Source organism: Nocardia jinanensis, assembly GCF_014645735.1.
GTDB classification, from domain to species: Bacteria; Actinomycetota; Actinomycetes; order Mycobacteriales; family Mycobacteriaceae; genus Nocardia; species Nocardia jinanensis.
In genome coordinates, this window is the sequence record NZ_BMMH01000004.1 from 395,405 (window position 1) to 452,578 (window position 57,174).

Annotated in this window: 54 protein-coding genes and 4 pseudogenes (1 of these 58 running past the window's edge); 20 read left to right on the top strand and 38 right to left on the bottom strand. The window is 64.7% G+C overall.

Annotation, left to right across the window (positions count from 1 at the left end):
• Positions 1-206: 206 nt before the first annotated feature.
• The 8 genes from IEY68_RS13025 to IEY68_RS13060 form a co-directional block, all read right to left on the bottom strand.
• Positions 207-998: an enoyl-CoA hydratase/isomerase family protein gene (locus tag IEY68_RS13025; RefSeq protein WP_156426080.1), complete on the bottom strand. Its 792-nt coding sequence runs from the start codon at positions 996-998 to the stop codon at positions 207-209.
• A 2-nt stretch (positions 999-1,000) separates the two neighbouring features.
• Positions 1,001-2,179 (bottom strand): LLM class flavin-dependent oxidoreductase, encoded by a 1,179-nt coding sequence (locus tag IEY68_RS13030; protein WP_058853931.1) that lies wholly within the window; start codon positions 2,177-2,179, stop codon positions 1,001-1,003.
• 47 nt (positions 2,180-2,226) lie between these two features.
• On the bottom strand, positions 2,227-3,570 hold the full coding sequence (locus tag IEY68_RS13035; RefSeq protein ID WP_058853930.1) for an MFS transporter: 1,344 nt from the start codon (positions 3,568-3,570) through the stop codon (positions 2,227-2,229).
• Positions 3,567-4,019 (bottom strand): GlcG/HbpS family heme-binding protein, encoded by a 453-nt coding sequence (locus IEY68_RS13040; RefSeq protein ID WP_058853929.1) that lies wholly within the window; start codon positions 4,017-4,019, stop codon positions 3,567-3,569. Before IEY68_RS13040 ends, IEY68_RS13035 begins: the two co-directional genes overlap by 4 nt.
• A complete protein-coding gene (locus tag IEY68_RS13045) occupies positions 4,019-4,936 on the bottom strand; it encodes a dihydrodipicolinate synthase family protein (RefSeq protein WP_058853928.1) in 918 nt (305 codons plus the stop codon). The genes IEY68_RS13040 and IEY68_RS13045 overlap by 1 nt, the downstream gene beginning before the upstream one ends.
• A 46-nt stretch (positions 4,937-4,982) precedes the next feature.
• Positions 4,983-5,723, bottom strand: coding sequence for an IclR family transcriptional regulator (locus IEY68_RS13050; RefSeq protein WP_058853927.1), 741 nt, complete (start codon positions 5,721-5,723; stop codon positions 4,983-4,985).
• Between the two features lie 403 nt (positions 5,724-6,126).
• Positions 6,127-6,495, bottom strand: coding sequence for a VOC family protein (locus IEY68_RS13055; RefSeq protein WP_058853925.1), 369 nt, complete (start codon positions 6,493-6,495; stop codon positions 6,127-6,129).
• Positions 6,496-6,523: 28 nt separating this feature from the next.
• A complete protein-coding gene (locus IEY68_RS13060; protein WP_058853924.1) occupies positions 6,524-7,297 on the bottom strand; it encodes an oxidoreductase in 774 nt (257 codons plus the stop codon).
• Between the two features lie 81 nt (positions 7,298-7,378).
• Between IEY68_RS13060 and IEY68_RS13065 the strand changes: the two genes are divergently transcribed.
• Positions 7,379-7,951, top strand: a complete 573-nt coding sequence (locus IEY68_RS13065; RefSeq protein WP_063001101.1) for a TetR/AcrR family transcriptional regulator — start codon at positions 7,379-7,381, stop codon at positions 7,949-7,951.
• A 110-nt stretch (positions 7,952-8,061) separates the two neighbouring features.
• On the opposite strand, the gene IEY68_RS13070 is transcribed toward IEY68_RS13065, so the two are convergent.
• From IEY68_RS13070 to IEY68_RS13080, 3 genes are read right to left on the bottom strand one after another with little or no spacing between them, the layout of a single operon-like run.
• Entirely contained in the window at positions 8,062-9,594 is a 1,533-nt protein-coding gene (locus IEY68_RS13070) for an aldehyde dehydrogenase (NADP(+)) (RefSeq protein ID WP_058853923.1), read from the bottom strand.
• Positions 9,591-10,106 (bottom strand): nuclear transport factor 2 family protein, encoded by a 516-nt coding sequence (locus IEY68_RS13075; RefSeq protein ID WP_058853922.1) that lies wholly within the window; start codon positions 10,104-10,106, stop codon positions 9,591-9,593. Before IEY68_RS13075 ends, IEY68_RS13070 begins: the two co-directional genes overlap by 4 nt.
• Positions 10,103-10,894 (bottom strand): RraA family protein, encoded by a 792-nt coding sequence (locus tag IEY68_RS13080; protein WP_199804886.1) that lies wholly within the window; start codon positions 10,892-10,894, stop codon positions 10,103-10,105. The genes IEY68_RS13075 and IEY68_RS13080 overlap by 4 nt, the downstream gene beginning before the upstream one ends.
• Before the next feature lie 87 nt (positions 10,895-10,981).
• Between IEY68_RS13080 and IEY68_RS13085 the strand changes: the two genes are divergently transcribed.
• A complete protein-coding gene (locus tag IEY68_RS13085) occupies positions 10,982-11,812 on the top strand; it encodes a fumarylacetoacetate hydrolase family protein (protein WP_082681200.1) in 831 nt (276 codons plus the stop codon).
• 62 nt (positions 11,813-11,874) lie between these two features.
• Here IEY68_RS13085 and IEY68_RS13090 read toward each other — a convergent pair whose 3' ends face one another.
• The gene (locus IEY68_RS13090) at positions 11,875-13,221 is read right to left on the bottom strand and encodes an MFS transporter (RefSeq protein WP_058853920.1); all 1,347 of its coding nucleotides are present in this window, start codon (positions 13,219-13,221) and stop codon (positions 11,875-11,877) included.
• Between the two features lie 440 nt (positions 13,222-13,661).
• Between IEY68_RS13090 and IEY68_RS13095 the strand changes: the two genes are divergently transcribed.
• Positions 13,662-14,684 (top strand): 2-hydroxyacid dehydrogenase, encoded by a 1,023-nt coding sequence (locus tag IEY68_RS13095; protein ID WP_063916492.1) that lies wholly within the window; start codon positions 13,662-13,664, stop codon positions 14,682-14,684.
• On the opposite strand, the gene IEY68_RS13100 is transcribed toward IEY68_RS13095, so the two are convergent.
• Positions 14,623-15,402 (bottom strand): IclR family transcriptional regulator, encoded by a 780-nt coding sequence (locus tag IEY68_RS13100; protein WP_063916501.1) that lies wholly within the window; start codon positions 15,400-15,402, stop codon positions 14,623-14,625. The genes IEY68_RS13095 and IEY68_RS13100 overlap by 62 nt on opposite strands.
• A gap of 565 nt (positions 15,403-15,967) precedes the next feature.
• Here IEY68_RS13100 and IEY68_RS13105 point away from each other — a divergent pair.
• The 4 genes from IEY68_RS13105 (at position 15,968) to argJ (ending at position 20,616) form a co-directional block, all read left to right on the top strand.
• Positions 15,968-17,125 carry an enolase C-terminal domain-like protein gene (locus IEY68_RS13105; protein ID WP_058853918.1) on the top strand — a complete coding sequence of 386 codons (1,158 nt, stop codon included), beginning with the start codon at positions 15,968-15,970 and terminating at the stop codon, positions 17,123-17,125.
• A 443-nt stretch (positions 17,126-17,568) separates the two neighbouring features.
• Complete coding sequence (locus IEY68_RS13110; RefSeq protein ID WP_229718750.1) at positions 17,569-18,369, top strand: HpcH/HpaI aldolase family protein; 801 nt, start codon at positions 17,569-17,571, stop codon at positions 18,367-18,369.
• 112 nt (positions 18,370-18,481) lie between these two features.
• The gene (locus tag IEY68_RS13115; RefSeq protein ID WP_058853916.1) at positions 18,482-19,276 is read left to right on the top strand and encodes an IclR family transcriptional regulator; all 795 of its coding nucleotides are present in this window, start codon (positions 18,482-18,484) and stop codon (positions 19,274-19,276) included.
• A gap of 179 nt (positions 19,277-19,455) precedes the next feature.
• Positions 19,456-20,616 carry a bifunctional glutamate N-acetyltransferase/amino-acid acetyltransferase ArgJ gene (argJ, locus tag IEY68_RS13120; RefSeq protein ID WP_058853915.1) on the top strand — a complete coding sequence of 387 codons (1,161 nt, stop codon included), beginning with the start codon at positions 19,456-19,458 and terminating at the stop codon, positions 20,614-20,616.
• Between the two features lie 159 nt (positions 20,617-20,775).
• Here the strand turns inward: argJ and IEY68_RS13125 are convergent.
• Positions 20,776-20,943 (bottom strand): annotated as a pseudogene (locus IEY68_RS13125) (NAD(P)-binding protein); the annotation flags it as partial.
• A gap of 557 nt (positions 20,944-21,500) precedes the next feature.
• Entirely contained in the window at positions 21,501-22,142 is a 642-nt protein-coding gene (locus IEY68_RS13130; RefSeq protein WP_058853914.1) for a DUF6875 domain-containing protein, read from the bottom strand.
• A 172-nt stretch (positions 22,143-22,314) separates the two neighbouring features.
• On the opposite strand from IEY68_RS13130, the gene IEY68_RS13135 reads away from it, so the two are divergent.
• A complete protein-coding gene (locus IEY68_RS13135; RefSeq protein WP_058853969.1) occupies positions 22,315-26,202 on the top strand; it encodes a non-ribosomal peptide synthetase in 3,888 nt (1,295 codons plus the stop codon).
• 152 nt (positions 26,203-26,354) lie between these two features.
• Here the strand turns inward: IEY68_RS13135 and IEY68_RS13140 are convergent, their stop codons facing one another.
• From IEY68_RS13140 to IEY68_RS13150, 3 genes are all read right to left on the bottom strand, one after another.
• Complete coding sequence (locus IEY68_RS13140; RefSeq protein WP_058853913.1) at positions 26,355-26,936, bottom strand: DUF1707 SHOCT-like domain-containing protein; 582 nt, start codon at positions 26,934-26,936, stop codon at positions 26,355-26,357.
• A 159-nt stretch (positions 26,937-27,095) separates the two neighbouring features.
• Positions 27,096-27,302: a pyridoxamine 5'-phosphate oxidase family protein gene (locus IEY68_RS13145; protein WP_058853912.1), complete on the bottom strand. Its 207-nt coding sequence runs from the start codon at positions 27,300-27,302 to the stop codon at positions 27,096-27,098.
• 39 nt (positions 27,303-27,341) lie between these two features.
• Entirely contained in the window at positions 27,342-27,980 is a 639-nt protein-coding gene (locus IEY68_RS13150; RefSeq protein WP_082681197.1) for a TetR/AcrR family transcriptional regulator, read from the bottom strand.
• Between the two features lie 96 nt (positions 27,981-28,076).
• Between IEY68_RS13150 and IEY68_RS13155 the strand changes: the two genes are divergently transcribed.
• Positions 28,077-28,667, top strand: coding sequence for a hypothetical protein (locus IEY68_RS13155; protein ID WP_063916493.1), 591 nt, complete (start codon positions 28,077-28,079; stop codon positions 28,665-28,667).
• Here the strand turns inward: IEY68_RS13155 and IEY68_RS13160 are convergent.
• Positions 28,651-28,944 carry a putative quinol monooxygenase gene (locus IEY68_RS13160; protein WP_058853910.1) on the bottom strand — a complete coding sequence of 98 codons (294 nt, stop codon included), beginning with the start codon at positions 28,942-28,944 and terminating at the stop codon, positions 28,651-28,653. The two genes, IEY68_RS13155 and IEY68_RS13160, sit on opposite strands and share 17 nt — an antisense overlap.
• Before the next feature lie 193 nt (positions 28,945-29,137).
• Here IEY68_RS13160 and IEY68_RS13165 point away from each other — a divergent pair, with 193 nt between their 5' ends.
• Positions 29,138-30,025, top strand: a complete 888-nt coding sequence (locus tag IEY68_RS13165; protein ID WP_058853909.1) for a DUF2268 domain-containing putative Zn-dependent protease — start codon at positions 29,138-29,140, stop codon at positions 30,023-30,025.
• Positions 30,026-30,142: 117 nt separating this feature from the next.
• Here the strand turns inward: IEY68_RS13165 and IEY68_RS37085 are convergent.
• The 5 genes and pseudogenes from IEY68_RS37085 to IEY68_RS13195 form a co-directional block, all read right to left on the bottom strand.
• Positions 30,143-30,865 (bottom strand): annotated as a pseudogene (locus IEY68_RS37085) (AAA family ATPase); the annotation flags it as partial.
• A 52-nt stretch (positions 30,866-30,917) separates the two neighbouring features.
• Positions 30,918-31,658: an AAC(3) family N-acetyltransferase gene (locus tag IEY68_RS13180; RefSeq protein WP_199804884.1), complete on the bottom strand. Its 741-nt coding sequence runs from the start codon at positions 31,656-31,658 to the stop codon at positions 30,918-30,920.
• 174 nt (positions 31,659-31,832) lie between these two features.
• Positions 31,833-32,261 carry an alternative ribosome rescue aminoacyl-tRNA hydrolase ArfB gene (gene arfB / locus IEY68_RS13185; RefSeq protein ID WP_058853907.1) on the bottom strand — a complete coding sequence of 143 codons (429 nt, stop codon included), beginning with the start codon at positions 32,259-32,261 and terminating at the stop codon, positions 31,833-31,835.
• A gap of 226 nt (positions 32,262-32,487) precedes the next feature.
• Entirely contained in the window at positions 32,488-33,912 is a 1,425-nt protein-coding gene (locus tag IEY68_RS13190) for a carboxylesterase/lipase family protein (protein WP_189094242.1), read from the bottom strand.
• A gap of 36 nt (positions 33,913-33,948) precedes the next feature.
• Positions 33,949-34,866 (bottom strand): MBL fold metallo-hydrolase, encoded by a 918-nt coding sequence (locus IEY68_RS13195; RefSeq protein WP_058853967.1) that lies wholly within the window; start codon positions 34,864-34,866, stop codon positions 33,949-33,951.
• Positions 34,867-34,967: 101 nt separating this feature from the next.
• On the opposite strand from IEY68_RS13195, the pseudogene IEY68_RS37330 reads away from it, so the two are divergent.
• From IEY68_RS37330 to IEY68_RS13215, 5 genes and pseudogenes are all read left to right on the top strand, one after another.
• Positions 34,968-35,399: pseudogene (locus IEY68_RS37330) on the top strand (helix-turn-helix domain-containing protein); the annotation flags it as partial.
• Positions 35,400-35,520: 121 nt separating this feature from the next.
• Positions 35,521-35,856 (top strand): annotated as a pseudogene (locus IEY68_RS37335) (MmyB family transcriptional regulator); the annotation flags it as partial.
• A 183-nt stretch (positions 35,857-36,039) separates the two neighbouring features.
• Positions 36,040-36,861: a CPBP family intramembrane glutamic endopeptidase gene (locus IEY68_RS13205; protein ID WP_058853905.1), complete on the top strand. Its 822-nt coding sequence runs from the start codon at positions 36,040-36,042 to the stop codon at positions 36,859-36,861.
• A gap of 892 nt (positions 36,862-37,753) precedes the next feature.
• Positions 37,754-38,605, top strand: coding sequence for a class I SAM-dependent methyltransferase (locus tag IEY68_RS13210; protein ID WP_058853903.1), 852 nt, complete (start codon positions 37,754-37,756; stop codon positions 38,603-38,605).
• 540 nt (positions 38,606-39,145) lie between these two features.
• Positions 39,146-39,517, top strand: coding sequence for a hypothetical protein (locus tag IEY68_RS13215; protein ID WP_063001103.1), 372 nt, complete (start codon positions 39,146-39,148; stop codon positions 39,515-39,517).
• 18 nt (positions 39,518-39,535) lie between these two features.
• Here IEY68_RS13215 and IEY68_RS36165 read toward each other — a convergent pair whose 3' ends face one another.
• The 3 genes from IEY68_RS36165 to IEY68_RS13230 all read right to left on the bottom strand — a co-directional run bounded on the left by IEY68_RS36165 (position 39,536) and on the right by IEY68_RS13230 (position 42,789).
• Positions 39,536-39,892, bottom strand: a complete 357-nt coding sequence (locus IEY68_RS36165; RefSeq protein WP_058856923.1) for an NUDIX hydrolase — start codon at positions 39,890-39,892, stop codon at positions 39,536-39,538.
• Positions 39,893-40,680: 788 nt separating this feature from the next.
• Positions 40,681-41,316, bottom strand: a complete 636-nt coding sequence (locus IEY68_RS13225) for a DUF2461 domain-containing protein (protein ID WP_058856922.1) — start codon at positions 41,314-41,316, stop codon at positions 40,681-40,683.
• Between the two features lie 876 nt (positions 41,317-42,192).
• Complete coding sequence (locus IEY68_RS13230) at positions 42,193-42,789, bottom strand: hypothetical protein (RefSeq protein ID WP_058856921.1); 597 nt, start codon at positions 42,787-42,789, stop codon at positions 42,193-42,195.
• Between the two features lie 218 nt (positions 42,790-43,007).
• Here IEY68_RS13230 and IEY68_RS13235 point away from each other — a divergent pair, with 218 nt between their 5' ends.
• Entirely contained in the window at positions 43,008-43,445 is a 438-nt protein-coding gene (locus IEY68_RS13235) for a hypothetical protein (protein WP_058856920.1), read from the top strand.
• A gap of 188 nt (positions 43,446-43,633) precedes the next feature.
• On the opposite strand, the gene IEY68_RS13240 is transcribed toward IEY68_RS13235, so the two are convergent.
• The gene (locus tag IEY68_RS13240; protein ID WP_058856919.1) at positions 43,634-44,143 is read right to left on the bottom strand and encodes an O-acetyl-ADP-ribose deacetylase; all 510 of its coding nucleotides are present in this window, start codon (positions 44,141-44,143) and stop codon (positions 43,634-43,636) included.
• Positions 44,144-44,630: 487 nt separating this feature from the next.
• On the opposite strand from IEY68_RS13240, the gene IEY68_RS13245 reads away from it, so the two are divergent.
• Positions 44,631-44,975 (top strand): hypothetical protein, encoded by a 345-nt coding sequence (locus IEY68_RS13245; protein ID WP_229718751.1) that lies wholly within the window; start codon positions 44,631-44,633, stop codon positions 44,973-44,975.
• On the opposite strand, the gene IEY68_RS13250 is transcribed toward IEY68_RS13245, so the two are convergent.
• On the bottom strand, positions 44,972-45,505 hold the full coding sequence (locus IEY68_RS13250; RefSeq protein ID WP_058856918.1) for an NUDIX domain-containing protein: 534 nt from the start codon (positions 45,503-45,505) through the stop codon (positions 44,972-44,974). The genes IEY68_RS13245 and IEY68_RS13250 overlap by 4 nt on opposite strands.
• A 188-nt stretch (positions 45,506-45,693) precedes the next feature.
• Between IEY68_RS13250 and IEY68_RS13255 the strand changes: the two genes are divergently transcribed.
• Together IEY68_RS13255 and IEY68_RS13260 are read left to right on the top strand one after the other, a co-directional pair.
• Positions 45,694-46,224: a DALR anticodon-binding domain-containing protein gene (locus tag IEY68_RS13255; protein ID WP_058856917.1), complete on the top strand. Its 531-nt coding sequence runs from the start codon at positions 45,694-45,696 to the stop codon at positions 46,222-46,224.
• A gap of 172 nt (positions 46,225-46,396) precedes the next feature.
• On the top strand, positions 46,397-47,713 hold the full coding sequence (locus IEY68_RS13260; protein ID WP_156426411.1) for a hypothetical protein: 1,317 nt from the start codon (positions 46,397-46,399) through the stop codon (positions 47,711-47,713).
• Positions 47,714-47,893: 180 nt separating this feature from the next.
• Here the strand turns inward: IEY68_RS13260 and IEY68_RS13265 are convergent, their stop codons facing one another.
• From IEY68_RS13265 to IEY68_RS13285, 5 genes are all read right to left on the bottom strand, one after another.
• On the bottom strand, positions 47,894-48,373 hold the full coding sequence (locus IEY68_RS13265) for a hypothetical protein (RefSeq protein WP_058856915.1): 480 nt from the start codon (positions 48,371-48,373) through the stop codon (positions 47,894-47,896).
• A complete protein-coding gene (locus IEY68_RS13270) occupies positions 48,295-49,020 on the bottom strand; it encodes a hypothetical protein (RefSeq protein WP_156426410.1) in 726 nt (241 codons plus the stop codon). The genes IEY68_RS13265 and IEY68_RS13270 overlap by 79 nt, the downstream gene beginning before the upstream one ends.
• A 76-nt stretch (positions 49,021-49,096) precedes the next feature.
• Positions 49,097-49,669, bottom strand: a complete 573-nt coding sequence (gene cyaB / locus IEY68_RS13275) for a class IV adenylate cyclase (RefSeq protein ID WP_189094232.1) — start codon at positions 49,667-49,669, stop codon at positions 49,097-49,099.
• An 8-nt stretch (positions 49,670-49,677) separates the two neighbouring features.
• Positions 49,678-51,057, bottom strand: coding sequence for a hypothetical protein (locus IEY68_RS13280; protein ID WP_058856929.1), 1,380 nt, complete (start codon positions 51,055-51,057; stop codon positions 49,678-49,680).
• Positions 51,058-51,136: 79 nt separating this feature from the next.
• Entirely contained in the window at positions 51,137-51,439 is a 303-nt protein-coding gene (locus IEY68_RS13285) for a hypothetical protein (protein ID WP_058856912.1), read from the bottom strand.
• 382 nt (positions 51,440-51,821) lie between these two features.
• On the opposite strand from IEY68_RS13285, the gene IEY68_RS13290 reads away from it, so the two are divergent.
• Positions 51,822-53,198, top strand: a complete 1,377-nt coding sequence (locus tag IEY68_RS13290) for a helix-turn-helix domain-containing protein (RefSeq protein WP_058856911.1) — start codon at positions 51,822-51,824, stop codon at positions 53,196-53,198.
• Here IEY68_RS13290 and IEY68_RS13295 read toward each other — a convergent pair.
• The 4 genes from IEY68_RS13295 to IEY68_RS13310 all read right to left on the bottom strand — a co-directional run.
• Positions 53,192-53,911 carry an HAD family hydrolase gene (locus tag IEY68_RS13295; RefSeq protein WP_058856910.1) on the bottom strand — a complete coding sequence of 240 codons (720 nt, stop codon included), beginning with the start codon at positions 53,909-53,911 and terminating at the stop codon, positions 53,192-53,194. The genes IEY68_RS13290 and IEY68_RS13295 overlap by 7 nt on opposite strands.
• Before the next feature lie 615 nt (positions 53,912-54,526).
• A complete protein-coding gene (locus IEY68_RS13300; RefSeq protein WP_058856909.1) occupies positions 54,527-55,348 on the bottom strand; it encodes a hypothetical protein in 822 nt (273 codons plus the stop codon).
• A 770-nt stretch (positions 55,349-56,118) separates the two neighbouring features.
• Positions 56,119-56,643 carry a DUF3885 domain-containing protein gene (locus IEY68_RS13305; protein ID WP_058856908.1) on the bottom strand — a complete coding sequence of 175 codons (525 nt, stop codon included), beginning with the start codon at positions 56,641-56,643 and terminating at the stop codon, positions 56,119-56,121.
• A gap of 118 nt (positions 56,644-56,761) precedes the next feature.
• On the bottom strand, positions 56,762-57,174 hold the end of the coding sequence (locus IEY68_RS13310) for an IS630 family transposase (RefSeq protein ID WP_229718752.1). The gene runs 619 nt beyond the window's last position; 413 of the gene's 1,032 nt are visible here — the last part of the coding sequence; its start codon lies beyond the right edge, outside the window — the gene reads right to left on this strand; it ends in the stop codon at positions 56,762-56,764.

Sequence of the window (57,174 nt, forward strand, 5' to 3'; positions counted from 1 at the left end):
CCGTCGTCGATAGTGCTCGGCGACATCCCTGGCGAGGATTCCGGCATATGACACCCTCGACTCGCGCGGAAATATGCCCATCGCCTCCGTGCTTCGCGATCGGTGCTCTCCTGGTGGTGCTTTCGCGCGGGGCGTGCGCACCACCGAGTACCGTGCCGACGACCTGACCATCGTCACAGCAGAATCCGATCTACCCGGCGAACTTTTCAAGTCTGGTTCGCGTCCGAGAAGGACGCCCCTGGCCGGGGCAGGGGCAAACCCTGTGTTCCGGCTGATCCGGGTCGATCTGGTCGCCCGGCCGTCAGCCAGGCATCGAGCCGGGTGACGGCGCTGTCGCGGGGGTTGTCGAGCGTGTTTGCACCGACATCGAGGAGATACCGCTTCATCAGTCGCAGTGCACCGCGTTCCAGTGACATCAGGTGGTCGCAGAGTTCGGTGGTGTGCTCGTCGAGTCGACCATCGGCTACGACACGACTGATCAGCTGTACGCGCAGTGCCTCCTCGGCCGATAAGGAACGCCCGGTGAAGATCAGATCCGCGGCCGGCTTGTGGCCGACATAGCGGGGTAGGTATTCCGCGACGATCAACGGGGCCAGTCCGTGGAGTACTTCGTCGAAGGCGAAGGAGGCACTCTCTTCCGCGATGGTCAGATCGGATTGCACAGCAAGGCCTGCCCCGAAGCCGAAGGCCCGGCCGCGGACAGCGCAGATGCTGATGCCGGGGAACCCACGTAGCGCGTCGTTGGCGGTGAGGATCATCCGAAGCGAGCTGTCACGGCTCAAACCCTCGACACGCTCGTTCTGATCGCGGCCCAGCGTGAACTCGTCGCCCGCGGACCGTATGACCAGTAAGAGGGCGTTCTCGATGGTCGCTGCTTCGAAGGCTTCGATGAGCAATCGCATCGCGTCCACGGTGATCAGATCGGTCGCGCTGTCGATGACCACGTCCATGACCGCACCGCGCAGTTCGGATCGGATCGGCTTGTGACGGTCCGGCACGATCACACTTCCTTCGGCGCAGGGGGAACACGCAGTCCACGACGTTCGAGGATCGGGACGACGTTGTCGACAAAGAATTCGAGTTCGGGCTGATAGTCGTAGAACCCGATCTGTACCCCGCCCACCCCGGCGCGCTGCAGGCCCTCGAGCTGGTCGGCGACTTCCGTGGGATCTCCGACGATCTGGATATGCCCGCCGACCACCCGATCCGCCGGTACATGCTCGGGCCATCCCTGCGCATCGCCGGCCCGGTGCCGGGCGTCGTAGTTGACGATCGACCCCGTGTCGGGGACCGCCGCGATCGCCTCGTACGCCGCGACCGCCTGGTCATGAGTTTCCCGGCAGACGATCATCGGGAAGACGATCGTACGGTGGTCCCGGCCGGTCCTCTCGTACGCGCGGTCGATCTCGGTGGTGATGGCGGGAATCGACTGCATCGCCTTCTCGTAGGGAGCACCCGACTTGCTGGAGGTGAAGATGATGTCGGAATGTTGTGCCGCGTAGTCGAAACCGGCGGCCGAGGCGCTGGCCGACACCATGATCGGGCGGCCGAAGGCCGGCCGGGGTGACACATAGGCATCCTGCAGGTCGTACCAGGTGCCCTCGAAGGTCAGATTCTCCGCGCCGAGCCAGAGATCCTCCATTATCGAGGCGAATTCGTCGGCCCGTCGATAGCGCTCGTCGTGTTCGATTCGTTTCATACCGAACATCAGTGGCTCGCGGGCGTCGTATCCCGTGACGATGTTGAGCCCGAAACGACCGCCGGCGATGTGGTCCGCTGTCGCCGCGAATCGGGCGAGCATCAGCGGATGCCAGGACCCGTAGAGGACGTGAACCGTGGAAATGGTGATGATGCGCGAGGTGACGGGAGCGAGCGCCACAGTGGAGATGAACGGGTCCAGGAAGTTTTCGCGGTAGTTCGATTCACCCCCGAAGCCACCTTTGCCGACCCACTGCTGGAGCCCGAATACGAAATCGAAACCCGCTTCCTCCGCTCGGGTCGTCAGCCGCCGGTTGAAATCGAAGTCCCATCGCGTTCCGCGGGGCAGCAGCGACTGGGAGAAGCCGCCGGTCTGTGTCGGTAAGAAGAGGCCGAGCATCAGTGGCTGCCGGGCTGCGTTCGACAGGGGACTGTGCGGGTCCTCGAGTGGAGACGGTGCGCGGTTGAGAGCGTGCGGCATATGCGGGTTCTTTCTTGTTCCTGGAGTTCGACCGGTACGGCGGTGGATCACACACCGTCGGGCAGCGGTCTACCTCTGGTCTCCGGCCCGATCACCGGGGTGATCAGAACGCCGATGCCGTAGGCGACACAACCGATAACGATGGCTGCTGCCGCGATGGATCCGAATGCCGTGATCAAGGCGGGTGTCACCAACGCTCCGATCGCGGCGGGAAAACGGGCGAGGTTGAAGACCACCGACATGGCGGTGGCACGAATGTTGGTGGGGAACAGCTCGCTCGGATAGAGCGCGAGCCAGGTCATCTGACCGAGCGTGAAGAAGCCGTTGACGAAGGCCAGTACGATCAGCTGTGTCCTGTTGTCGGGCACCAGGAAGAACACGGGCGTCATGATCACCGAGCCGGCGAAGAAGGCACACAGCACCGGTTTGCGACCGAGAATATCGGTGAGCCATCCCATGGCGAGGTAGCCCAGAACTCCCGCGGCGTTGTAACTCACGATCACCAACGTCATGGATGTGGCGAGATCGTCCACCTGGCCGGCCATCACCGACCGGGCGTACTCCGGTACCCAGGTCGATACCGCCCACCAGCCGAGCATGGAAGCCAGAGCCGCTACGAGCAGTCGCCAGACCTGGCGGCGCCGGGCCCGGTCGGAGAACAACTGGACCAGGTGGGGCTTCGCCAGAATTCGGCTCTCCGGTGCGATATCCGCGCCGGTGTTCACGAGGTCCTCGACCCGCCGTCGTTCGAGATCTGCCCGTTTCCACAGCACCGAATCCTCGACATTGCGCCGGACGAAAAGGACCAGGAGCGCGGGCAGGACCCCGATCACGTACATCCAGCGCCAATCGCCGGAATTGCCGTTGTTCACCAGCTGCCACAGCCCGGTCGCGAGGAGGAACCCGACTCCGAACCCGCTCTGCAGGAATGCGATACGACGCCCACGTGTCCGCGGCGCGGCAGTCTCTGAGACAAGGGAACTGCCACCGCCCCACTCGGCGCCCATACCGAGCCCGGTGAAGAACCGCAACACCAGCAGAACCGCGTAGTTCGGCGAGAGCGCGGTCAGACCGGCACACACGGCATACCACAGGATCGAGACCATCATGACGCGGCGACGACCGAACCTGTCGGCGAGTGTGCCGGAAACCAAGCCGCCGATGGCCCACGAAACCAGGGTGACCGCGAGGATGCCACCCACGTAGACCGGTGCCGTCTGAGAGGTTCCGGGGCCGACCAGGTCGTTGACCACCAGGGAGGCAACGAGCACTGTCGCGAACGTCTCGTACCCGTCGAACATCCAGCCGAGGTACGCGCCGGCAAACGCGTTCCGGCGTTGGGCTCGGGTTTCGACGACCGCTCCGGCGACCGGGGGCGATGTCGTGGTCACGACGGACTCTTGGTGGTCAGTGCGGGAATCCGCGCTGTCAGAAAATCTACCGCGGCGACGGCGACATCATGATCCTGTGCCGAGTTTCCACCGCTGATGCCGATACCACCGACCACGGCCCCGCCGTCCTCCACGATGTGGACGCCGCCGCCGATCGCGGTGAAGTGACCTCCGTTGGTGCCGTCGATACCCCACGCCGGCGCTCCGGGCCGGGAAACCTCGGCGTAGAACGTCGTATGGTTGCGCGCACCGGCGGAGGTGAAAGCCTTGTCGATCGCGATCGAGATACTCGTGGGCTTCGCGCCGTCTTCCCGTACGAAGGTCACCAGGTTGCCGCTTTCGTCGGCCACCGCGATACACATCGCGATACCGATCTCGGTGGCTCGGCGCCGAGCTCCCTCGACGAGAATCTCCGCTTCTTCCAGGCCCAATCTACGAATGGTCTGCATCAGTTCGTCACTCCGGAGTTCGTCTCGACGGCCGGCAGGTCCGGCCACGTCTTGGTTATCTCGGCAATGGCCTCCAGGACCGGCGCGGGCGGCGCGTCGAATGGGACGGCCGGTGATCCCAGCGGCCTGCCGATCGCTTGCATGGCAGCTTTCGCGAGAGGCAGCAGGCCGTGACCCGCCCACGCGGCCGGTAGGCGGGCGACCATCGACTGGGCACGTCCTGCTCGGGCAAGATCGGCCGCGGCCACGGCATCGCGAATTTCTGCCCCGACGAGCGTGAAAGGAGGCGGCATCATCGCGCCCGCCCCGCCGCTGAGGAGGATGGCGAGCATCGGTTGCACGGTCCCGAGATATTGCGCATGACCCGCGTCTTGAATTTCGGCGACCGCACGAAGGTTGCGCGATATGTCGCGTGAGCTGTCCTTCAGTGCCACCACGCCGTCGACGGCACATGCCTCGACGAGGAGATCGAAAGCGGGGTCGGCGCCGAGTCCCGGCTGGTGGTACAGCACGAGGGGCAGCGGGCTCCGATCCGCGACCTGCTGCACATAGGACAGCAATTCGTGCCGCCCGGGAGTTCCGCCCCAGGGGCGCTGCGGCAGCAGGAGCTGGCCGAACTCGGCACCTGCGTCCGCGGCGATCTCGGCCAGCTCGACAGCTTCCGCGACGGTGGGGGCGCTGATGCCGGCGAGCACCCTGGTCCGGCCCCGGAGTGCCTGAACCGCTGCCACGAGGAGTTCGCGGCGCTGCGGGTTTGTGAGAGTCCGGTATTCGGATACTTCGGCCCCCAGCACGCTGACTGCGTCGCAGTGCCCGGTCAGGAAGTCGTACTCACCTTCCAACAGACCGCGGTCGGGATTGCCGTCTTCGGCGAACGGGGTCAGCAGTGCGCCGACGACCCCTGTCAGCGGATTCATGTTCACTCCTCGATGTGTGTCGGTACCGCGGCGGATTACGCCGACATCAGGCGTCGCCTGGGCGCGGGCTGCCCAGCGTCCTGATCGCGTCGCGCGCGCCCCGCAGGGCCACGAGCGCGGTGTCCCGATCGACCCGGTGGTGGGGACCCACCAACGTGAGCGCCGTTGTTCGCAGACCGAACTCGTCGTACAGCGGAATGGAGACAGCCGATGCGTGGTCGACGAACGCGTCGACCGTATGAGCGAAACCGGCCGAGTGCACTGCCGCGATCTGCTCTTCGGCGGCCACCGCGACGCCGCTCGCCCGAAGGGACTCTCGCTGGTCAGCCGTGGTCGCAAACGCCAACAGGACAAGATTGGAGGCGCCGTCACGCAGCGGCAGCCGGCTGCCGACGCGAATATCGGCGCTGACCACCCGGTCGCTCTCCGCCCGCTGCACGATCAGCCCGGCGTCGTTGTCGAGCGCGGCGATCGTGGCGCATTCACCGGTGGCGGCGGCCACCTGTTCGAGAACTCGCTGGACTTTTTCGCCCAGTCCGGATTGCCGAAGTGCGGCCTGCCCGATACGCACGGGCAGCAGGCTCAGGTGATAGTGGCCGAGGGCGTTCTGTTCGACCCATCCGGAAGCCACCAGGGTCGAGAGCTGTTTGTGAACCGTGCCTCGCGACGATCCGAGCAGCTGAGCCAGCTCGGAAACTCCCACGGGCGCCGCGCACTGCGCCATGACCTCGAGCACCCGCAGCGTCTTCCGACTGGAAGTCAGGACGTGCGGTCCGGACTCGGCCACTGGCGTATTCGATACGGAGACGCTGTCATCAAACACGATACGAAGGGTGGTAGGCCGCCGACGTTCGATCAACGGTTGGGTGTCGCGTGATTCGTACTCTTGACGGTGAGGACATTCAGGTGTTAAAGGTCGCCGATGGCCTGGGCGGCGGGGGAACCATGACCCATCGAGAAGGTAGCCCCGGGGCCGCTGTCGGGACGGTCTTCAGCGCGGCCGCGAGCGTCGGAGTCACTCTCGTCGGAGTAGTGGATGACGAGCCGGCCCGGCCTGCGTCGTCGAGGCGAGAAGCGTAGTGCGCTGATCCCTTCTCGCCGGTATCGGCCGCGTTCGACGGGAGAAGACGATGGCCTCGACTTCTGACCCGGTGCCGCCGTTGCGGGGTTCGGTCCAACTCGGTTCGGGGTCAGGCCGAGCGGAGGCAGAAGGGATGTCCGGCGGGGCTGGCATAAACTCGGGAGCCCTGCTGGGCGGAGGCGACGATATCGTCCGTCGGTCGCAGTCGTCGGCCTCCGGCGTCGAGCACCCGCTCGTCGGCGGCCCTCGGGTCGTCCGTGGCGAGGTCGAAGTGCATCTGCTGGGAGATTCCTTCGGGCCATTGGGGTGGCTGATGACCGGGGGCGTGCTGGATCACGATCGTGGGGAATTCGTCGACCCGCAGAAAGTGGTGCGTCGGCGTCTTCGTGATCGAGCCGCCCAGCAGCCGGTGCCAGAACGCGCTCTCCCTCTCCGGGTCCGCGGCTTCGATGATCAGTGACGTCAGGCTGACGTTCATGGGTCTCCTCGATTCTTGTTCGATGTGTTCAGACCGCGGGGATGATGCCGCCGTCGACCCGGAACTGCGCGCCGGTGAGCCATTTGGCGCGGCCGGAGGCGAGGAATGCGATCATTTCCGCGACGTCCTCGGGTTGGCCGGGATGTCCCATGGGCACCTTCAGGTGGTCCACGATCTGCTGCTCGACGTCGTCGATGCCGACTCCTCGGCTGTCGGCCAGCTGCTGGAGATGATCGATCGCTCCCTCGGTGACGATGAAACCCGGCAGCACGCACACCACGCGCACACCGTGTTTTCCCACCGCCGTCGCCAGCTCGCGGCTGTAGGCGTTGAGGGCCGCTTTCGCCGCGGCATACGACGCCTCGGCAGGTTGAGGGAGGTGGCTGGCGATGGAGGAGACGTGCACCACGACGCCGGAGCCACGCTCGACCATCCCGGGGACGAGGGCCCGGTCGAGACGGACCGCGCTGAGCAGGTTCATCTCCAGATCGGCGAGCCAGGATGCGTCGGACCGCTCCAGAGTCGGCGTCGGCCCGGTTGCGGCTCCCGCGTTGTCGACCAGGACATCGATGCCGCCGACGCTGTCCAGTACGCGTCGCCCGAGTTCGGCGACTCCCGCCTCCGACCGCAGGTCGGCGGGAATGAAGGTAGCGGGCAAGTCTTGCGGGGGTGGTGTTCGCGAGGCCGTCACCACGATGGCACCGGCGGCGGCGAAGCGGCGGGCCGTCGCTTCGCCCAGGCCTCGACTACCCCCGGTCACCAGCACTCGCAGGCCGGCGAGCCCTTCGTGCTCGAACGTCACAGGCGTACTCCTTCGGTAAGGTGAACCCGACTCCGGAAACTGTACACATAAGCGGAGTCGGACTCACTTTATGGAGGACCGTTGCCGTCACCACGTCCGCTGCGCGCCGATGCCCGCCGCAATCGTGCAGCGCTGCTGGCCGCTGCGCGCGAGGCGCTACTCGCCGACAGTGACGCCTATGTGGAGGAGATCGCTCGCCGGGCCGGCGTATCCGTCGGCACCCTCTACCGCCACTTCGACACGCGCGAAGCGCTCGTCGCGGAGGTGTACCGGCACGAAGTGGCCGAGCTCTGCGCAACCCCCACCCGCCTGCTCGAGCTACACGCTCCGGACGAAGCTCTGCGCACCTTTCTGTTACTGCTCGTGGAGCACGCGGCAGTGGGCAGAGGTATGGGTGAGGTGCTGGAGAGCATCATGGCCACCGACTCTCCGGTCTTCGCCGACACCCGCAACGAGATGGCCGACGCCCTCGACGAGCTGCTCACCGCAGGCGTTGCCGCAGGGCTCCTGCGCGAGGGCGTCGGTGGGCGAATCGTCCTGCGTGCTCTCGGTGGCATCTGCGGATTGCGTACCGCCGGTTGGAAGGATGACGCGGTAAAGATCGCCACGATCATGTATGACGGGTTGCGTTACGGTGCAACGAAATATGGCTAGATCGGCCGGGTACTGATCCACCTGCGCGCCATCGCATTCCCGGATGGAAACACCCGCCGGAATCGCCGTACAGGCGGATTCCGGCGGGCGGATCACTGGCCGATCGTACGTCAGACGGCTTGCAATACTCCGTCGACGCGGCGGGGTATGGGCGTCGGCGACACGTCCCACAGCTCTGGCGGTAGGACGGACTCCGGCGCGTTCTGCCATGTCAGAGGGCGCAGGAACCGACGGATCGCCGTGGTTCCGACCGATGTGTGCAATGTGTTGGTCGCGGGCCACGGTCCGCTGTGGTTCTGCGCCCATGACACCAGAACCCCCGTCGGGTAGCTGTTGTAGGTCAGGCGGCCGGCCTTGTCGCGCAACATAGTCGTGAGCGCGAGAGTGGTCGCCACCTCGTCCGGCTCGGAGTGGATCGTGGCGGTGAGCGATCCCGGCAGCGCGTTCAACGCTGTCCGCAACTCCGCGTCGTCGGAGTAGCGAGCAACCACAGTGAGGGGGCCGAAGCATTCTTGTGTCGTGGTGTGCGACAGGTCTTTCGCATCAACGGTGATCACTGTCGGCGCCACACGGAATCCCGGCTCGTTGCCCGGTCGCGCCGCGGAATGCGTCGTCACGGCCGGGTTCTCCGCGAGCCGGGCAGCAATAGTGTTGTAGGAATCGAAGATTCGTTCATTGAGCACCACTGCCGGGGCGGCCGTTTCGATCGCGTCGACGAGGGCCTCGACGAGGGCGTCGCCCACTGGACTTGCCGGCACGAAAACCAAACCGGGTTTGGTGCACAGCTGGCCGGCCGATGCGGTAATGGAGGTCGCGAGTCCCGAGGCGATCTCGCCGGCGCGTGCGGCGCCAGCACCTGCGGTCACCACCAGTGGATTCAAGCTCGCCAGTTCGCCGTAGAACGGGATCGGCTCGTCACGCTTGGAAATGATGTCCATGAGCGCTTTGCCACCGCCGAGCGACCCGGTGAAGCCGACCGCTTTGATATTCGGGTTGGCGACCAAGTGGCCGCCGGCGCTCTGCCCGAAAACGATTCCGAGGACGCCGTGGGGCATGTTCGTATCGCGTGCTGCCTCGGCCATCGCTTCGAAGCACACGATGGAGGTTGCCGGATGTGACCCGTGAGCCTTGACGATCACCGGAGAACCAGCGGCGAGCGCCGACGCGGTGTCGCCACCGGGAACCGAGAACGCGAGCGGGAAGTTGCTGGCGCCGAACACTGCGACGGGCCCGATCGGGACCAGGAGTCTGCGGAGGTCCGGTCCGGGTCCCATCGGGGTGTCACCGGGGAGGTCGATAGTGGCCTCGAGGTAGGCGCCGTCGTCGAGAACGTCGGCGAACAATCGCATCTGATAACTGGTCCGAGTCAGCTCCCCGTTGAGCCGTGCCTCGGGCAATCCGGTCTCGGCGGTAGCGGTCTCGACGATGAGCGCGCGGGCGGCGTCCAGTTTGTCCGCGATGGCTCGCAGGAATTCTGCGCGCCGGGCCCTTCCGAGCACCTCGTACTCCGGGGCTGCGGTGGCGGCGAGGGCGCCCAACCGGTCGACTTCGTCATACGAGGTGGTCGACGCGGTGGTCGGTGTTTCGGCTCCCGTGCGAGGGTCGACGGAAAAGACAGTGCCCTCGGCGGTATCGGTGCTCACTGTGCGGCCACCTCCACGGTGTATTCGGCGTCGGGATGAGGGCGCGGAACCGGCGCCTCGAGGTGGTAATTGTTGGCTGTGTAGTCGTATCCCTCGAGTTCGACCTTCTGGCGACCGTCGTTCGCCGACGCGTAGAACGCCCGGATCTCGGTGATGAGGCCGGTCTCGGGATCGAACTTGTACCACTCGTCGCCGCGCAGGAAGCTGTCGGTCCGTGTCCTGTAGTGCGTCCATTCGATGACGGCTTGCAGGGATTCCGGCTCGCCGATGAGTCGTTCGATCGTCCACGCCGACCCGGCGGTCAGCGTCAAATGGCGCCAGTTCTCGGCGATCGTGCGATTACCTACCCATGGTCCGCCGATGCCGGGTGGGAAATAGTGCACGGCGTCTTCGGTGAATGTGCCGGCCATCTTCTCGACGTCGGCCTCGTTGCAGCCGTCGAAGTACAGGCGAATGGTCGATTCCATTCGTGCGCGCTGAGTTTCACGGTCCAAGTCCTTGAATGCGGTCATGCCGGAGCTCCGTTGATCGACGGTTCGGTGCCGTCTTTCCAGACCAGGTACTCGGCGCGGGTCTCGTCGTCGGGTGGGTAGGTGCCCCACAGCGCGGCGCCCGCTCGCACGCGGGCGTGCAGCCACTGCTCGAGCTCTTCCTGCTCGATCGACGGCTGAACAATTTCGGTGGCTATCGAACGCGGAACCACGACTACGCCGTCGCGGTCGCCGACCAAGATATCGCCTGGGTAGACGGCGACACCGGCGCATCCGATCGGAACTTGCAGGTCGGCGACGTGAAAAGAGGCCGGTCGGGTAGTGGCGGTGATACCGCGCGAGTATGTCGGGAAATTCAGACTGCTGATCGCTGCACCGTCGCGGAACGCGCCGTCGGTGACCACCCCGGCGGCACCACGGGTCATGGCCCGGGTGATGAGCATGTCGCCTGCGGATGCCGCGGTGATGTCGCCGCGGCTGTCGACCACGAGTACCTGGCGCGGACCGACGGCCTCGACCGCCTCCCACTGCAGGACATTGCCCGTGCGGTAGGGGTCGTCCATCGGGTCGATGTCCTCACGAGCGGGAATGAACCGCATCGTGAAGGCCTCGCCGACGAAGCCGGTGAAGCCTTGACCCACTGGGCTGATCCCGACGAGGAACGGTTGGCGGATCCCCCGCTTGTAGAGCTGCGTCGACAGCGTTGCGGTGCTGACACGCGACAGGAGTTCGAAGACGGAGTCGTCGATGGGTTGCGGGACTGGCGCTTTCGCCAGTTCCTCGGAGATGGGGCGTGCGTCGTCGGGCATATCGACCTTTCGCTTGTAGTCTCATTGGATACGATAATCTCTCATTCATCGAGACGCAATATCATCTGTTGACCCTCGGAGGCGGCCATGAAGTACGGAACGGTGCACCATGAAGGACGCGATCGGGTAGCCGTTCGCGCGAGTGACGGTTGGATGCTGACCTCATCGACATCGATGCTCGACGTGATTGCGCATGGGAAGGCGGGGCCCGCTCGTCGGAAGCTGGTGGATCCCGAATTCCTGGCCCCTTACCGCCCGCCCACGATCTTCGGAATCGGGCTCAACTATTACGACACCGTTCGCGAGATGGGCTGGGACGTCCCCGAGCGCCCTTACCTGTTTCCGAAGCTGTCGTCCAGCGTGTGCGGACCGAGTGACTCGATCGTGGTGGACGAGAACGTCACGACGCGGGCGGACTGGGAGGGCGAACTCGCGGTCATCATCGGAAAGCGCACGCGGGGTGTCGCACCGGAGGACGCGATGGGCTCAGTATTCGGCTATACCGCCGCGAACGATGTGTCCGCACGTGATGTCCAGGCCGACGATGGCCAGTGGGTTCGCGGTAAGGGGTTGGACACCTTCTGTCCGCTCGGTCCCGTGGTGGTCACGGCCGATGAGATCGAGGACCCTCGGAACGTCTCCATTCGAACCTGGCTGAACGGTTCTGTCGTACAGGATGGTTCGACGGCCGACATGATCTTCGACGTCGCGTCGCTCATCAGCTACTGCTCCACGTGGTTCACACTCGAACCCGGTGATGTGATCCTCACCGGGACACCATCCGGGTGCGGTGACTTCCGTGATCCGCGTATCGCCCTGATCCCCGGAGACGTTGTCGAAGTAGAGGTCGCCGGCATCGGCCGACTCAGAAACCCCGTGACGGCACCGGCATCGGCCACCTCCCGCTCGGTGCCCTGACCATATCCGACGGGAACGATCCCGCCCCGGGTGCCGGGACGGGATCGTCGGTAACTCGCGCGTCAGCGTGTCGGCACAGGGGTCATCGGCTCGTCGAGGTCGTGATCCCCCTCCGCCGTCGACATGTCCTCCGGCGGGATCTTCGAACCGCCCACCAGCACCGCGATGACCGAGACCACAGCCATGAGGATCAGGTAGAGCGCGACGGGCCAGTAGCTGTCGGCCCATCCGAGAAGCGCGGTAGCGACGATGGGGCTGAGGCCGCCCGCGATCGGCGAGGCCAGTTCCTTCGAAGTAGTGACACCGGTGACGCGCACGCGCGGTCCGTACAGCGAGGACAGGTACGCCCCCATGGTCGCGGACATACCGCGCATGAACACGCCGTACATCAGGATGAGCGCCAGCCAGACCCCCCAGGTGGCACCTGTGTTGAGCAGCCAGAAGAACGGAAACGCGAACAGTGCGACAGCGGCTGCCGAGCCGATATAGAGCTTGGAAACCCCGATCCGGTCGCCGAGTAGGCCGAACAGCGGAAGGGTCACCAGACTCACCGCCGAGGCAAGAAGAACACCGGTCAAGCCGATGTCTTTGCTCATGCTCAAGAACACGGCGACGTAGGTGATCGTGAAGGTTTTCGTCAGATAGCTGGTGCCGTTTTCGGCCAGCATGGCGCACGCGCCGACAACGAGGCTGCGAGGCTGCCGACGCGCGATCTGGATGATGGGCTGCTTGACCTGACGCCCTGATTCCTTGATCTCCCGGAACGACTCGGGCTCGGAGACCTTGAGCCTGATCCAGACTCCGAGCGCGACGCCGACCGCACTGATCAGGAACGGGATTCGCCATCCCCACGACATCAATTGGTCTTCGGGAAGCAAGGTGACGAGCGAGAAGATACCCGCTCCGAGCATCGTGCCGGCAGCCACGCCGAACATCGTCAGGCTGGTGAAGAAGCCCCGGCGTTTCGCCGGCGCGTGTTCGGCCACCAAGGTAACCGAACCGCCGTACTCCGCCCCGGCCCCCAGACCCTGAATCACCCGCAAGGTGAGCAACAAGATCGGCGCGAGAATGCCGACCTGTTCATAGGTGGGCAACAGGCCGATCGCGGTGGTCGCGATACCCATCATGACCAGGGTGATCGTCAGCAGCGCGCGCCTGCCCATCCGGTCACCGATCGTTCCGAAGACGACTCCACCCACCGGCCGCACGAACACACCGATCGCATTGATGACGAAGGCCAGCAACACGCCGGTCAGCGGGTCTTCGCCGGGGAAGAACAACGCTCCGAACACCAGCGCGGCCGCGGTGCCGAACAAACTGAAGTCGTACCACTCGATGGTGCTACCCACCACGCTCGCGATGGTCGACCGTCTCAGGTCCGCTTTTTGTTTCGGGGTCTGTTCGTCCATGAGAGACCGGCCTTCCGAGATCTTGATGGTTGCGACATAGTATCAATGAGCGGGATAACGCTCTTCAGGAGTTGAGAGTGCCGTCACACCACGAAAAGCGCAAGCAGCTGGCAGAGATTCCTCACTGACCGGGACCTCGAGTGCTTCGGTCCCAGCGGCCGGGAACGCCGGGCGCATCGATTGACCGGCAGGAACGAGATGGCTACCGTCGCGGCTCGGGCATTCTTCCGGCGCCGACCTTCGGACGTAGGCCGCCGCCGAATCGACACTGCGTCTTACGCGGTGCACACACAGGGCATTCCGTCAGAGGAGCAATAGTGCAGCAGCCGACCGGCAACGATAGTGAACCCGACCTCCTCCGGCACCCGGATCCGTCGTCGACCTCAGAAATCGATTCGGGCGCGGTTCGCTCACCGATCGGACCAGGGCGGGTCCTACAGATGCCAGGCCTCGAACCCGACCTTGCCGCCACGCTGTCTGCCGACTACGCCGCCGCCACGCTCGATGTCGACTTCGCGTCGACTGTCGATTCCACAGCCGACCGGCTCGCCGACACAGCCGAGGTCGTGGTGACATCCGGACGCATCGGATTCGACATGCGATTACTCGAAGCCTTTCCTCGGGTAGGCGCGATCATCTCCTACGGTGCCGGGTACGACACGATCGATGCGGTGGACGCGGCCGCACGAGGAGTCGTGGTCAGCAACACGCCGGATGTTGGTGAGTGTGTCGCCGATGCGGCCGTGGGATTGGCGATCGACGCGATGCGTGGTCTCAGCGCCGCGGACCGTTCGATCCGCCGCGGAGAGTGGACCACCGCGATCCCCATACGGGTAGGGCGCCGGCTATCCGGCTGCCGGGTGGGGATTGTGGGCCTCGGCCGTATCGGCCATGCCGTCGCACGGCGATTGACGGCATTCGGGTGCGAAATCAGTTATCACAACAGGCGGCAGCTCGCCGATTCGCCATTCAGGTATCACTCATCCGTGCAGTCGCTGGCATCCTCGGTCGATCTGTTGATCCTCACGGCTACGGGCGGGACAGCCGACGGGCCCCTGGTGGGTCCGGAAGAACTGGCAGCGCTCGGCCCCAGAGGCTTCCTCGTCAATGTCGGACGCGGTTCACTCGTCGACGAGAACAGTCTCGTGAAATCGTTGCACTCCGGATCGATCGGAGGTGCCGCACTCGATGTGTTCGCAACCGAGCCGGACGTGCCGGCGGGGCTGCTCAACGCGGATAACGTCGTTCTCGCACCGCACCTCGGTTCGACCACCGAGGAGACGCTGACCGCAATGAGCCGATCGGTCTTGGGAAACCTCGAATCATTTCTGTCGGGCCGAGGGCTGATCAGCCCCGTGCCCGAATCGCTGCGCACACGCGAAGTCGATAGAACCGGGACGATCAACCGGGGTGGACCGTCGACGGATCCCATCCCAGACGACACGAGATGGCCTCGGCCGTAGCTGCGACGAGGGGGCCGAGCCGGCTCATCGCGAGCTCCACCCGCCTTTTTCCTCCGGCAACACTGATCGCGCCCACGGGACGCGCATTGCAGTCGAGCACTGCGGCACCGCAGCACGCACTCGTCACGTTGAACTCGCTGCGCTCCTCCGCCCAGCCCCGCACCCGCGTAAGCTCGATTTCCGCCTCCAACCGCGCGCGATCGGTCACCGTGTAAGGCGTGCAGCTTTCGAGCTGGGCGTCCTGCGATAACCTTGCGCGGTCGCCGTCCGGTAGAGCTGCCAGATAGGCTTTCCCGACAGCAGACGCATGCATCGGTCGTCTACCCCCCAGCTCGACGCTGGCATTCACCGCCTTCGGTCCCAGCTCCCGGTAGACGAAAACCATCTCGTCGCCCCTCGGTACCGCGAGCCCCACGGTCTCACGGGATTGCTGGGCCAGGAGATGAAGTAACTCGGGACCGACCTGGACGATATCGGCGGTGCGGGCCGCGGTTGTCGCCAACCGAGCCGCGCCGGCCCCCAGCTTCCACCGCCCTGCGCCGGCCGACTCCAGATAGCCGAGTGTGCGAAGTCGCTCGACCAGTCGGTAAGTCGCACTCCTCGACATGTTCCCTGCTGCGGCCAGTTGCGCTGTAGTGGCCTCGCGCCCCTTGGCCAAGTAGTCGAGGATCGCGATCCCCCGATCCAAGGAACCCTTGATCTCACCCTCAACGATCATGGCCCACTCCTCCGACTTCGGCACTCGCGGTCGACCAGGACGGAGCGGCCACACGAGCAGGCTCGCTCGCCGTCACAACCCGCGAGAAAAAATCCTCCTCAGTGACACTTCGTACTACTGAGTGGTGTCATTCTATCGGCGCAACGATTGGCTCGTCGAGATGCGGTTCCGCTCCGGAATGGGGCAGCTGAATCACGCGCCACCCTTCGCCGGCTCACCTGGCCCCGCATGCGATGCACTCGCGCCGAGCCATCCTTCGCGGACTCGGCAGCGGCGCCGACGTATTGCCGAGCGCCGCGGCGATGGTCTACGATCATATTATCGAGACAGCATCTCATCCAATGAGACTTCCGATACGCACCGAGGGCTGATCGGACTCGCGAACGGCCGTCGAGGTTCCCACGGCGAACATGGCCTGGGACCCAGCTTTACCGAGCGGCCTGAACTCGGCGACCGTCTACCGAAACCAGCGGAAGGCCGAACCGCTCGCGAGAACTACGTCGACCGATACTCCGCAATCCGTCTGCTCCGGCACAGGGCGTGCAAACATCACGAGAGGGAACTCATGAAGATCGAACGTATCGAAGTCCACAAGACCAAGTGGGAAATGAAGGACATCGGTTCCGACACCACGTCCAGCCTGATCTACGAGCCCGGCGCCACCCAGGAAGTCTCTGCACACGCGATCAAGATCATCACCGACGAGGGGGTGACCGGTGAATACGTCGGCGGCAACACTGTCGGCGCGACTCAGATCGGCATGATGTCGGAGTATCTCATCGGGCAGGATCCGCTCAAGCGCGAACAGATCCACAACGACGTGAAGCGCGCGCTTCGCAAGTACGACAAGATGGGCATGGGCCCGCTCGACATCGCCCTGTGGGACCTCGCGGGCAAGTACTACGGTGCCCCCATCTACCAGCTTCTCGGCGGATGGCGGACCAAGCTTCCGGCCTACGCCTCGACGTTCACCGGCGACCGCAACGGCGGCCTGGACTGTCCTCAGGCCTACGCCGACTTCGCGGTCCAGTGCAAGGAGATGGGCTACCCGGGCTTCAAACTACACGTCTGGGAGAACCCCGGCGTCGACGAGATCATCGGTGCGGTTACCGCTGTTCGCAAGGCGGTCGGCGACTCGATGGTGCTGATGCTCGACCCCGCATCCAAGATCAACACCTGGACCGATGCATACCGCATCGGCAAGGCATGCGACGACAACGGCTACCTCTGGTACGAAGATCCGTACAAGGACTCCAGCGTCTCCGCGCACGGTCACAATCGCTTGAAAGGACTACTGACGACTCCGCTCATGATCACCGAGCACATTCGCGGTCTCGAACAGAAAGTCGACTTCATCGCCACCGGCGCAACCGATTACGCGCGAATGGACGCCGAATACGACGGTGGCATCACCGGCGCGATCAAGGTGGCCCACGCAGCGGAAGGTTTCGGACTCGACGTCGAGATGCACTCGCCCATGCCCGCGCACCGGCATATCATGGCGTCCATTCGAAACTCGAACTTCTACGAGATGTCGGTCGTGCACCCCAAGACAACCGTCATGGGCCGATCAATGGATGTCTACGCCTGTGACTACAGGGACGGACTGGACGCAATCGACGAGAATGGCTGCGTCACCGTTCCCGACGGCCCCGGCCTCGGCGTCACCTACGACTGGGACGCGATCAACGCGCACCGAGTCGACACCAAGGTTTACCGGTAGACCGCCACGCAGGTCATGAGTCTTGGCCGGGCGAACCGAACGCCCGGCCGAGACCGTCGCGACAAGGGCGCTGAAGCGGCAGCACGATGCTCGAGTTTGCCGCCGCACGTTGAGAACCCAGCACCTCGGCACTGTCGGCTCGAAACACGCGGATCCACTGACCGACCTGCGTGGTCCGGAAGAGGCGAGCGGCGTCCGCGGCCCGTGCGGACGGAACTACCGGCCGCTCTACGCGGTGAGCGAGGTCGACGAGGACTACTGGGCCGAGTTCATCACATCACCGCGGACACTGGCCTGCGACAACTGCGCTTTCAGGATAGCGAGGGCCACTGCAGACTCCACACACACACCAACCGAACACCCCGAGATCGACGGTAGCCCACGTTCGCGGTCGCCACCTGGTGCGCATGAAGAATGATCTCGATCATTGACTATATGTCCTATTGAATGAGGCGATCATGGTCCGTAGACGCAATGAAAGGCCTGCGATGACGAGCTTGAAGACGCGTTTGACCCAGGGCGAGAGTCCGCTGGGTGTGCTGTTGCGAATGCCGGCAGAAACGCTGGTCGACCTCGCAGGCGTTGGAGGGTTGGATTTCGTTCTCATCGACTGCGAGCACGGACCCGCCGACCTACTGGCCCTGCGTGCGCATATCGATGCCGCGACCGTCCACGGCGCGGAGGTTCTGGTACGAGTCGGACGCAACGATTCGGACCTGATCCTTCGAGCACTCGACCTGGGCGCGTCGGGGATTGTTGTTCCGCACGTGGACGATGCGGCCGCCGCGCGGCGTGTAGTGCATGATGCGCACTATCCTCCTCTCGGCGACCGCGGCTTTGCCCAGTACAGCCGAGTAGGCCGTTACGGCGCGATATCCGCTCACGACCAATTGGCCGACGCACGCGCCAACACTCTCGTCATCGTGATGATCGAGACGCAGCAGGGCGTCGACAACGCGGAATTCATTCTCGCAGTCGAAGGCGTCGACGCGGTCATGGCCGGACCTGCCGACCTGTCGGTATCGCTCGGCCTCACCGGCGGTGTCGACGAGCCCGCCGTTCAGGTCGCCGTCGATCATGTGACGAGCGAAGCCCGCAAGGCCGGTCGGCACGTGCTCACCATCGTCGGCGGGCCCGAAAAAGCCGTCGAAGCGCCACCGGGCCTGGTTGCGTACAACCTCGCCGCGGTGCTTCTCGAACGCTTCCGGCACCTGGCCGGCGCGCGCGATTCGGCTCGAACCTGAAACCAACTCGCCGCGCACGTAGCTACTCAGTCTGCGGGCCGAATCGGGTTCCTGGCATCACGCCCAAACCTCAGTGGGGTAGACTCTCACTGAATGGGATGGGAGGCATACCGTGCTCGACGACAATGCACTCGACAGCAGGCTGCCGGCCAATGCCGGTGCGCTGGACCGAGGCCTGGCGATCCTCGACTATATCGCGCTTCGCGGCCCCAGCTCGACCGTCGACATGGGCGAAGCGCTGGGGCTGAGCCGAAGCACGACCTATCGACTCGTCGACCGGCTACGTGAAAGCGGCTGGCTCGCCCAGGACGGCCCCAGCGGCCACTGGCGACTCGGGCGAGCAGCCGCACGGCTGGCCTCCGCGGCGGTCGTCGGAATCGAGCTGCGCGACATCGCCGGACCGGCGCTCAGACGCCTCCGCAACGAGACACAGGAGACGGTCAGTCTCGCTGTGCTGAACGGGATTTCGATGGTCTTCATCCATCGTGAGCGCGGGCCACGTCCGGTCGCGGTGTCCGACGCTCTCGGTGCGTCCCGGCCGCTACACAGCACCTCCGTGGGACGGGCCTTCCTTGCCGGATTGCCCGAGGTAGAGCGGACCAAGCTCCTCGATCAGCTGGTTCTGTCGCCGGCCTCACCGATAGATGCAATCAGCCGCGGGAGGCTCGAAGCCGAAATCGCGGCGACGATCGAACGCGGGTGGTCGCGGGATCTGCGTGAGTTCGACGAATCCAGCTGCTGCTGTGGTGCGGCCATTTTCGACCACACCGGCCTGCCGGTGGCCGCGATCAGCGTAGCCGGGGTGGCGGAGCGCATGGAGAAGGTCATCGGCGAGGTCGGGCCGCTCGTAGTTGCGACTGCGCGAGAACTGTCCGCAGAATTGGGCTACGTACCCATATCTGTCTGAGACCGCGTCGCAGGTATTTCCCGCGTAACCGCCACGCTGTGGTCAGGACGAGCATCCACCGCGCTCACCTGGAGGAATAGTGCCATGATCCCCTCCCCGTACGCTCGGTAGCGGCCTCAGTGTGCCGAGGTCACCGACGCTGACGGTCGACCGCGACAGCCGGTCGGGAAGGAATACAGATGAGTGCTGAGAACCTTGTGCCGCAGGGGTTCCGCTCTGTTACCGCACGTCTGGGTCTGAAGGAGGAGTCCGACGACTTCGCGCTGGCGTTCTCCGAGGTGCCTGCACGCTCGGCGGCGGTGTTCACGCGATCTCGCTTCGCCGGCCCCAGCGTCATCCTCAGCCGCGACGCCGCGCGCGGCGGTGAGCTGCGCGGAATGGTCGCCATCTCCCGCAACGCCAATGTCGCTACCGGCGAGGCGGGATCGGCCGACGCGACAGAGGTTCGTGAACGTGCCGCGGTCATCGCCGGTGTCGAACCCGCTCAGTTGCTCATCGCTTCCACCGGTGTCATCGGGATTCCCTATCCGATGCCCACTGTCCGCGCCGGCCTCGCCGCGCTCGGTCGCGAAGCTCGGTCACTGGACCCCGGGGCGGTCGCCGCCGCGATCATGACGACCGACACCCACCCCAAGACCGCGCAGCGACGCTGCGGGGACGCGGTGATCGCCGGCGTCGCCAAGGGCGTGGGAATGATGGAGCCCAATATGGCTACCCTGCTGACGTTCTTCTTCACCGATGCCCTCGTTCCAGGACCGGAACTGGATGCGATCTTCCGCCGGGTCGTCGACAAGACGTTCAATGCGCTCAGTATCGACACCGATACTTCCACCAGCGATACGGCGGCTGTCTTCGCCAACGGTCTCGCCGGCCCGGTCGACCTCGCCGAATTCGAGCAATCCCTCTACCAGGTGGCACTCGATCTGGTGCGCGCGATAGCCGCTGACGGTGAAGGTGCCACCAAGCTCATCGAGGTTCATGTGACCGGGGCGCGCGACACCGCCCAAGCCAAACGCGCGGCGAAAGTAGTGGTCAACTCACCCCTGGTCAAGACCGCGGTTCACGGTGCCGACCCCAACTGGGGCCGGGTCGCGATGGCACTGGGCAAGCTCGAAGGCGACGTCGACATCGACCCTGCCCGTGTGCAGATCGGGTTCGACGACCTCGTCCTCTACCCCCGAGACCAGTCCGAAAACCTCCTCGGGCGTGCTCGCCGCTGCCTCGAAAAGGACACCGTCCTCATCAGCGTCGACCTCGGCATCGGAACCGGTACCTTCACTGCCTACGGCTGCGACCTCACCGAGGGATACGTCCGGCTGAATGCCGATTACACAACCTGACCCGATTCGCTCGAGAAACTGGATATCCACCGAGACCACGTCGGCGAACTCCGGTAGCCGTTCGAGTGCGTCGATGTACTCGGGCTCGGTCGCTACGCCTTCCGTATACACGCGGAAGGTTGTTCGAACCGGTGCAGTAGCAATGGATGCGCTCCAGCACGTGCCGCCGAGTCCGCCGCCCGCTTCGTACACCCGCACCGAGAGCCCGAGCTCGCGCAACTTGTGCAGCATGGAGAGGCCGGAGAATCCGGCTCCGACGACGACTGCGTCGATCTCGTGAGCCTCCTGCCCGGTCGAGGGTGCGGAATGCTCCGCGGTCGTTGTCATCGTGGGACCTGCCTTTCGATGAGCCGCCGTGGGAGGGACACGGCGGTTCGGTTCGGCTACGTGGCGAGCCGGCAGTTACCTGGTCGAGGGCAGAGTGGGCGTGATGTGACTGTCGGACGTTGTAGACGATGACACCGCAGAAGTTCCTGCCCCCTCCCTCATGTCGCTGCAGCTCGGTTGATGTCACGAGCTCATCGATGCGCGGACGAGACTCGCCGAGCCTCAGTATTCCAGACCGGAACAGGTCGCAGATGGCGGAACGTCGTTGCGCGCGTACGCGTTTCCGCGATCTCCTCCTCGAAGACGCATGTCGGGACCGAGCAACGACTATTCCTGTTTTCCTGTTCGCCGCTGGTTGTTGTGGGTTTGGTGGGCGAGTGAGCGGACACTGCGGCGGCGATCACGGCCTGGGCGTGGTCCGAGCTGACACCCGAGTGGTCCTTGGCCGACGAGCAGCTCGAGCAGTTCGCCGGTCAGGAGTTGCGCGAGGCTGTTCTGCTCGAGTGGCGTCCAGCGGGTCGCGCCACCGATAACACCACGACGACATGCCGGTGCGGCTACCACGCGATCCGCTCGGCGATATCGGTTCGAACCATCGACGGCACGGCCGGTGCGAACTGCTTCAGATACGCGCTCAGATGGTTCGGCCGTGACACCAGGAACGGGTAGTCGGTTCCGACCATCTGCCGCACGGCCAACATCGGTAGTGGTGCATCGAGCGGGCGGAAGTCGCTGTTCCACAACCCACCTTCGGCGCAGCCGGGATAGAACTGCCCGAGCATGAGACCCAGCTCGACGAACTGGTCCTTTCCTGCCTGCTGGACTGTGTCGATCATGTCGTAGTCGGTGAGATCGGGAAAGACCGCCATGGTCGTCCGCAACGCCGAGCCGGCGCCGTCCTGCGGCGACAGCGTCGGGAAGATGTCGACCATATCGTCGACGATGGTCCGCATCCGATCCTGGTCGATGTCGGTGCCATCGACTATGCCCACCCAGACCAGGCGTTTCGCAATTGCCGGGCCGGTGAACGGGCAGACCGGACCAGGCCGGCCGAGCTGCGGATGCGGTCGGTTCAGATGCCCCCGCAGCCACCTCCGCAACGTCCAGCGAACGGTGTCCGACATTGCGTCCGGACGAGGCTCGAAAAGACTCTCGAACTCGACGCCGGACGCCTCGGCGACAATACGCTCGGATTCCACGGCTCCGGGCTCCCTTCACGATCATTGTTCGTGGGGACCATTGTTCGGCGGAAACCGCGGCCGGACTGTCACGCCGGTGACGCTACAAGTGTGTCCGCGGCGACATACAGGGAAGCCGGGCGGCCGGATCATCGATGGCGCGAAACGACTTGCCGACGACGGGAGATTGTCGATGACGCAACGACCGGACGGCGCCTTCGAGCTGACTGCGGCGCAACGCGGGATCCTGTACGCCCAGCAGCTCGCCCCCGCGCCGATCACCATTGCGCATTTCGTAGAGATCGAGGGCGACCTGGACACCGCGGCCCTCTCGGCCGCGATCGTGCAGGAGGCCAGGGAGTCCGGGTACCGCTGTCTGCGGCTCGGCGTGGCCGACGGGGAGCCGTACCAGGTCGTCGAGGAGGCCGTCGGTGACGCCGTCAGCATGCACGATCTCCGCGACAGCGATGATCCCGAAGCCGCGGCACGGGAGTGGATGCGTGCCGAGTACACCGCGCCGCTGGACGTATTCGACGACCGGCTTTCGAGGATGGCGGTGCTCCGGGTCAGCTCGCGGCGGTACTTCTGGTACGGAAGGGCGCACCACATCGTTCAAGACGGTTACGCGGCTACTCGCACGTTACAGCGGGTCGCCCAGCTGTACACCGCGCTCGTCGAAGGCGTTCCACCGCCACCTACTCCGTTCGGTGAACTCGCCGCGGTTGCCGACGACGACCGCGCCTATCGGAACTCGCCCGAGGTCGGCGCCGACCGGGAGTACTGGCGTCGACACTTGGCAGGTGCGCCCGATCCGGCCGGTCTTGCCGGGCGATCGGTCCCGCCGCCGGCGCATCCTCGGGTCGTCGGTTCGGTCCTTTCACCGCGGATCACCGAACTGCTGGAGAGGGTCACGGGTGGTCGGCGCGGCGTGGCGTCGGCCCCCGTGCTCGTCGCCGCCTTCGGCGCTTTCGTGGCACGGATGCTCGGACGTGACGAGGTCCTGCTGACGCTCCCGGTCACGGCGAGGACGACGAAAACATTGCGGTCCTCGGGCGGAATGGCCGCGAATGCGGTGCCCCTTCGAGTGCCGGCACGACCCGACGACACCGTCGGCCAACTGGTCCGGGCCACCAGGCACGAGCTCGTCCATGCGCTGCCCCGGCAGCGATACCGGATGGAGGACGTGCTGCGCGATACGGGCCGCAACGCCGGCACGCCGGGGTCGTTCGGACCGCACGTGAACCTCATGATGTTCAACGGCGCACTGGATGTGGGCTCGCTCATCTGGCGCCTGCATGTGCTGTCCACAGGGCTTGTCGAGGACCTGTCGCTGGTGGTCTATTCCGGATCCGGTGACGACGGGGTGCGGCTCGACCTCCAGGCCAACCCGGGCTTGTACAGCGATGCCGAGGTGCAGCAGCACTACCGGCGGTTCGTATTGTTTCTGGAGCGGTTCCTCGTCGCTGGATCCGACGCCGCGCTGACCACGATCGATATCCTCACCGACGCCGAACGCGCGACACTGCTGCGTGCGCGGCAACCGGATGCCGCGATCCTGACCTTGCCGGACATCTTTGTTCGGGCCGCCGCCACGAATCCGGCTTCCGTCGCGGTCCGGTTCGAGGGTCGGTCGGTGACCTACGCGGAACTGGACGAGAGGTCGAACAGGTTGGCGCGGACGCTCATCCGCTACGGCGCAGGACCGGAAACCGCTGTCGCGTCGGCACTGACCCGCTCCGTCGAATCGATCGTCACCCTGTGGGCCATCGTCAAGACCGGCGCGATGTACGTGCCGATCGACCCGAACTATCCCGCGGCGCGAATCGCCCACCTCCTGGCCGACTCCGAGACGATGCTGGGTGTCACGGTCACCGACCTCTGCGCTCGCCTACCGCAGTCGGTGCACTGGGTGGTCCTCGACGATGATTCGGTGGCTCCGGTCATCGACGCGGAACCGGCGGCCGCGATCACCCAGACCGATCGTCCGGCCCCGCTGCGCCCCGACCACGCCGCGTATCTGATCTATACCTCGGGATCCACGGGAATCCCGAAGGGCGTCACGATCACCCATACCGGCTCGGCGAATCTGCTTCGTGCGAAACGGGAATGTATGCAGGCACAGTCGGACGCGCGGGTGCTGCACTTCGCCTCGCCCAGCTTCGACGCCTCCGTAGCGGAAATACTGCTCGCATTCGGCGCCGGTGCGTGCCTCGTTGTGGTGCCGTCGTCGGTGCTCGGCGGCCGCGAACTCGCGGATATCGTTGCCGCCGAGAAGGTCACACATATGCTGGTCACACCCTCGCTGCTGTCGACGATGGATCCGGCGGCACTGGCCAGTGTGGGGATGCTCGCGGTCGCGGGGGAGGCACTGCGACCGGAAGTCGCTCAACGGTATGCCGGCCTGGGCCTGCGCAACCACTACGGCCCGACCGAGTTCACGATCTGGGCCACGTGTTCCGATGTCCTGGACGACGGTCGGCCGATCACCATCGGATCCCCGCTACGCGGCGCTACGGCCCTGGTCCTCGATCGGTGGCTACGGCCCGTTCCCGCCGGCGTCGTCGGCGAGCTGTATCTGGCCGGTGCAGGTCTCGCCCGCGGCTATCACCACCGTGCGGACCTCACCTCTTCCCGGTTCGTCGCCGGCCTCTTCGGCGGTCGCGGTGAGCGCATGTATCGCACCGGAGACCTGGCGTGCTGGAACGACACCGGATCGCTCGAGTTCCGGGGCCGCACCGATAACCAGGTCAAGATCCGTGGATTCCGAATCGAACTCGATGAGATCGACGCGGTGCTGGCGCGCGATCCCGACGTGGAGTTCGCGACGACTGTGGGCCACGACGGACCCGGCGACGCGACCACGCTCGTCTCGTACGTGCAGCCCGCCCCCGATGCCGAGATCGACGTCGACCGATTGCGCGATGCGGCCGCACAGGTGCTGCCCACGTACATGGTCCCGGCGACCGTGGTGATACTCGAGCAGATCCCGCTCACACCGGCGGGCAAGCTGGACCGGGCGGCGCTGCCGAAGCCGGAATTCCGTTCCGGACGCGCAAAGTTCCGCCCGGCGACGACACCCACCGAGCAGAAGGTCGCCGATGCCTGCGCGGAGGTCCTCGGTATCGAGCGCGTCGGCATCGACGAGTCCTTCATCGAACTCGGCGGCAATTCGCTCACCGCGGCCCGGCTGGCGGCCGACCTCGGCACGATGTTCGGTAAGAAGGTGTCGGTCATGCACATCCTCGCCGACGTGACAGTCCAGGCCCTGGCCCGTCGACTGGACGCCGAGGGCGATGCGCCGGACTCCTCACCGTTCGCCGTGCTGCTACCGATCCGACCGGCCGGTACCGAGCCGCCCCTTTTCTGTCTGCACCCGACATCGGGATTGGCGTGGTGCTACACGGGTTTGGCGGCTCACCTCGATTCGCGAGTGCCGATCTACGGATTACAGTCACCGTGGGTGGACGACGCCGAACCCCGGCCCCGGACGATCGACGAGTTCGCCGACCGGTACACACAGGCTGTTCGTTCGGTCCAGGGCGACGGCCCGTATCGCCTGCTGGGGTGGTCGCTCGGCGGAATCGTCGCCCATGCGGTCGCGGCCCGCCTGCGCGATCTCGGTGCCGAGGTGTCGCTGCTCGCACTGCTCGACGCCGATACGGCTTTCCTGGACGCGGAGCCGCCCGCGCCGCTGAGCGTCGCCGGGTTCATCGCCGAGTACGCAGGCGCGCTCGGGATCGACTCGGCGCCGGCCGGGCTCTCGACCGAAGACACGGTCACGCTGATCCAGGATCGGCGCGGCGCAACCTTTCTCGAACCACGTCACCTAGAGCGGATGGTGGCAGCCGCACATCACACCGGCCTGATGCTCGCGCAGCACCGTCCGCCGGTCGTCGATGCGGCGATGATCTACTTCGCCGCCGCGCCGGACGGTATCACCGACCGCCCGAACGCTGCGGCGAGTTGGACCCGCTACGTCGACGGTCCGGTGCACAACCACCCGATCGACGCTGGTCACGACGATATGATGTCGGCGGCGGTGATACCCGCGATCGCACAGGTGCTCAACAAGCACCTGTAGGTCGGGAACCGACGAACCCCTGCCGAAATGCTCGGACAGCTCTACCACCGCCTGCAAACCGGCCAGAGCTACGACCTCCGGACGAGGAGATCCGCTGCCTGCTGGGCGGCCTCGCGCACCCGACGTAGCGAGCGGGGCCGGCCAGGCAGTTCTCAGCGGAACGGCCACCACCAGCGCCGGCGGCGGGGGTGACGGACAGTGATTCCGGCGTGCTCGATGCGGCCGGTGACCCGGAGCCGCGGCATCCCGGCTACCGGTGGGACCGCCTTGTTCTTGATGCGGCCCCACTCGGTGACCACATCGTCGAGGTCGATGATCCAGCCCTGGGGCACGACGAATTCGACGCCGCCGTGTTTCGAATCCACCTCGACCAGAATCTCCCGGGTCCGCAGGACGGCAGTGCCGAAATCGAGTACCACTCTGCCGTGTTCGGAGTGCACGACGATCTGCGGTGGCACCAGCCAGGTGCCCTGCCGTGCGAGTTTGCTGCCCTTCGAGCGCAGCACCAGGCGGTCTGCCGTACCGCCGTGCGCGACAGGCGACAGGTCGGCGGTGACCACCTCCAGCTCCGGTCTGGTTCTGCTGGAATACACGGCGGCGAGTCGCTCATCCAATTCGGTGAGGTCCAGCCGTCCGTCGGCGTGCGCCTGCTGGATGAGCGCGGCGGCGTTGTCGCGTTCGCTGTCGGTGGCGCGCACCGCCGGGAGGTTCTCGGATGGTGGCTCGACCGTCATATTCGTCACGATAGCGGAGCGGTGAATTCGCCGGTTTCCGCTCCGGCACAAGTGGTGTGGTGGTGTGCAGTCCGAGCGGTTCCCGGTGGCGGACCATCCGGTGATGGAGGGCCTGACTGAAGGTGTCCACCGATCCCGCGGTATGAGCTGACGTATCGGTCAGAAGTCGCTCGAGTAGTCCTGGCTGGTCCAGCGGTCGGGGTGGATGGTGAACAGGACGGATCGGTCGCCGTCCATCTGATCGGCGAACGCGCGTCCGCCTTCGGGACCGAGATAGCGGACGGCGATCGCTTCCCGCGCCTCATGAGGGGACGGGGTCTCGGCGTCGACGACGGTGCCTTCGACGACGACGTATTCGATGGGCACGAGGATCTGCTCTTGTGAGCATGGGGCGAACCGATTGCTCTACCCCGTGGTTTCGTGGCCGTGATGCGTCGAGCGGGTGTTGGTTGTTCGGCTCCGCCTCATAGCGAACAGTGCCGCCGCTGCCTGCTCGGCGAGCTCAGGCGCGTGGTCGGGGATCGGCCGGCCGACACTCAGATATCGCTTGATCATGGCGTAGGGCAGGTCGACCACCGCGAGGAGGGCTCGGTCGGCCGCGTCGGGGGCGGTATCGTCGCTGTTCTCTATCAGGGCACTCAGCGCCTCGTGTAGCGCAGTGTCGGCTCGCGCGATGTCTGTGCGAGCCTGCTCGCTCCAGTTCTGCTCATCCAGTTCTCTTGCTCCCGTGAGCAGTACGCGCGCTTCGCTGGGATTGCGCCGCGCCCATTCGAGGCTCGCACGGGCGCTGCGGCGGATCGCTTCCTGCGGTTCTCCGAGACTCAGCGCGGCGAACAGTTCGTCGTGGAAGCTCTGTATCGCACGTGACCACAGCGCGGCCAGTAATGCGGGGCGATCCGGGAAGCGGTGATACACCGATCCGCTCGGTGCGCCGGCGGCTCTGGCCACACCCGACATGGTGACAGCAGCCGGCCCGCCTCCGGCCAAGAGCTCGGCGGCGGCGTCCAGGAGCCGATCGGCGTTGTACCTCGGTAACCTTCCCATGTATTAGAGGATAGACTCCAATAATTTTTTAGAGTAAAGTCTCCAAAATAGAGTTGGCCGGAAGCCGACTGCCCGGACGGGACCAGGAGCCGAATCATGGCCGTTGTCAACCTGCACCTACGTCATCTGCCGGTACCGGAGAGCGCGGTGGGTGCGCTGGTGGACACCCTCGCCGGCGAGGATGACGCACTGTGGCCCGTGCCCCGCTGGCCGGCGATGCGGTTCGATCGCTCGCTCGGCGTAGGCGCGGTGGGCGGGCACGGACCGATCCGGTACACAGTGGAGCACTACGTGCCCGGCCGCTGGGTGCGCTTCCGATTCACCGGGCCCCGCGGCTTCGACGGATTCCACGAATTCACCGTCCATCCCACTCCCGACGGGACCGATCTGGTTCACCTGCTCGCCATGAACGCTCGCGGCCGGGCCCGGCTGACATGGCCCCTGGCCTACCGATGGATGCACGACGGCCTCTTGGAAGATTGCCTGGATCGCGCGGAACACGCCCTCACCGGCTCCGTTTCCCACCCCGCCCGGTGGACCCGACGTGTCCGCCTGCTGCGCTGGGTCATCGAACGCGCCAAGGCCCGAACGTCCTCTACAAGAGAGTCGGCCGGCGGAGCCCGACGTGGTGTGCATTCGTCGTGTTCGCCGTTGGCTGAACCCGAAGAACTCACGCTATTTCGATGAACTGCCTCATCTGCGACGGCTCGGCCAAGATATCCTCCATGGCTGTGATACACGCCTTCAGATGCGGTGTTTCGAAATGGGCCATCAGGGCCGCTCGGTCGACCCATTCCTCGAGCAGCACTGCCCGAGTCGAGTCGGTTGGGTGGAAGAAGAGTTCGTAGCCGACGCATCCCGGCTCGGCGAGGGTCGGCTCGATCATCGCCAGCAAGACCTCACGCATATCTTCCCCGCGGCCGGGCTTCGCAGTGAAGCGGACATCGAGTACCAGCGTGGACATCGAGACCGATTCCCTCCCAGGTGAAGTAGATGCCGTATTCGCATAGCGGGCCCGGCCACCCTACACATGGTCGGCGCCAGCCCGAGAGACTGGAACGCTCGAGCTCGGGCGGCGGCCGCAGTACGTTCTACGACCTGGCCGGGTCCCGAGTCGGATTGCACCTCACGCTACGTCAGGGTTTAGCGTCGGGCCGGTGACGATCACTGTTCTCGACTCCTACTCGGCTATGAAGCAAATCCTGCAGGCACCGGTGGCCGATCGGAAAGGCATGCTGCGGGCGATGCTCGAACCGACGACCGGGATGTACCGGTATTTCCCGGGAGAGGTCGACCTGGTGGCGTTCCACCGGCAGTCGGCCGGGTTCCCGCTCGACCGCGACGAACAGCGCTGCCTCGACGCCCTCGAAACGCTCGCGGCGGCCGATGCCTGGAAGCGCATGCAGCGGGCGGTCGACGACGCGGCAGCCGTATTGCTCGCCGCGACACCGGGATTCCGAGCGCCGGACATCACCGTGCTCCTTGCGCTCGGCGACCCGGGCGACACCAATTTCATGGGCCCGAGTCTGGGCGTCACCGGCTTCGGCGGTATCTCCGGCTACATCACGATCACCTTGTGGCCCGACCCGGAGAACCTGGAGCGTCTGGAGTGCACCGCGGTGCACGAACTCCACCACAACCTGCGCTACAGCCCCGGCGGTGTGGTGTGGGATCCGATGACGGTCACCGTCGGTGAACATGTGGTGGGTGAGGGTCTGGCCGACGCTTTCGCTCGTGAACTCTATGGTGACGACCTGGGCTACGCCCGCCTCGGCGTGCCGACCTTGCACGACGACGAGTCGTTCACGAAAGTTGTCTCCGGACTGAATATCACCGGTATGCAGAACTTCGCGGCCTGGGTGCACGGCGACACCATCGCCGAGCATCTGGGCGTGACCCCGGTCGGATTGCCGACGGGAGCGGGGTATTCCGCCGGCAACAGGTTGGTCGACGCCTACCTCGCGGCGACGGGTAAGTCCGCGGCCGAGGCTCTGCACGCCGACAGCGCGGAAGTAATCGCCACCGCGCTCGCGGCGAACCGGTAGGTGCCGTCCCACCGCCGTCGTCCGGATCGCGCGAACTTGCGCAAGGATTGCGCGCGGCGGATGGCGGTGTCCATCGGTCAGCCACACCTCATCTCGGTTCAAGTGGTTCAAGAGGTTCGTGTCGTGCGAGGTGAACAGGAGCTGGGCTCCGTGCGGGTTGGACTTTCGTAGCTTGAAGAGTTTGACGAGCTGTGCGGTGAGTGTGGGGTGCAGGCCGGCGTCGAGCTCGTCGAAGAGGATGAGGGTGCCGTCCTGTAGGGCGTTGAGCACCGGTCCGATCAGCTCGAACCAGGCCCGGGTGCCGGCCGACTCGTGGCGGTAGTCGAACGGCAGTCGTTCGGTGTCGGCGAGGTGGACGAGCTGCGGGGTCCGGCGGATGATGGGCTCGCCGCGTCCGGATTCGATCCGTGTTTCCTCGATCTGTACGTCGGTCACTCCGAGATCGGCGAGCCGCAGCAGGGCCATGGCCTGTCGGCGAGTTTGATTGCCATTCCGGCTCGTCGAGGGCGGTGTCGTCCTCGAGTACGTCGAACTCGTCCTCCCGGGGGACATCGAAGAGTCGAAGAGTCGGCCGTCCCGTGCCGACCGAGCGACGCCGATCCTGGTCCAACGGCTGTCCCAATATCGTGCAGCGAACGACGGCTCGGGCGAACCCTGCTCCAGCTCCAGCGCGAACGATGAATCGCGGGTCTTCGCGTCGCCGAAAGCGAATGGTTCGACGGGGATCTCCTCGTCCCAAACGCGCAATGAGGTCCTGACGGCCTCACGAAGCCAGGCCAGTGCCGCCAGCACGTTCGATTTTCCCGAGGCGTTGGGGCCGAAGATGCCCGCAACCGGCACGATGGAGGCGCCGAACGGTGTGCTCGCGCGGTTCGGCCGGTGTCCGCGGGAACTATCCGATCTTTCGGCGTAGCGCGCCGGTGGCGAAATCGATCAAGGGTCGCTGTTCCACCAGTCGCGCGACCGACGAACCGAGCTGTCCGGTACTGGTGTCGGCCGGTTGTGCTGCCGCGAACTCGTCGAGAATGTCGGCGAAGTGGGTGTCGTCGTAATCCAGGTCCGAGAATTGCACCCACTGCCGTTGTCCATCGCGGATGAGCGGAGCGCCTTGGGTTATCACGGTCCCCACACCGTTGCGAACCTCCGCGAGGTGCAGGCTTGTGCAGTTGTCGGTGCCGATCAGCAGCACCCGTGCGTGACGGTCGTACAAGCGCGCCAGTGGCGATTCCTCGCCGAGCGACATGCTCAGCTCGTGGCTGTCAACGATCGCCGCCGCGTCTGCACCCCATGCGGCGAACGAGACGTGGGGATGGTGACTCCGCTGAACATTCGGCCAGGTGCGAAATGTCTCGGCAACCGCCCCCATCCACTCGCTGGGGGTTCGTTCGGGGTCGAAGGCCGGCAAACTGGCCCGCACCTCCGGTACCCATTCCGGGGGCACCGGAGGGTTCTGCCACCTCGCGGGATCGGTCAGGCCCGACGTATGAGTAGGGACAACGAGTGTGCCCGAGGGGGTGAGTGTGTCCTGTAGTGCCTGGATGACGGCGACGGCTCCACCTGACACCCACCCCAGCGACTTCAGGCTCGCGTGTACCAGGACGAGGTCGCCGCTACGCAGCCCCAGTGTTCTCATGTCCTCCGCAAGGGAGGTCCGCGTGTGGGGGCGGGTTTGGCCGGCTGGTGCTTGTGGTGGCCGCGATGCTGACACTGTGGAATCGCTGTGGACCATGGCCGGAAATTATCAGGGCCACCAGATCGTCACCGGGGCAGGTGTCGCAGAAAAGCAGCTCAGAGGTTGAAACTCGAGCTAGTCGTCGGGAAAGTCACGGCGGTTTCGCTTGGTGATGCCGCGCCGCTTCTTCGCGGCGATGCGACGTTCCTTCGCGCCGCGCGAGGGCTTGGTGGCGCGGCGAACGGGCGGCGGGGCGGCAGCGGCGTCACGCAGTAACGAGGCCAGGTGTTCGCGGGCGGCCACGCGGTTCTGCAACTGTGCGCGGTGCTCCGAAGCGGCGATCGTGAGCACCCCGTCGACCAGGCGGCCGGCCAGGCGATCGAGCATCCGGGTGCGTAGCCCCTCCGGCACGGAGGGTGAGTTGACGAGGTCGAACGACAGCCCTACCCGGCTGTCGGTGGTGTTGACGTGCTGCCCGCCCGGGCCGGACGAGCGTGAGAACCGCTCGCGTAACTCGGATGCGGGTATCACCAGCGTCCGAGTCACGGTCAGGTCTTCTGCCATGATCCGACGCCGTCTTTCCGGTTCGCGAGTCCACTATCTCGAGTGGCTGAATGGTGACTTTGTCGTTCACGATAGCGACGACCTTGTCTATGGGTAACAGGCAGCACGCGGTCGTCGTGTTCTCACCGATGTCGCCGACGCCGGACTTGCCTGCCTCGCGAAGCCGCGAGGGCGTGATCGGTTGGTCCGGGATCGACAACAGTTGCGCCGCTTTCCGGTGTGGAGTTCAGCCTCCGAGGATCTGCGCGACTGGTTGTTGCGGGTCGTATGTGGCCCACCCCGGGTCTCCGGTTTCGGCGAATGCGACCCAGGCGGCGTGCATCCGAGTCGCGAGACCGACCGGGGCGTGGCCCGGACCGAGCAGGCCGGTGTCTCCGTGCAGCCATGGCTTGTCGACGATGTCGAACACGAAGGGCAGTTCGACGGTGTGGGCGGCGCCGAGTCGCCCGTCGAGGGCTGTCGAGCGGTATCCGAACGAGTAGAGGTGTGTGCGGCCACCCGAGATTCGCGCGTGCGCCTGCGCCATACGCGCCGTGCCTCCCCCGAACAGAGTGTTCCCGAGAACTGAAGAGCGCAGCTCGCCCGGTGTCGCACCCGGTCGTGCCGCGTGGAGCGCGGCAACTGCGATCTCCGGGTCCGCGTACACGCGGGCGGCGACGGCGAGTAGGTCGGCCTCGGTAGAGGACTCGAGGTTGCCCGCCGGTACGAGGTAGAGGTGCCCCTCCTCGGTGTTGGTGCCTATCAAGAGGTCGACGTCGGCGGCCGGGCCGGCGGCGAGACTGTCGGCGGGCTGGACCGGGAGTACCAGGCTGAACGGGCTCAGACCGGCCAGCGGATCCGTAACGTTGTCGGTGCGCAGGTCCAGGCCGGTCAGCGTCGGCAGAATCGCCAGGAAACGCTCGTCCGTGATCGCAGCGAATGCCTCGACGGTCGGTTCGACACCCAGCGCCGCAGCCGCCGCGGCGGTAACCCGGAGCGCCTGCTCGGGAGTGAAAGCGCCAGTGCCGCTTCCACTTTGCATGATCGCCCGCCGGAAAAGGCCGTTGGCCTCCGGTGTCGCGAGCAGCGCGCCGATAATCGTGGCGCCTGCGGACTGGCCGAAGATCGTGACGTTGTCCGGGTCGCCGCCGAATGCGGCGACCATATCGCGCACCCAGACGAGTGCGGCGAGCACGTCGAGTAGCCCGCGGTTGGCCGGAGCGCCTTCCATGTCGAGGAAACCGGGGACCCCGAGGCGGTAGTTCACCGTCACCAGGACGACGCCGTCGCGGGCGAAGGCGCTGCCGTCGTAGAGCGCGGCGCGGGTCGAACCGGTGACGAACCCGCCGCCGTGCACGAACACCATGACGGGGCGTTTGCGGGCGTCGGCAGCGGGCGTGCGAATGTCGACGGTCAGGTACTCCTCGCCGCGCACCCAGCCCGGCCCGAAGTAGGGAGTCATATCGAGTCGCCCGAAGTCGCGGGTCGGCTGCGGGGCGGTCGGCGACGGCTGCGTACCGTCACGGACACCGGACCAACCCGGGTGCGGCGCGGGTGGTGCGAAACGTCCGAGACCGGTCGGGGCCGCCGCGTAAGGGATGGCGCGGTAGAGCTCGCCGGATCCGTCACGGAGGCCCTTCACAGCGCCCATCGGGGTTTCGACAACCGGCATTATGTACTGGGACAAGGGAAACCTTCCTTTCAGGGATCAGGACATGCGGGCGAAACCCGCCCAGCCCTTGATCGCGAACCTCGACCCGCTGCGCTCGATTTCCACCGCGCCGTGGCCGCCGAAATGGGCGGGGAAGACAAGCGCGTTGGTTTCGGCGGCGGACCCGAGCAGCTTGTGCCGGGTAGCCCGGGACTCGGCCGGATCCTCACAGAAGCAGGAGTTGGTCTCCGGCTCCACGATCTGCAGCGTGGTGTGCACCAGGTCCCCGACGAACAAGGCCCGATCGCCGCCGGACTGCAAGGTGAGCACAGACGAGCCGGGCGTGTGACCGGGAGCCGGGTCGAGCCGCAGGTTCTTGTCGATCCGGTACGACCCGTCCCACAGGTGGGCCAGCCCCGCCTGATGGACCGGCACGACGCTGTCCTCGAAAACGTTCTGGTTGCCGCGGCCGAACACGCTTTCGTATCCGTTGGCCGGGTCCCAGAACTCGAAGTCCCGCCGGGGCATCAGGTATGTGGCGTTCGGGAAGGTCGGCACCCAGGTTCGACCGTCGAGCCGGGTGTTCCAGCCGACATGGTCGATGTGCAGGTGGGTGTTGACCACGATGTCGACATCCGCGGGCCGCACACCGGCCGCCGCGAGATTGTCGAGATAATTCGTGTCCAGGCGGCTCCACACCGGCGCATAGGGCCGATCCTTGTGGTTGCCCACACCTGTATCGATGAGGATCGTGCGCCCCTCGCTGTGCAGCAGCCAGGACTGAACCGCGGAGTGACACTCATCGGTATCCGGGTTCCAGAAGTCCGGCGCCAGCTTGTCGCGGTGTTCGTCCCACGAGCCGTCGGGGCTGTCCGGGAAGAACCGGTCCGGGGTCATCTCGACCGACCCGTAGTACTCCTTGATGCGGGTGACGGTGACGTCACCCAGCGTGATCTGGTCCAGCACTTGATCCATGAGAGCGAGTCTGTCCGCGCGGCCGGGCACGAACCACACCCGCTTTGTCCTACCACGCGCAGGGTGTGGCTGCGGTCGGACTGTGCCCGGATACTGGAGAAATGAACGGACCCGGCCCCCTCGGCGACTTCCTCCGAGCCCGACGAGCGCGGCTGCGACCGGAGGATGTCGGCCTACGCGAAACCGGACCCCGCAGGCGGGTGCGCGGGCTGCGCCGCGAAGAACTGGCCCAGCTGGCAGGGGTGAGCGTCTCGTATTACACACGTCTGGAACAAGGAACCTCACGCGGGGCCTCGGCCGAGGTACTCGACGCGGTCGCCCGCGCGCTACTGCTCGACGACCACGAGCGCGAACACCTCGACCGGCTCGCCGGCGCCACCCGCCACCCGCCCCGGGTGCGCCGTCCACGGCCCGAGAAGCTCGTCGACGAGACGCGTGACCTCCTCCGCGCCGTCGACGGTGTCCCGGCGCTGGTACTCGGCCGACGCGCGGACGTGCCGGCATGGAACACACTCGGGCACGCCCTACTGGCCGCGCACCTGGACTTCCGCAGCCCGGATGATCCTGCGCGGCGGACGAATATGAGCCGGATGGTGTTTCTCGACCCGCACTGCCGCGAGCTGTACGCGGACTGGAAACGCAAGGCCCCGCGCGGTAGTCGGCAACCTGCGCATCGCTGTCGGCAAGCACCCGGACGACCCGCTGCTCGCGGAGCTGATCGGCGAGTTGACAATGAAAGGTCCGGAGTTCGTGACGCTTTGGCGCGACCACCGCGTAACCCCTTGCGACGCCGCGTCCTACGAACTCCGCCACCCCGCCGTCGGCCCGGTGACCGTGACACAGCAGACCCTCTCGATCGCCCGTGTCCCCGACCAGGTGCTGATCGTGTGCACAACCCCGGCCGGGTCCCCCGGCGAGCAAGGTCTCGCACTACTCCAACATGCAAGCGGCCTCCACATGCCTACCCGCGCGTTGTCGGCGCTTGCGTGAAGCTACCTCGCCGCCCTGCCCGTGGTACCAAGCGCGCCATCGCCCCCGCGGACCTGACCGAAGAGCGAGCGGACAGCACGGTGTCACTCTCGAGTACTACTGAGAAGTCTCCCACGGAGTGATGTGGCGCGGCTCGGCCCGTTCGTAGTCTCGCCGTACCGCACATCGGCGAGAGGACTTTCAATGGCCATCCCCACCAAGCGGAAAACGCCGATGCAGCGGATCCGGCTGCCGGTTCTGCTCGTCGGGACGGTCGTGTTGCTGATCGCCGCCCGGGGGCTGGACACGCTCGTTTCGGGTGTGCCTGTGCTGCGTTTCTCCCTCGGGATCGGCGCGGCCGCCGGGGCGATCTTCGCCTACACGTGGCTTTCCCGCCGTGTCGAGAACCGGGTGGAGGTCACGGAACTGGCCGCCGCGGGGCGGTGGAGCGGGCTCGGGCACGGCGCACTCGTCGGCGCCGGGGCTTTCCTCGCGACGATGCTGCTCGCGGTCCTGTTCACCGACGCCGACGTCACCAGTGGCTCGTTCGGGGCCTGCCTGGGCGTGGCCGGCTCGACGGCCTCAGTGGCGGTCACCGAGGAGCTGCTGTTCCGTGGCGTGGTGCACCGCATCCTGGAGGAACGGACCGGCAGCATCGTCGCGATCGCGGTCTCGTCACTGATCTTCGGTCTGACACACTTGGTCAACAGCAACGCCACGCTATGGGGCACCCTGGCCATCGCGGTCGAAGGCGGCGCGCTGCTGGCCATTGCCTACACCGCCACGCGGTCGCTGTGGCTGCCGATCGGCCTGCATTTCGCCTGGAACTTCACCGAGTCCGGCGTGTTCGGCGCTGCGGTATCCGGAGCTGAGGGCGAACCCGGCCTGCTGCGCACCGTCCTTTCCGGACCGGAGGTGCTCACCGGTGGGACGTTCGGTCCGGAAGCGAGTCTCTTCGCGCTGCTGTGCTGCCTGGTCCCGGCGGTGTGGCTCCTCCGCAGTGCGAAGCTCGTCACCCGGCGGTGACCAGCTGGCGGCACTGGCGCCCGCGTTGCGGCTGCGGCAGGTGATGTAGTGCCGTTGCACCTCACGGAACAGCCCGACCGGAGCTTCGGTCACCGCGCACACCCGGGTATCCAGTTCCGCTACGCTCGAGCGGGCTCAGGTGGTCGGGTGCCGGCAGGATCACAAGGTCGGCTCGGGCGCTGCGTACCTGGTCGACCACTCGGAGCACCGACCGTTCGCTGGGCCACACGAGGCGGTACCCGGGGTGGCGGGCGAGGCGGTGTATCTGGGCGCGATCCCATTCGGGCGCAGGGCTGAGGTCATAGTCGATCCAGCCGAACGCGATCGAGTGATTCATGGTGTCGCCTGGTTGGGCTGCGCGCAGCTACGGATCGGGAGGTCGGACCGAACGGGGTCTGTTGGGTGGGTGTCGTGTACTGCGAGCAGCCCTGCAGCCCATCGAACCGGGGGCGGCGCGTCGGTCAGCCGATGTGTCGCCCTTGCGGTCTGCGACTCGACGAAGAGGATCCCGAGTTCACGACGGAGGACGGGACACGGCGTTCGCACTGTCGGAGATCATGGTGGTGCGCGAGCACACCGGCCGAGGTCATGCGCGGGCCCTGCACGACGAGCTGTTGGGCGGTCGGCGGGAGCACCGGGCGACTTTGCTGGTGGATCCGACGAACGAGCACGCTTACACCCGGTATCGGAGATGGGTTGGTCCCTGTAGGCATGAGCAGGCGATGCTAGGCAATGGAAATTCGGTGGTGAACCGCAACCTCTCTGCCATTGCACCGCGGCCTTCTACTGGGTGACTTCCGCATCGAGATCGACGTGTGGGCCGGCCGATGTTAAGGTGTACACCGGTCGGCCGCGGCATTAGATGTGCCGTCCGGTACCTCGGAGGTTCACTGTGCTCAGTGAGAGTGTATTTCTGCTCCGGCGGGCCGCGGCCAGGATAGGCCGGGTCATCCATGGTGTGGCAACCTATCATGTCGACGGCCTCGACCGACTCAGTGGCCGTCGCAGCGGGCTGTTGAGATATACATTCCATGTTGAATCCTTGGATTCTGAAGCCGCCCTGCAGATGAAGAGAAACAACCGAACGATCGCGGGATACGACGAGAACGTAGAAGCGTATCTCAAACAGACAACTTCGTCGATAAATATGGGCGACGGAGGGCACGGAACTTGGCTCGGGGTGTATGTCGACGCGCTGCAGATCATATCCCGGCAAACCGGGAGGGTTCCCAGGGTGCTCGATCTGGCCAGTGGTCCACGACCACGTGACGGCCGCGTATACCGAGACCTCGGTTTCGATGTGACGCTGAGTGACGGGTCCTCGCAATGTGTCGAGAGGTTGCGAGAAGCTGGTTTCAATGCCGAGAAAATCAATATGATCACCGATGATTTCGGCGGTCCCTGGGATGGAATATCGATAAATGGGGGCGTACCTCATTTATCTCCCGAAGATCTTGAGAAAGTAATCCGGAAGGCCGCCGGTTCACTATCCGACGGCGGTATTCTCGCTTACAATTACAAGATTGTCCTCGACGAGTCGGATTCCGGTCATCGGGTGGTTTACAATAAAGGGGCGGATAAGGATTACTACTTGAGATACCAGGACATGCTCGACCCCTGGGAGCTCCGTTACGGTCTGTTCCCGGTGCCGTCGCCTACGTTTTTTGACAGTGGCGGTACCCATCTGTGGTCTTCGAAAGTATTGATCAAAGATTCGACTCTGATCGAGCAAGGCAGGATCTAATAGATGACATATTTACGTAGAAATGGCAGGCGCGGTGGCTCATCTTGTAGTTCGGGGCTTGAATATTGCCGTCGCGTAGGGCTCGCCGCCGAATCTTTCCGGTCTGTATTTTCGGCAGGTCCGCGATAATCTTGACGGCTCGGGCCGCTTATAGGGCGTGAGTCGGTCTCGTGCGAATGAGATCAGTTCATCCGCCCCAGCCCTGCTCATCGCCGATCGCGCTGTCGCCGGTCCGGAGGCGACCCCCGGGCGGGGTTGCCTCGGATTCGTGCGGTTCCGCCAATATTTACCGATCACTTGTGCCCCTACTCCGGTGAGCAGTACGGGGCGTGACACCGGTCCCCGTACTGAGAGGACGGAAACCGGGGTCTACCTGCGCAGAGGGGCAGGCGGGGTAGGCCGGATCATCGGCGAGCACGGTTTCTGGCTTGCTCCGACCGAGATACCCGAAAGGGAGCATTACACCGGCCGATACGACATTATGGTCGCAGACCTGACTACTCGGGTCACACACTTGTTTTGGACTGATGAGGGATCCGCGTGCATACGTTGAAGATATTGACCCGCACCGTGCTCGGCAGCGTCATTGCCGTGCTGCTCGTTGTCGGATCAGGGGGCGTCGCGGCGGCCGCGCCCGCCCCGGCGCCCGCGCCGGTCGCGCCGGCGCAAGCACCCGATGTTCCGGGGCCCGGGGCGGTGGCGCCCATCGCGGCGTGCATGGCGCCCGGCGACTCCATCGAACTCCGGGCCGGCCTGGGCGCCGCGCTCGGAACCGCGATCGGCGCGATCACGGGTCTGCCCCTCTTCTTTATCGGGGCCATCCCGTTCGGGATCATCGGCGGCGTGGTCGGCGCCATGGTCGGCTCGACCACCTACGCGCAGGACGCCTGGCGGGCTCCGAAGGGCTGCTGATCGGACGGGGCCGCGGGGTCAGCCCTTTACCGGGTAGGTGGCGTCGAGCCATTCGGTGAACGAAGGTCCGCCGCTTCGGGCGTGCGGCCGACCACCAACCCCGCGGCCCTCCAGCAGCGCCCGATATACACCGACTACGGTCGCGGCGCCGACGATCTCGCCGCGGTCGATCATCCGCATCGCTTCGTCGAGCGGTTGGTAGGTGCGTTCGATCCAGCTCACGATCGCGATCCGTAACTGCTCGCGAGTGTCACACTGCCGACGGTCCAAGACGTTGCGTTGCAAGGGTTGGCGAGCAAGTTTCAGTACCCGGCAGGTGACCGCCACGGGGATCCCGTCGGCGGCGAGCTCCTTCAACCACTTGGTCAACGTCATCGGATGAACCCCGAAATGGCTGCGACCTGCTCCGAAGTCACCCCGTCTTCACGATTGCGGGCGACCCGGACCACATCGTCACGGAACTCCTGGGGGTAGGGCTCGGGCACAACGACATCCTTCCAGGCCCACCTTTCGGCAAGCCAGATCGATGTCGCCTATCCGTGCAGCAGCCCCGCTCTCGAGTTATCAGCTGCTTTCAGGTGCCCCGGTGATGGCGGGTGACATCGGGGTGCATGACCGAGAAGATGCGTCGGCGCGCTGCTGTCGAGTCGGCGACCGTCACTCGACCACCAGCCGGTCGGCGAGGTCGGTCGGGTGTCCGGGGGCAGCGGGACGCTTTCGAGTAGCCACCGCAGCGTAGGCATGTCCTGCGGGGCGACGGGCACTGCGTGGTCGACGAGCGCGCTGACGAGATCGACGGAGGCGAGCGAGAGCTCACCTACGATCACCGTCGTGCGCAGCGAATCCGTCTTCCCCGGAGGGAGTGCGGGCGTGTACTTCCGCATCTGCTCCACCAACGTGGAGCGATAATCGTGCTGCACTCTGTCCCTCGTTCCCTGCGGGCGGGACTGCCCCACCTGGTGGTATCGAATTCGCGAACACACGCATCCTCCCTGAAGAGGCGGTTCGGTTTCGTCGGCGCTCGGCGGCGATGCTGCGCCGCGATCGCACATGCCGTCTCCGGCCGTGGCCGCATCGCTGTCATGGTGAGCCGTACCGGGGGGCTCCGGCGGTCGGCCGGTGCCCGAGAGCCGGGGTGACTGCTGTGCGGTCCGCCTGCGGACTCAGTTGCCGACGACGGCCCCGAGCCACCCCACGATGGGCCGCAGGGTCTCCCACGACGTGCGGACCTCCGTGGCGGCGCGCGGTGTTCTCAGCCAGCCCGGGGTGCCGAACTCCCGGCTGACCACGAGCGATTTGTGCCGCAGCAGGTCGATGCGCGGGTGGTCGAGTGGATAGCCCTTGGGGCGGGTTTTCAGCTTGCTGCCACCGAGGACGTAGCCCGCCTGGACGAGCTTGTCCAGGATCTTCTCGAACTCGGCGCCGCGCACGTCGTCATCCAGGGTGGCGCGCAGGCGGGACAGCTGTTCCGGTGAGGCCGCGTAGAGGCCACCGGCGACGAACAGCCCGGGTGCGCCGATCTGGACGTACCAGCCGACCCCTGGCGCAGTGTGCGCGACGGCGCCCTGATGGGTCTTGTACGGTGATTTGTCCTTGGAGAACCGTACGTCGCGGTAGGGACGGAAGATCTTGACCGGGCCGAAGTCCGGCTCGAGATCGGAGCTCAGCGCGGTCATCGGCCGTTTCACGGCGTCCTCGTAGATGTGCTTGTTGGCGGTCCAGAACGTCTTCGAGTTATCGGCCTCGAGATCCTCGTAGAAGTCCGGCCCCGCGATCGGGAATCCCGCGAACTCGCTCATACCGTCGAATCTATCGCCCGCCGTAGGAGTGGGACGACGGGGAGTCGACCGAACGATCCTCGGATACGTCGTGAATCTTCCGAGGCGGTCCGCGCCATGAAGTCGAGCAGCTCGGGGCTCCTCTGGCCGACGCCGTCATCGTGATTCGACGACTACTGACTGAAGCCTGGACTACTCGACGTGGTCCGCCTCGCCGGTATCACGCGATGCAACGGCTCAGGTTGCCGCCTCAGAGGCGGTTTCGTCGGCCGTCCCCGTGCGAATCGACCCCGCTGCGGACGAGACGGCCTGCCCCATCGCCTTCGCCGACGGCACGATGCGCCTCGGCGATGTCCGCCTGTCAATATGCAGATCAGGCCGAGGCACCGGATACCGATCGAACAGGCCGACTACAACAGGCAAACCGGGCAGTGAATCCCCAGACCGCCGATGGGATCCCGAAGGTCGATATCGCCTCCTCGGCCGTGCCGAAGGGCTCCGCGCCTCGCATCGATGTACCACCATTCACGGATCAGCCCTTGGACGGTGAACTGATATTCTCCGAGCAACCGACCCGGCAGGAACGCAACCCGAGGCTGGTGCTCAGTGAGCTGATCAACGCCAAGGCCGACGCGAAGTCACGAGGCACGCTCGTGATGGTGGAAGCACCGATCGTCCCGGTCCTCTACTTCGAGTGGACCGAAAAGCATGCGGCACCGGCTGTCGCAAGCTACCCGGCAGCCGGAGATGGTCCGGAGGTGTTCCGAATCGAGGCAACGGTGCCGTCCGAGGACGGCACCGCGATCGCCGTGGTGGAGTTCTCGACCGCCCCCGCCTGCCCCGTCGCCCGCACACTCGACCTCGTCGGAGACCACGATCAGCAGGCCCGGCCTCGGCTCACAGTTTGCCCTCGACCAGCGCAATGCGGTGATCGCCCAGACGCCGGCCGAACTCGGCAAGAAAGTCCGGCCGGAACGGAGGCCAGTTCCAGAACCTGAAACCCAGGTGCCCGAGTGCGAAGTAATCATCGGCCCAGATCCAGTCGGCCGGTTCCACCCGCTGTGCGCACGACGGACACGTCACAGCGACATCGTCCCGGCCTTCCTCCCAGGCGTGAATGCCCGTGCCGAACAGCTCCCAGACCTCAGGGATGAGTTCATAGCAGTCATCGACCATCCGGGTTGTGGAGTCGCAACGTGGGCAGCTGACCGCTATCGGATCACCCTGTCCTGCATCGAACACGGAGCGTTCGGCGACGATCGCCAAACCGTTGGTCCAGAGGTCCCGAAAAGACGAATCCCCCGCTGTCGAAGCAACCACCGTCGCAACAGCCGGACCAGGACGGTGACCGGATTCCGCGCCCAGCACGCAGTCATCCCGCTCGGCCACCACTACACCGGTACTGATCAACCAGTCGAGTACGTTCGCTGCCAGCGCCTGCGCGTTCTGCGCCGACACGTCTTTGTCGACGATCGTCTGAAACCAGTCACCCACAGTGCTCCTCCCGCAGTAAGCCGAACTCCAACGGAGACATCATCACCGCGTACCCGACCTCGACAGCACACCGTTGTGTCGGATGATGCTGCCCGACCGGCAATCAACGTGCGTGCGTGTGCCACTATGTCACTCGCAGTCGCCGGGGGCGGCAGGGAGCCTGCCACCCCCTCGGACACACCAGAAGGACCTCGGTGTCACCATCTCACCCCGCAGACGTGACCACCCTGCATCGTCCCGGCGCACTCGATGGCGCACTGCCTGCGGCGTTCGAAGCGCTGTATCCGAAGGTCGTCGACGAGAACGAACCCGATCGTTTCTTCTGCGTGTTGTATCGTCCGTCAACGGAATCGGTCGACGTATGCGGGAGTATCTTGGTCAGCACCCGGGACGCTCCGGTCGGTGAACGTGAAGTCGCCGGGGAAGCCGATCTGTATCCGGAGCCGTCCTTCCACTACGAGCCGGCTCCCGAGGATCGCCGCAGCAGTTACGGTGAGCATGCGTTCATCACGACGACGACGGATGGTCTCGTCAAGTGGGCCTTGACCGCGGACACCCTGTACGTCGCGATTCAGTACCGGCCGGGTGAGGTAAGTCCGGATGAACTGTGGCGGCTCGTTGCCGAGGTCCACGCGCGGGCCCAGAAGGCCGGATAAGTCTTCGAAAGGCTGAGGCCGTCGATGGCCAGCGCTGGGAGATGCCTCGGTAGCACTGTCTCGACGTCGGCAATACTCAGTACCGCGTCGAGCTGCTTCTGTCTCGACGGTGTAATGATCGCGCCACATCCGGATGGCCGCTTCGATTTCCTGATTCGCGCGGGACGCTCGGCCAAAGGTGGTGGATGCTATTCCAGTACTGCGGTAAAGGCCGCGAGTGCTCGCTCGTCGAACAGCACGAACCGCACGTATCCGACGGCCGTTTCGGCGGCACGCACCGTCTCGACGGCAATTCGGGCACCATCATCCATCGGCCAGCCGAAGATGCCGGTGGAGATCGCGGGAAAGGCCACGGTCTCGGCGCCCAGTTCGGCTGCCACGCGCAGGGATTCGCTGTAGCAGGAGGCGAGCAACGCCGAGCGGTCCTCGGTGGCCGACCATACCGGGCCCACGGTGTGGATCACCCAGCGCGCGGGCAGTCGTCCTGCGGTCGTCGCCACCGCCTGTCCGGTCGGCAGCCCCTTGCCGAGGTGCGCGGCGCGCAGGTCTCGGCACTCCGACAGGATCTCGGGTCCGCCCTTGCGGTGAATGGCGCCGTCGACGCCACCGCCACCGAGCAGCGAGGAATTCGCGGCGTTGACCACCGCGTCGACCTGCTGTTCGGTGATGTCCCCGCGCACTGCCTCCATTCGCGTCATCGGTCCATTGTGCTGGCATGACCGATCGCGACGCCATCGGATATACGTACCGATCACCGAGCCGAAGTGACGTCGAAATTCGCCGTAACACCACCGCAGCCGGCTCGGCCGAATTCGCAGTACCGCGCTGGATCGTCTCGGGCTCGCGGAGGCGCGCGTGATCCAGGGCGAGGTGGAGGATGCGTCGGGTAGGTCATGATGCGTTGGACGTTGTCGAGCAGACCCGGTCGGATCGGGTGCGGGTCGAGGTCGGCAAGCTCTACAAACGAACAGAGCGGGCGAAGAAGAATGTCGCGGTTGCTGAGCTGCGGCGACCGGATGCGCCCGGTGGTCAATGCACAGGAGTGAACTAATGCGGGTCGCTGTGACCGGGCACATGAACATAACTGAGGAAACCGCGGTGCTGGTCCGTGAAGAGATAGCTCGACGCCTCGCCGAGGTTCCCGATTTGGTGGGCGTGAGCTGTATCGCCCGGGGAGCCGATTCGGTGTTCGCGCAAGCGGTGCTCGAGGCCGGTGGCCGGCTCGAGGTGGTGCTGCCCTCTCGGAACTACCGCGAAGCCAAGGTGAAACCCGATCATGCGCCGGTGTTCGATGAGCTGGTGGCGCGTGCGTCCGAAGTGCGGGTGATGGATTTCGAAGAGGCCGGACGGGAGGCGTATGAGGCGGCGAACGAGGCGCTGCTCGGGTCGGCTGACCGGCTGGTCGCGGTGTGGGATGGGGAAGGTGGAGAGGCCGGTGGTACCGGCAGCGTGGTGAAGCTGGCGCGGGAACTTGGGGTGGCCGTGGATGTGGTGTGGCCGGAAGGTGCCGCCCGCGCTCGACCACGCTAAAACAGACTGAGGGCCCGATACACACCGACTACGGTCGCGGCGCCGACGATCTCGCCGCGGTCGATCATCCGCATCGCTTCGTCGAGCGCTACCCACCGGATCATTTCGGTTTCGTTGATATCCGGCCGGGTGTCGGTGAGGTCGGCGCCGTGGGCGAGATAGATGTCTTGGGGATGGTCGAGGGTGCCGATGGCGGGCTGATAGGTCACGAGGTGTCGCATGGTGCGCGGACGCCACCCGGTTTCCTCTTCGACTTCGCGGGCGGCTGCGGCGCTCACGTCTTCGGCGTGGTCGACATAGCCGCCGGGTAGCTCCCACACCCACTGGTCGATGATCCACCGGTGCCGGTACATCAGGAGCACCTCGCGGTCGTCGTTGAGTACCAACGTCATCGCGCACCGTGGCATCCGGGCTACGTACTGGGTGAACTGCGTCCCATCAGGGAGACGAATCTCCGCTGTCGACAACCTGATATGCCGGTTCTCGTCAACCACACACTCACCGAGGATCGTCCACTGGGTATCGCTCACACTCCCGACGGTAGCGAAGCCAGGTCGACGGTAGACGGACAAATGCAGGTCGAGGCGGCAGGGTGTTCTGGCTCGACAACGGCCGCCCTGCGCAACCTCACGAGACGCTACCGAAGCTGTGCACCTGAGTCGGTCCGTTTCGCCGCCACATCGCATCAGCCGGTGGCGTGGCGAGAGAGTTGTGACCGATGTCGTCTCTGCGCAAAGCGGAAGGCCTCGACGGGATTTCGGTGGACCTGAGTATCACCTTCGAGCCCGCTGAACGGGAACTCGGTCTAACTCTGGACGGGTACGGAACGGTCATCGACGAGGTCGCCACGCTCGAACCCCATCGTCTGGCCGGCTACCTCTACGAACTCGCCCGCGCGTTCACCGGCTTCTACGACACCTGCCCGGTTCTCACCGCCCCCGAACCCGTCCGCGGCAACCGCCTCGCCCTGTCCCAGCTGACCGCCCGAACCCTCGGCCACGGCCTCGGACTGCTGGGGATCGCCGCGCCGGAGCGGCTCTGGCCAGGAGAGAAGATCCCGGTGCTGTTCTGCCTGTTCTGCGGTCGCCGACCCCACGTATCCGCCCGGGGCCGCGACACCAGTGCTGGAGGCTCTGGAGAGCCGACTGGCATCGCCGCCCGCACACGAACTGGGCCGGTGCTGCACTCGGCAGACATTGTCTCCAACGGTGATGAATCGGGACTGGATTCGACGCTCTCGCCGGAGTGAAATGTTCGTTGGTTCACTGACTTCGGCCGATTCGCCGATATGTCTGCGCTGCATTGCAAATGGGTTGCGCTCTAAGCGATTCAGGTGTCGAATGGCCTTCGCGCTGGGCAGGGTAGAGCAGCTTCGGTGCGGCCCGGCGGGTGAGGACCCCATGTCGAAATGAGGTGAAAGCATGAAGGCTACTGCTGAGATACCTGGAGAAGACGGCAGTATCGTTCGATTTGTGGGTGGTGGAGCTCGAAGCGAATCGGTCGGGTTTCTTGCGCGGAGTAATGAAACGGGTCGGTTTGTATTACGTACGGAGTCGATACAAGAGATGTGGGGCGGCCTCCCGGTGAATGTCAGCGGTCTCTGCCGTGGGCATCTCTTCCTCCTGTATGGGGGGCGGGTATCGATTGAGTACGATCAGCTCAATATCGCAGCATCCGATCTATTTGTATCGATGAATCCGGTCGGGGGTGAAGTCGACAGCGAGGCACTCGACCTATGCTCACTTCTCGATAAGGTTGGAAAGATTCTTTTCCAGCTCGTGCCTGAATCGGTTGCGTCTACATTTCGTCTGGGAAGTGGAATTCCAATCGCCTTCGGGGGGAAAATAATCTCGGATCTGGACTATTCACGCTTTGAAGGCGCAGATGTATTCGTGGGCTCTTCGGCTACCGTTTCATTATATCGGATGTCGGCGCATTTCGATGATCGTTTTCGGGGTACTCTTGCTAACTCTTCGGAGGAGCGCCTGACGCTTGGCCTGGATCTGACTCGCCCGATGAAATTCGAGGAGGTAAAGCTGGTTGCCAAGGCGGTGCGCATTCTGCTGGCGTACGTAGAGGGTGCCGCTGCGGTCGACGGTGTCCAGCTCATTGCGGTCCCTGGATTCGCCGCCGATTGGTCTAACGCGGCGCTTACTGGCTGGGTACAGACCTGGGATGGGCGTCCCTCTATCCGTGTTGATATCTCAGAGCTCCCGGCCGGTCTTGAATTAATTCACGACTTCATCTTCAAGCTGCTCGAGACTCCACATGTCATTGAGGTGCTCACCGAAATATTGGCAAGCCGGGTAGCTAGTAGGTATCAGATTACTTTGCTGGGTACTGCGTGGGAGCATGTTGTCGCAAATATGGACAACGAGGGTAAAGTTCGTGAGCGCATATGTCAATTCGTTTCTGAAGCTACTGATTCGGATTCTGATTCCGAATTTTTGGTTGGTCTGGCATGGAATACCTACAACAAGTTGAAGCATCGCCAGTTGCAGCGGAAAGGACATCCTGACGACACGCGCCCAACCATCGATGATTTCAATGAAGACCACGCAAGTGCTCTGGCTAGATTTATGAAGATGGCACTCGTGGTCACCGTATTCTCGCAGCTTGGTCGTGCGGAAATCGCTCAGGATATTGGGGAAAACATCCGTGGATCAGTAGACTGGGAGCTGAGTCCTTATGGCAACCTGGCCCGAGCTTACAAGATTGGATCGGATTCCGATAGGTGACCGCCGGGGCGGTGCATCGCGGCCTAGTCCAGTGTGGATCGCGATACTTCGCAATTTTGGTGTTGATACCACCTGGTGTTGCGGTGCCGCTGGGACGATTTGCCGGCGCTCGATGTGCTCATTCTTGCCACGCCACCCTGATTGGGAGGGTATGCCACCGTTTTCGGATCGGCCTGGTAACTACGTGTGCGTGCCGGTGCGCTCGGCGAAGACCAGTAGGCCCGGCAGTGTCGCAGCCTGCGGGTGTTGTAGCAGGTCTGCGGTGATCTTCTGGATGGGTTTGCGGTAGCGGACTTCGTCGGGAGCGGCTTGTTCGGCAGCACACAGCGCCCGGTAGCACTGTTCGGGTTTGCCCCACTGGTGGAATGCGCGGGCTACGTCGGACCAGTAGCGGGCGCGGCTTTCGGCCAGCGGAATCGCTGCGGGATCGATCCGACGTGCCGCGTCGATCGCTGCCCCGGAGTCGCCGAGGACTCTGGCGATACTTACCTGGTACAGCCCGACCGTGCCGGATCCGAATCCGACGATGGAACGCGGACGCTCGTGGCCGAGCCGGGCAGCGGTGTGTGATGCCTCGGTGATTAGCGTTCGGGCGGACTCGCGATCGCCGTCGACCGCAGCGGTGTATGCCGCGGTCGACAGCAGTGACCCATACGCCACGAGGTATTCCCCCTGTGAAGTTCCGGCTGTAACGAGGTCGCGGTGTCGAGGACCAACCGTGTTGCGGTGTCGGTGTATCCGGTGCGGCGCAGCACGATCGCCCATGACCGATGGGCCGCGACTCGGGTCAGCGGGTCGTAACTACCGTCGGCTGCTTGCATCGCGCGGTCGGCGGTGGTCCAGGCGAGTTGATCGTGGCTGAGCTTGACACTCAGCCTGGCCGCCAGCACGTAGGCACGAGCGAGGACTGCCCCGGCTTCGGCGACATCGTCTGTGCTGGTGCCCGTGGCGCGGGTTGCCGCCGCGTCCGACAGCAGGCGGGGTAGTCCAGCGGCGAGTTCGGTGTAGTGCCCGCGGCCGAACATCGACTGTCCGGCGGCGATCCGGTGGCCGAGCTGCCCGAGATCGACCGGGATGCCGGGAGCGGGCGGGGCCAGCAGCGCACGCTCCAGCACGCGTAGCGGGTCGGATGCCGCTACCGCCCTCGACGGTGGCGGGGTGATGCCGAGAGCGGTGACGGTGCCGGCCAGGCCGGCCAGCAGCGTGCGACGACGCATGGGTTCGGTCTCCTCGTCCGGCGCTGGGGTGACGCCGACGATAGCGGCGTGGGCGGCCAACCGCACTGTGCGGAGGGGTAGGTCGGCCAATCCGAGAAATTCCGGCGGAATGCGCAAGGCGAAAGCGAGCGCGCGCAGCGCGCACTTTCGCTGCTTGCCGCATCCGTCATACTGCTGGTTGCGCGCGCATTACCAAATCCCGGTAGGGGAGACGCACGATCGGGTTAGCGGAAATGCCGATCTCCCATTCGATGTCCTCGAGATGTGCGGCTGCGCCGTCGCTGTCGGTAGCGAGAACCTCGGTTTCGACGAAGGCGCCGACACCGGCGACGAGATCAATGCTTACGACCGTGTCGTGACGGTCTGGGTGCCGGTAGGTGGTGCGTGCCTTCTCGACTCGTACAAGTTCGATCATTCCAACCGCGGTGAGTAGTGCGTTCGCCGCGCCCACCTCGCCGGGGCCGGCGAGCTGAACGTTGTTCTCCTGTTTCGCGACTACGCCGTGATCCGAATGGGTTGCTGTGCTGGACGGTGGTTTGTAGGTGATCTCGGCCGACCCATCGCGCTGCCGTACGCGCAGGCATTCGACAGTTTCCATGTAGTCGACGTCGGGCCGGCTGTAGTAGGTGTCGACTTCGGTCAGCGAGCTGATTTCGCAGTAGCCGAGTTCAGTGAGGCGTCGGCTCAGGGTTTCGCTGTCGGCGAGTTCGCGCTTGCGTTCGACCTCGATCAGGTCCATGCGGGAGATCATCCTTTCCAGTGAATTGCCGTGTGCAGTCGGGCAAGTGTCGGTTTCGAGCAGATCGATTGCAGGGTGCCGAGGGCGCTTTGCAAGGTTTCGGTGTCGCTCAGCGGGATGTTCTGGAACAGCACCATCTGCTTCGCGTCGACGAGCGGGTTCGATAGGCGGTGGGTGAGGAATCGGTTGTAGTAGCGGCGGTCGCGGGTGAACACATCATCGGCCGAGACCGGCATCAAGACCAGGTCTTGGGTGGGATGGGCGTTGATCGAGTGCACGGCGAACGCGGAAAGCAGTTCGTCGACGGTGAGGTAGGCGTAGGTCTCGCGGCCTTCCCGGGTCAGCCACGAATCCCAGGTTCGGACACAGTCGTCGGCGCCCTGTTCGGCCGCGGACATGAATGCCATCAGGGCTACGTCGCTGACTGCGTCGAAGATATCTCCGTCGATCACGTGATGATCGTCGAACGGTTCACTCACTGCGAGGACGTTCGCCCGTTGTATCGACGGCATGCGATCCGATTCCGTCAGGGTGTAGTGCACTCGTTTGTGGCCGGTCCGGAAGTCGATCCAGTCTCCGGATAGTGGTCCGTCGAGAACCGGCCGAAATCCGAGGATCCCGGAACGCCAGACATGGTCGCGGCAGGTGATGTAGTGCCGTTGGACCTCGCGGAACAGCCCGACCGGCCCTTCGATCACCGCGCACACCCGGGTATCCAGTTCGGCCACGGGCACAATGCGCGAGTTCTGCCGGGCGACGACCTCGTCGTCGTGATGGTGATAGGGATGGGTACCTTCACGCAGGTAGTGCGGGACGAACATGCGCCAGAACTGCAACCAGGACTGTGAGCTGTAGGACTGCATGACCCGCTCGTGCAGGCTCGGCGCGGCGACGGCGTAGACGTCGCGGTAGACGAAGTAACCGTAGGGGTGGAGCACGGTCGGCAGGGTCCGCATCAAGGTGTGCAGTCCGGAGTAGGCGCCACCGTAGGAGTAGACCTCGTGCATCAGGGCCGACGCGCTGATCACGTCGACCGGTTCGCGCAACAGTCGCCCGATGTCCTGAGCCCATCCGTGCACCAGCACGCACGACCCGACCGTGTTGAACCGTCCGATCGCGTCCGTGAGCGAGGTCGAGGAGACTCCGGGTGCCTCCACCAGGGTGAGTTGTACAGGGCGTGGCTCCTCGGCTGCCCGCGTCGCGAGGTAGTCGACGGCAGCGCCGCCACCCGGGCCGATCTCGACGAGATGCGGTTCAGGCGATTCGACGCGTTGCAACGCCCGGTATACGAGTAGTCCCTTCTCGTCGCCGTGGTCATTGGCGGCGACGTCGAGATAGGTCGCGGCCGACTTGTGCACATGCGCGAAGTGGTTCGGTGCTCCGATCATCACGGCCACCAGATCGTCGCCGCGATCACCAGCAGCGGTAGTCCGATCACGATGGCGAAACCGATTGCCACCGTGGCGCTCATGGACTCACCTTTGCGAATGCCCAGCGTGCGAAGCTGAGGCGCGGTACCACGGTTTCCACATCGGCCACGTCCATGACAGCGTTGAGTTCTAGCGGGCTCAGGTGGTCGGGCGCAGGCAAGATCATCAGGTCGGCCCGGGCGTTGCGCGCCTGGTCGGCCACCCGAAGCACCGACCGTTCGTCGGGCCACACGAGGTGGTACCCAAGGTGGCGGGCGAGGCGGTGTATCTGGGCGCGATCCCATTCGGGAGCATGGCTGACGTCGTAGTCGATCCAGCCGAACGCGATCGAGTAGTTCATGGCGCCGCCTGATCAGGCCGCGCGTAGTTGCGGATTGGAAGGTCAGTATGGAAAGGACCTATTGGGTCGGTGTCGTGTAGCGCGCGGAGCCCTGTAACTATCCGTTCCAGAAGGATGCGGTGATTGTGACAGCGGGTCTGGCGATCATGCAGTGTCGTGGACTGGCTGTTCTTACCGGGTCTGCCGGCCGCAGCAACTGAAGACACTTCGTCCGGAGAAAATCCGGTCACGGCGCGGGCATCGGTGGTTCTCATTGCTGCTCCCCTCGAGATCGATTCGGTGGGCTGTCAGTCCCAGAACAGCGGTGGAACCGCATGGCAAGAAAGGTGGCAAAACTGTTGAAAGAGACTTGCCGGTGCGGACTTTCCACCAGAATCGAGTCATGCAGGAGGGGAACGTCGAACGGGTAGCGGTGCCCGACAACAATCGTCAGCGCGCGCAGGTGGCCGATGAACTTGCGCGCGAAATCAAACGTCGGCGACAGGCGGCGGGGTTGAGCCAGCGCGAACTCGCAGCGCGAATCGGGTATACGCGTCAGTACGTGTCCATGACCGAGTGGGAGGACGCGAATCTGCCTTCCCGAGATCTTGTTGCGGCCATAGATGCAGGGCTCGACGCTGATGGTGAGCTTATGGCGGTACACGACCGGATCAAGCAAGAGCGGAAAGTCACCCGTCGAGACGTTAGCCGAGCAGACACAGCGGGTTCTGCGGGTGAGCAAAGTGAGTGTGTGCCCATGGGCGTCTTCGGCCCGCGCATTCATCCAGGGGCGTTATCGGAGGCGATAGATGTAGACATGCCACTGGATCGCGAACAGATCGGTGCATACCTTCGGTCGCAGCAGATGTCCGAACATGCGATCACGAGTCTCGTCGAGATGACCCGTCTGCTGGCTAGTCAGCGCCAAAGCGTGGCGCCGGGTGCGCTCCTCGGTCCCATCGAAGCACACCGGGACACTGTTTCGGCCCTGTTCCGGAGTACGAGCGACAGCCGGCTGAAAGAACGACTCGGATCACTGCTGGGTGAGACCTCCATTGTCGCAAGTCGAGTATGGAGTGCTGTCGGCGATCGTGCGATGGCGCTCTCGCACTGCGCATTTGCTCGCAAGCTGGCAGACAGCATGCGTGATCCGGTCATCGGAGGGGTGGCTCGAATATTCGAAAGCAACTTGCGGTCGGATGCGGCGACGCTGATCGGCTCGGACGGCGACGTAATCATTGGTCTGCGGATACTCAGAGACGCTGCAACGATGACAGATAGCTTGCCGCCTGCCGCCAGGGCAAGAATAGGCGCCGAGCTTGCCCAGGCATATGCGGTGCTCGAGCTTGATCGGGAGTGCCAGGACGCTCTGTCTCGCGCACGGCGCGCTGTTGACGACATTGATGAAGTTGACCGTACTGGGCTTTTCAGTGACTGGGATGCGAGTCGGCTTCTTGTTTACGAAGGCACCTGCTGGCTCTTCCTGAACAAGCCCCGGAAAGCCATCGTTGCTCTCGACGCGGCACTGAGCACAACTGGAGACGGGAACCGGAATGTGGGGCTCGCCGCACAGGTCGACCTGGCGAGCGCATACAACCAGATCGGAGAACTCGAAGAGGGGTGTCGGATTCTCGGAGAAACCCACAGCAGTCTCGTTGCCATGGGTAACCAACGTGGTATCGAACGTGCACATCGGGCAATCGAGAGAACCACACCGTGGCGCAACGAGCAGCCTGTCCGGGCGCTCCGGGAACGGATCCGAAGTACCGAGATTCAGTGAGCGGCACCGGTCAGTGATTGGACCGCGGAGACAACCGAGTCCGGATCCAAGGCATCGAGGATCTCATCGGGAGAGTGTTCCAGTAATTCGCTGTGCTTCATACGGTGCGTTACGACGATAACCCGAAAGCCGGCATGCCGAGCACAATAGATATCGTTCGGAGCGTCACCTACAACCACAGTCTGCGAAATAGCAAGCGGGCTTCCGAACTGGCTGAGATATCGGTCGGCGACAACAGCAGGCAGTTCCAGCCTGTCCCGGGAATCCGAGCCGTAAGCGCCAAGGTCGAGTCGCAGGAGCGAATCCAGGCCGGCCACTCTCAGCTTGGTTTCTGCCGCAGATCGCAAGTTACCGGTCAAGACGGTTTGAACGAACCCGAGTTTGTCCAGTTCTGCGATCGACTCGGCCGCACCGGCATAGGCCGGTTGGTCTCGCGCCAGCTCCGCTTCGCTTTCGGACATCACCTCCGCCAGTTCGTTGTGGAAGCGAGCAACGCCGGCCTGCGCCAGTTCTTGCGGGATACCCGACGTAACAGCTGCTTCGACAACGATCGACTCGTCGGTGAACCCGTGCACTCGTGCTGCTGGGAAAACCACATCGGGCTCCGCTAAAGCGTAAGTACGTGAGATAGCCCTTCGGAGCCATCTCAGGTCGGCAGGGATCAGGGTGCCGTCGATATCCCAGATGACGAGTCCCGGGCGCGCCGCAGTCATGAGAGGATTCTGACAGACCCGATCAGAACCTACGAGGCTGCGGTGACCGATCCGTCATGCGTACGCAGGGTCCTCGGTGCTTACCGTCGCTCACGAAAGAAATTCCAGGTGGGTCCTTGCCGGTGCCGTGCTGTTGCTCGGATTTGCCGTCGTTGTGCCGGTATCCAAGTACCTGGCGACCCTCGCCCCGGCGGGAACTTCCATCACGGCGTGATACCGCTGCTCGACCACACTCAACTTCACCAGCATCAGGCCTGGGTCCTTCACCACGAACGAACACGTTCGGGCGATCCAACCCGCGGCCAGCGGTGTCAAGCATCAGGTGAAGCCGGTGTGTCAAGCATCAGTTGAACCACGACAACCACGTTCCGCGAGTGCTTGCCGAGTTTCGCCATATAGGTTCAAGAGCGGCGGCGCCTGCGCGCCGCCGCCACGCAACCCGGCGTGGCCTGGCTGCGCTGGCGGCCCCACCGGGCGCGTCGGCGACACGCTGGCGCCACCTGCTTCCGACCCGAGATTGCTGAATTTTCAATAACCGAGAAGTGTGGGCGCGACGAGAGCCGTACCCGACTTACCTCCCGCAGCCGCACACGAGTCGGCCGGCAATCTGCCCGGTCAACCGGCTGTGGTCCCGTCGGCCGAATCGTCCACCAACGGCGAAGCCTCACCCTCAGGCTGTTTCTTCTCCGCCTCAACCGTTTCAACGTTCGGCTCGCCGTCCAGAGACTCAACCTCGGGTTCCGATACGACAGCGCTTGGTCGAAGCTCCCTGGCCTCACGAAAGGCGGGCTGATCAGCCGGGTAGTCCTTGCGATTGTCATCCATCGGCGACCAGGTACCCGTCACCCGACCGTTCTGCATGATCTCGGGCAGGGGATCGTTGTCCCAGCAAAACAGGTACCCGTCGTCGTCCTCGAAGGTCATCGCGGGGAGATACAAATACCTCTGCACCGGGCGAACCAGCGACAGATGCCGGACCGAGGTGTCAAGCACATCTACCCGATGCTCCCCACCCGCCTCCATCATCCGAGTAGGTGGCTGAAAGGACACTTTCACGTCTTCGAAGGCGGTGTTGTCAAATGGACACACGAGCCAACCGGGCTGCCATTTCAAGTCGTAGATTGGCCTGTCATCGGCGTTCTTGACACGCACTCCCCAGTGGAAGCCTTCTTCTCCCGCAAAGACGACGGTTGCATGGATCCTGCGGGTCCTTCTCAGAGCCCGTGCTTTCTCTTCTTCACGATCACGCGCCCTCTCCTTCGCGTTGTCGATCGCTACCCACATGGCGACGCTCACGGCGACTGTCGAGATGGCTGCACCCACCCAGGTACCTAACGGTCCCCATTCGAGACCCCAGCTCAACTTACGATTCAACACGGCCACAACGAATCCCACGACAATGGCCGCGACGGAACTGGCCGCTATGACTAGTTTCACATGCGGAACCGTAGTACACCGGATTCGATGCCGCCCGACCTCGCTCTAATCGCCGATGGTGACAATCGAAGACAGTGCGCGGCCTTCGGCCGCGTGGCCCTGCTGACTGGTGGCCTGCATTGTGTTCCCGTGTCCCTCCACCGTCAAGGGCGCCCAAGGGCGTCAGCTTCGCTGATGGGGCATTCACCACCCTTGACCGCGGAGCCTACGCGAGAAAGGCAGGCCCTATGGGGCAGGCGGGGAAGCCAGCCCCTGTATGCGCAGACCACCATCCAACAGGGCCAACCGTGGTCCGGACACAACGAAGCGGCGGGGTATCAATCTCCGCCGCTCCATTTCCGCCGGTCCGCAACTGGTCCGCAGAGCCGCCGTATTCGACCGACAGCCACCAACGACCCCAACGAACAATGCCCAGGTCACGCCACCTCAGCCGACGATGCCAACCCCGGCCATTCCTCGCAAAACAGATATTTCCCGCTCTCCTAAAGCGGGTTGCGCAGGTTCGCACCCTGCCAAGGGAACAACCATGTGCGCGGGTCAGGCGGTGATGCCTACCCCCGATGGGTGCACGCCACCACCGAGCAGGCCCCGTTGGGTCACTAGTGCTCTGACCACAATTGTTCACGGTGTTGATCGGAAGTCGGAGATCGTCATGCCGGACTACTCCCGCTCGTTTGGATGCCGTTCGAGAACGGTTGCTGGATACGCTCGGCGAGGTCAGTCGGCCGGTGGACGAGCCGGGATGAGAACAGCCGTCATCGACGACAAGCTCAGAAACCTTCGGGGTGTTGGGAAAGCCAATGCGCGTGCTGGTGCATGAGCGTGTCGCGTTCGGCGGGAGTGGGCAGCAGGACATCCGTGCCGCCGTCGTAGGGATGGTGTATCCGCTCCAAGGACAGATCAGTGATCATGACCCCTCTGGTGGCGTCGTTGGCTACAACGCGCAGAAGGTCATCTACAGCGCCGCGCTGCCAGGGTATGCGGCTGACGAACAGGTGGGTGTAGGAGATGAACTCAGCGTCGGTCTCGGTTGGGTCATTGCAGACAGAGGTCCAGTAGCGGGCACCGAGCCACTGTGCATGGTCAACGGGCGGCGCGTCTGGCTCAGGACGGTTGGACCAGCCGCAAGTGATGAGGTAGACCTCTTGCCCGGTGAACAACTCGTCCAGGACCGTGTTGTACCGGTCGAGCACGATGCTGTACTCGTCGGCAGTGTCGGGATAGCGCTTGGACCCGGGCAGGCTATGGAACCGTACCCATCGATCCCTATAGGCATGCTTGAGCTCATCAGCCAACGGGGGACACCGCCGCCAATGTCGTTGCCAGAGCCCCGACAGATCGTCACTACACATCCGATCACAGTATCCGCAGGATAAGTATGTTGATCACGAACATTTGGTGGCCCGTTTGCACTCAGGCTGCGGTCGCGTGGGGTCGTGGTCGGCCCCATCGTTGCTGGCGTTCACTACGGACGCGGGCACGTTCTCGGCGTTGCGCTGCGAGGATGTCGGGGTGGCGGGCGTTGGCGTTGCGCCAGCGCAGGTAGTCCTGCAGGCGCCGAGCGAGCACAGTGTGGTTGGGGTGGTTGGAATCGCCCATGGTGAAGGTGCGAAGCGGCCCGAACTGGGCCTCGATCGGATTGGCCCATGAGGCGTTGGTCGGGGTGAAACACAGTTCGACGTTGTTTTTCGCTGCCCAGGAACGGATCGCGGGTGTCTTGTTCGCGGAGAGATTGTCCAGGATCACGTAGACCGGCTCGCCGTCGGGGCGGGCGGTGCGGATCGACTTCAGGGCAGCCAGGCTGAGGTCGCCGCCTTTGCGGCGGC

What these genes read in the sequence shown, in the direction of transcription:
- IEY68_RS13240 (WP_058856919.1), bottom strand. Translation starts at nt 44,143, where the DNA reads ATGACGCGAATGGAGGCAGTGCGCGGGGACATCACCGAACAGCAGGTC.
- IEY68_RS13055 (WP_058853925.1), bottom strand. Translation starts at nt 6,495, where the DNA reads ATGAACGTCAGCCTGACGTCACTGATCATCGAAGCCGCGGACCCGGAG.
- IEY68_RS13105 (WP_058853918.1), top strand. Translation starts at nt 15,968, where the DNA reads ATGAAGATCGAACGTATCGAAGTCCACAAGACCAAGTGGGAAATGAAG.
- IEY68_RS13285 (WP_058856912.1), bottom strand. Translation starts at nt 51,439, where the DNA reads ATGAACTACTCGATCGCGTTCGGCTGGATCGACTACGACGTCAGCCAT.
- cyaB (WP_189094232.1), bottom strand. Translation starts at nt 49,669, where the DNA reads ATGGACCTGATCGAGGTCGAACGCAAGCGCGAACTCGCCGACAGCGAA.
- IEY68_RS13085 (WP_082681200.1), top strand. Translation starts at nt 10,982, where the DNA reads ATGAAGTACGGAACGGTGCACCATGAAGGACGCGATCGGGTAGCCGTT.
- argJ (WP_058853915.1), top strand. Translation starts at nt 19,456, where the DNA reads ATGAGTGCTGAGAACCTTGTGCCGCAGGGGTTCCGCTCTGTTACCGCA.
- IEY68_RS13040 (WP_058853929.1), bottom strand. Translation starts at nt 4,019, where the DNA reads ATGCAGACCATTCGTAGATTGGGCCTGGAAGAAGCGGAGATTCTCGTC.
- arfB (WP_058853907.1), bottom strand. Translation starts at nt 32,261, where the DNA reads ATGGCAGAAGACCTGACCGTGACTCGGACGCTGGTGATACCCGCATCC.
- IEY68_RS13290 (WP_058856911.1), top strand. Translation starts at nt 51,822, where the DNA reads ATGCAGGAGGGGAACGTCGAACGGGTAGCGGTGCCCGACAACAATCGT.
- IEY68_RS13295 (WP_058856910.1), bottom strand. Translation starts at nt 53,911, where the DNA reads ATGACTGCGGCGCGCCCGGGACTCGTCATCTGGGATATCGACGGCACC.
- IEY68_RS13080 (WP_199804886.1), bottom strand. Translation starts at nt 10,894, where the DNA reads ATGCCCGACGACGCACGCCCCATCTCCGAGGAACTGGCGAAAGCGCCA.
- IEY68_RS13045 (WP_058853928.1), bottom strand. Translation starts at nt 4,936, where the DNA reads ATGAATCCGCTGACAGGGGTCGTCGGCGCACTGCTGACCCCGTTCGCC.
- IEY68_RS13030 (WP_058853931.1), bottom strand. Translation starts at nt 2,179, where the DNA reads ATGCCGCACGCTCTCAACCGCGCACCGTCTCCACTCGAGGACCCGCAC.
- IEY68_RS13255 (WP_058856917.1), top strand. Translation starts at nt 45,694, where the DNA reads ATGTCGTCTCTGCGCAAAGCGGAAGGCCTCGACGGGATTTCGGTGGAC.
- IEY68_RS13095 (WP_063916492.1), top strand. Translation starts at nt 13,662, where the DNA reads ATGCCAGGCCTCGAACCCGACCTTGCCGCCACGCTGTCTGCCGACTAC.
- IEY68_RS13140 (WP_058853913.1), bottom strand. Translation starts at nt 26,936, where the DNA reads ATGACGGTCGAGCCACCATCCGAGAACCTCCCGGCGGTGCGCGCCACC.
- IEY68_RS13150 (WP_082681197.1), bottom strand. Translation starts at nt 27,980, where the DNA reads ATGGGAAGGTTACCGAGGTACAACGCCGATCGGCTCCTGGACGCCGCC.
- IEY68_RS13225 (WP_058856922.1), bottom strand. Translation starts at nt 41,316, where the DNA reads ATGAGCGAGTTCGCGGGATTCCCGATCGCGGGGCCGGACTTCTACGAG.
- IEY68_RS13155 (WP_063916493.1), top strand. Translation starts at nt 28,077, where the DNA reads ATGGCCGTTGTCAACCTGCACCTACGTCATCTGCCGGTACCGGAGAGC.
- IEY68_RS13190 (WP_189094242.1), bottom strand. Translation starts at nt 33,912, where the DNA reads ATGCCGGTTGTCGAAACCCCGATGGGCGCTGTGAAGGGCCTCCGTGAC.
- IEY68_RS13100 (WP_063916501.1), bottom strand. Translation starts at nt 15,402, where the DNA reads ATGATCGTTGAGGGTGAGATCAAGGGTTCCTTGGATCGGGGGATCGCG.
- IEY68_RS13160 (WP_058853910.1), bottom strand. Translation starts at nt 28,944, where the DNA reads ATGTCCACGCTGGTACTCGATGTCCGCTTCACTGCGAAGCCCGGCCGC.
- IEY68_RS13280 (WP_058856929.1), bottom strand. Translation starts at nt 51,057, where the DNA reads ATGATCGGAGCACCGAACCACTTCGCGCATGTGCACAAGTCGGCCGCG.
- IEY68_RS36165 (WP_058856923.1), bottom strand. Translation starts at nt 39,892, where the DNA reads ATGACGTTGACCAAGTGGTTGAAGGAGCTCGCCGCCGACGGGATCCCC.
- IEY68_RS13075 (WP_058853922.1), bottom strand. Translation starts at nt 10,106, where the DNA reads ATGACCGCATTCAAGGACTTGGACCGTGAAACTCAGCGCGCACGAATG.
- IEY68_RS13205 (WP_058853905.1), top strand. Translation starts at nt 36,040, where the DNA reads ATGGCCATCCCCACCAAGCGGAAAACGCCGATGCAGCGGATCCGGCTG.
- IEY68_RS13090 (WP_058853920.1), bottom strand. Translation starts at nt 13,221, where the DNA reads ATGGACGAACAGACCCCGAAACAAAAAGCGGACCTGAGACGGTCGACC.
- IEY68_RS13195 (WP_058853967.1), bottom strand. Translation starts at nt 34,866, where the DNA reads ATGGATCAAGTGCTGGACCAGATCACGCTGGGTGACGTCACCGTCACC.
- IEY68_RS13135 (WP_058853969.1), top strand. Translation starts at nt 22,315, where the DNA reads ATGACGCAACGACCGGACGGCGCCTTCGAGCTGACTGCGGCGCAACGC.
- IEY68_RS13260 (WP_156426411.1), top strand. Translation starts at nt 46,397, where the DNA reads ATGAAGGCTACTGCTGAGATACCTGGAGAAGACGGCAGTATCGTTCGA.
- IEY68_RS13180 (WP_199804884.1), bottom strand. Translation starts at nt 31,658, where the DNA reads ATGAGAACACTGGGGCTGCGTAGCGGCGACCTCGTCCTGGTACACGCG.